Origin of the sequence: Spongiibacter sp. UBA1325, assembly GCF_002306875.1 — a bacterium.
Taxonomy (GTDB): domain Bacteria; phylum Pseudomonadota; class Gammaproteobacteria; order Pseudomonadales; family Spongiibacteraceae; genus Spongiibacter; species Spongiibacter marinus.
On sequence record NZ_DBTD01000010.1, the window covers coordinates 126223 to 183893 of the forward strand.

The window sequence follows — 57671 nt, forward strand, 5'->3', positions numbered from 1 at the left end:
GGGCGAAGCTTTGCCGCCCCCTGCCACATCGTATCGTGATGTTGCACGCGGTATTGCCCGTCTTTATCACTCGACGGCAGATCGGTCTTTTTTTCCAGCGGCCGCGGCTGCAGGGACTTTGCAGAATCATCCTGAACTGACGACACTGGAACCGGTGGCGCCACGCTAACGCTGCCGCGCGAGCCGCCGGGCTCCCGCTCAGCGACCGGGGAAGACGGCTGCGCCGGTGAGGGCGAGACATTGGACACCGGCACCCGTGCAGCTTGGGTGGGAGCGAGATCAGATTCAAAAACGGGCAAATCCAACAGCACCGTGTATTCACGGAGCATGCGACCGTTTGGCCAGCGAACTTCAATAATGAAATCTAAATAGGGTTCAACAACGGGCTGGGTTGTGGTGATAATAATTCGGCCGCGGCCGTTTTCACCCACCTCGACAATAAAATCCAAACTATTGAGAAATTGTGTGCGATCAATGCCTGCATTGTCGAAAGCCGACGCGTCAGCAAGATCAACGCGCAACTGAGCAGCCTCCAAACCCTCGGCCTCGCGCAGTGGAATAAAGGCTTTAAACGGCTGGTTCAGGGAGGACGCCAGGGCGATGTCCCCTACCCCGAGGGCGCTCACAAAACCACTTTGAATGGCGCCCACCAATACTGCTACACGGGCCAGACTCTTGCTCATATTTCCACCGTCTCGTTGCTGCACCGCGTCTGTCGATCCCGAAACGAGGCGCAGCACGGCGTGAATATCGAATAGCTTCGCAGTGTGGACCGCAAACTACAGGCGTTGTTATCTAGAATTATTCTTCGATAGTAAGCGTAAATATTAGCTATGTGTCGGTTTTTATCAAGATTTTAAGCGCTTCAATAATGTTAAGTGCGGCACCTTTACGCAAATTGTCTGCCACAATCGTTGCGCGCAAAACACGTTCGTCGCGACGATCGACAGCCCACTCAGCAATATCTATCGTTTCACTGCCCTGTAGACCCGCTGGACTCGCCAGTGCTTCCGCGTTGCCATCACGCAAGCGGAACACGTCGTTTGCCAACAGCTGCTCACGCCATTGCGCGGCAGCCACGGCGTCACCAAACTCCGCTCGCAGCAGCGTGCAATGGCCGTAAAACACCGGCGCCAACATAGCCTGACAGTAAACCTGCGCGAACTCATCCCGCCCCTGTGTTAGCAGAGTAGCCAGATTATGCTCAATATCTGCACTATTATCGGCAGTTAGCGGCAAAACATTAAAGGCAATCTGTGCTGGCAGCTGACTGGACTCAAGCGACTGCGCATTCAGCAGGCGCGCCGTTTCTGCCGCGAGGGTCTCAACACCATTGCTGCCCGCACTCGATACAGGTTGCGCGACCGCCAAGTCGATGCGCTGCGGCGTTGGCAGCTGCGCAAGCAATGCGTACACATGGCTACTCACCGCATCGGCAATCGCGACACTTTTTTCCCCTTCAGCCAACTCGCTGCCCGCACAAAATACCGGCACATCGCCGCGCTGAGACAACACATTAGCGGCATCAACGACCACGCAGCCTGCACTCTCTGCGGCATCAACTAACTGCGGCAAGGGTTCTCCAGGCATAAATACCGCAACGTCCACGGCACTAAAATCCGCCTCATCCAGAGGTCGAAAATCCAGCGGACGCCCACGATACATTGCCGGCTCAGCGTCATAAGCGGCAGCGCTGTATAGCCGCAGCGTTGTTGGCGCAGCCTCCCACTCACTGAGCGCTTCCAGGAGGTGCTTTCCCTCCAGGCTATCGGCGGCAAAAATGGCGTAGTGGGTCATTAGGCAATATCACCTCGGATAATGCGCAACATCCGGCGCAAGGGCTCAGCAGCGCCCCACAGCAATTGGTCGCCAACCGTGAAAGCCGAGAGGTATTGCTCGCCCATATTCAGTTTTCGCAAACGACCAACGGGTACGCCCAATGTACCGGTCACTGCCGTTGGGGTTAGCCGCTCAAGTGTTGCATTGCGCTCGTTGGGAACCACATCCACCCAGTCATTGGCACTGGCAAGGATGGATTCAATGTCACCCATCGGTACATTTTTGTTCAACTTGATGGTTAGTGCCTGACTGTGACAGCGCATTGCACCAACGCGCACACAGTTGCCGTCAATCGCAATCGGCGAGTCGTCGCGACCCAGAATTTTGTTTGTCTCAGCTTGCCCTTTCCATTCTTCACGGCTTTGACCGTTCTCAAGCTGGGTGTCAATCCAGGGCAACAGACTGCCGGCCAGCGCATGACCAAACTCCTGTGTTGGGAAAGCATCACCGCGCATTGCCTCTGCCACCTTGCGATCAATATCCAGGATATTGCTGCGTGCATCAGCCAATTCCGGCGCCACCGCGTCGCGAATACTCCCCATTTGTGAGATCAGCTCACGCATATTTTTGGCACCGGCGCCGCTAGCCGCCTGGTAGGTTTGCGCACTCACCCACTCAACCATGCCCTCGCGGAATAGACCGCCAACGGCCATCAGCATCAGACTTACGGTGCAGTTGCCGCCGATGTAGTTTTTAACGCCGCGCTGCAGGCCCTGCTTAACCACATCGAGGTTAACCGGATCCAGTACGATGATGGCATCATCGCTCATGCGCAGTGACGATGCCGCATCAATCCAGTAGCCCTGCCAACCGCTGGCGCGCAGATCGGCGAATACCGCCTTCGTGTAATCACCACCCTGACAGGAAATAATCGCGTCCATGGCAGCGAGTTCAGTGATGTCGTGCGCATCCTTCAACGGCGCGATATCGCGACCGATGTCCGGGCCCTGCCCACCGACATTTGAGGTGGTAAAAAATTGTGGTTCGATACCATCAAAGTCATTTTCTTCGAGCATGCGACCCATCAATACTGAGCCCACCATGCCTCTCCAACCAACAAAACCTACTTTCATTACTCATTCCTCCTTTCCTACATGGCGACCAACCCACTCACAGGCCGGCGCCCCATTAGCCGCCGCAGGCGGCCAACGACGAGTGTTTACACTTCCGATAAAGCGGCCAACACGGCATCGCCCATCTGCGCGGTGCCCACCTTCTGGCAACCCTCAGAGTAGATATCCGCGGTACGCAGCCCCTTATCCAACACACGGCTTACTGCGTCTTCGATGCACTGCGCAGCATCGGGCTCAGACAGGGAGTAGCGCAACATCATTGCCACCGACAGAATGGTCGCCAGTGGATTCGCGATACCTTGCCCGGCAATGTCGGGCGCGCTGCCGTGGCAGGGCTCATACATGCCGCGACCATTCACATCTAGTGACGCCGAAGGCAGCATGCCAATTGATCCGGTCAACATCGCTGCGGCGTCAGAAAGAATATCGCCAAACATATTGCCGGTAACGACAACGTCAAATTGCTTCGGCGCGCGCACCAACTGCATGGCGGCGTTATCCACGTACATATGGCTGAGCTCGACATCCGGATAGTCTTTGGCCATCTCGTCGACGACTTCGCGCCACAGCATGGTCACTTCCAGTACGTTGGCCTTGTCAACACTGCACAGACGCCCACCGCGTTTTTGCGCCAACTCAAAGGCCACCTTGGCGATCCGGCGGATTTGCGATTCGTTGTAAACGTAGGTGTTGTAACCTTCGCGCTCACCATTGTCGAGCTCGCGAATGCCGCGTGGCTGACCGAAGTAAATACCGCCAGTCAGCTCGCGTACAATCAGTATATCCAAGCCGGCAACCAGCTCTGGCTTCAGCGAAGACGCATCGGCTAACTGCGGATAAAGAATGGCGGGACGCAAATTGCCAAACAAATCCAAGCGTTTGCGAATCTCCAGCAGACCACCCTTTTCTGGGCGATCTGCGGGGGGCAACTGATCCCACTTAGGTCCGCCTACAGCCCCCAGCAAAATAGCATCAGCTGCCTGGCATTTCTCGAAGGTTTCATCCGGCAGTGCCGTGCCCACCGCGTCGATAGCGGCGCCGCCAAGCAGCGCATCGTCTAGCGACAAATTAAGTTGGTGAGAGTGATTGATCGCTTCCAAGACCTTGCGGGCCTCGGCCATAATTTCCGGACCGATACCATCGCCGGCCAACATCAATACTTTGCGAGCAGTTTTTTCAGACACGTTTCTATTCCCGTATGTAGTTTGTCAGTATGTTTACGCGCGATGCTCGCGGAACAACCAAGGCGATTTTTGCTGCCAGTTTTTTTCAAAGTCGCGGATAGCATCGGCATCCTGCAGGGTTAAGCCGATATCATCCAGACCATTGATCAGGCAGTGTTTGCGAAAGGCATCAACGTCGAAGGTTATGACGTCACCTGCTGGCGTGGTAATCGTCTGCGCGGGCAGGTCAACCAATAAGCGATAGCCCTCTGAGCTGTACATCTCATTGAACAAATTATCGACAACATCCGCTGGCAGCACTATCGGCAAGATGCCATTTTTAAAGCAGTTGTTAAAAAAGATATCGGCAAAACTCGGCGCAATAACGCAACGAAAGCCGTAATCCTCCAATGCCCAGGGAGCGTGCTCGCGGCTTGAACCGCAACCAAAATTTTCCCTCGCTAACAACACTGAAGCGCCCTGGTAACGGGCGTGATTGAGCGGAAAATCCGGGTTGATTGGACGCTGGCTGCAGTCTTCGCCCGGGCGCCCTTCGTCCAGGTAACGCAGCTCGTCGAACAAATTTGGCCCAAAGCCACTGCGCTTAATCGACTTCAGGAACTGCTTGGGAATGATCATATCCGTGTCGACATTCGCGCGATCCATTGGCGCCGCGAGTCCGTCTAATTGGGTAAACGCTTTCATTGTTTGCTCCTTATATCCACTCGCGCACGTCGACGAAATGCCCTGCAATAGCCGCTGCTGCCGCCATCGCCGGACTCACCAAATGCGTTCGACCACCAAAGCCCTGACGCCCCTCAAAATTTCGGTTAGACGTTGAGGCACAGTGCTCTCCCGCTCCGAGCTTATCGGCGTTCATTGCCAAACACATAGAGCAACCTGGCTCACGCCACTGCAGCCCCGCCTCAGTAAAGATTTTATCCAGTCCCTCTGCTTCGGCTTGTTTTTTGACCAGGCCTGAACCGGGAACAACCAGCGCTTCTTTCAAACTCTCGGCCACTTTTTTGCCTTTCACAACCGCAGCGGCCTCGCGAAGATCTTCAATACGAGAGTTGGTGCAGGAACCGATAAACACCCGATCGAGGGTGATATCGGTAATGGCTTGCCCCGCGCTAAGCCCCATATACGTCAGCGCACGTTCACAAGCACTGCGCTGCACAGGGTCGCTAAAGTCATTGGGAGCGGGGACTGCCGCACCGACTGCCGCCACCATCTCCGGACTGGTCCCCCAGGTCACTTGTGGCTCGATACTGCTGCCGTCAAGCTCAACCACCACATCAAAATGAGCATCGGGGTCACTGTGCAGTGTTTGCCAGTAACTTACTGCCTGCTCCCACTCTTGCTCATTGGGGGCAAACGGCCGACCTTTTACATAGTCGATGGTCGTTTCGTCCACGGCAACCATACCAACACGCGCACCGGCCTCTATGGCCATATTACAAATGGTCATGCGGCCTTCCATCGACATGTCGCGGATCACTTGTCCGCCAAATTCAATGGCATATCCTGTGCCGCCAGCGGTACCGATTTTTCCAATTACGGCAAGGACGACATCTTTGGCGGTAACACCGGCGCCGAGCTTGCCATCGATGCGCACCAACATGTTTTTGCTCTTCTTCTGGATCAGGCACTGGGTCGCCAATACATGCTCGACCTCAGAGGTGCCAATACCGTGGGCCAGCGCACCCAGCGCGCCGTGGGTTGCGGTATGCGAGTCACCGCAGACCACTGTCATACCCGGCAGCGTTGCCCCCTGCTCTGGACCGACAACATGAACAATCCCCTGCCGCTCGTCGTTGATCGAGAACTCAGTGATCCCGAACTCATCGCAGTTATCATCAAGTGTTTGAACCTGGATACGCGATATTTCATCTTGGATACCGCTCACACCCGCACTGCGCTCAGCGAGGACCGTGGGCACATTGTGATCCGGTGTTGCGATATTGGCACTCACGCGCCAGGGCTGACGCCCGGCAAGCCTAAGGCCTTCAAATGCTTGCGGCGATGTCACCTCGTGGACAAGCTGGCGATCAATATAGATCAAGGCCGTACCGTCATCGCGCTCTTTTACCAGATGCGCGGCCCATAATTTGTCGTAAAGCGTTTGTGAAGCCATGAATGATCCCCCAGTCTCCTCTCATTGCAGGCAATTTTACGCAGCCACATAAAATAAAACAAATTCATATTTTTTATTATTTCAATTCCAAAAAGGAATGAATAAACTTGCTTCCATGGACACACAATCACTACAAGCGTTTCTATGTGTTGCCGAATGCAGCTCATTCTCAGGCGCGGCGGAGCAGCTCCACCTCACCCAACCCGCAATCAGCAAGCGCATTGCCACACTGGAAAAGCAGCTCAATACCAAGCTATTTGACCGCATTGGCCGGCATATTCACCTTACCGAAGCCGGTCGCGCACTGCTGCCGGAAGCGCAGCGCATTCTTCAAGACATCCGCGAAGCCCGCCGACGCATCGACGACCTTCGCGGCAGCGTATCGGGCCGCCTGTCGATGGGCATCAGCCACCACATTGGGCTACACCGCCTGCCGCCGGTATTGCGGGAATTCAGCCAACGATACCCAGACGTCCAGCTGGATATCGACTTTATGGATTCAGAGCAGGCCCACCACCGCATCCTCCACGGCGAGATGGATTTGGCAGTGATCACCCTATCTCCAAGCCAGGAGGAACATTTGAGCTTCCTACCGGTGTGGCAAGACCAACTCACCGTAGCGGTCGCCAACGACCACCCACTGAGTAACGCCGGCGTGGTAACCGCCGAGATGTTAAGCCAACACACCGCCCTGCCACCCGGACTGAACACCTATACCGGGCAAATTATCAAACGTCTTTTCGATGAGGCCGGACTGGAAATGAATATTGGTATGTCCACCAACTACCTTGAGACCATCAAGGTCATGGTGAGCATCGGATTAGGCTGGAGCATTCTGCCGCAAACCCTTCTGGACGACAGTGTTACCGCCCTGAAACTGAAGAACATGCAACTGAGTCGCACCTTAGGCTGTGTACACCACCGCAACCGCAGTCTGTCGAATGCGTCGCGAGCCTTCATAGACCTTTTACCGAATATTGATCACGGCGGCGTGAAGTGAGGAGCCAACGCCAGCAGTTGCTCTGGCGTATCGACGTCGCTGTAAATACCCGGGTCGCTGACGTCGATAAACCGACGCGTCGACGCTGGATCTTGGATTACTCCCTTCCCGCCCTGCTCGCCCATTACCGCACATAGCGCCGGCCAGTATTTTCTACCAAAGGCCACGGGGTGACCGACCCGCTCCTGACAGCGTGGCACGACAATATCGTCCGCAGAGGCAGCGTTAATCAGCTGAGAAATCGTGGTAATTCGCAGCAGCGGCAAATCCGCGGGCATGATTAATACCGCCTCGGGCAAGCTCGGCGGCAACGCGTGAGAGCGCAACTGCTCCTCGGTGCAGTCGAAGTGCTGCAACAACGCGCGCATACCCTCGGCCAAGGAGAAGCCCATGCCTTCTTCCGCTCGGCGTGCATAGAAACACGGCGCATCGAGCTTTGCCGCAACGTTATTGTGGCGGTCGGACTCACTCAACACGGCGAAAGCCTGCGCTCCCGCCTTGCCAGCCCGCCGGATTAAGGCAGGCAGCATCTCACCACCTTTGGGAAGCGGCGTAAATCGCTTGTCCTGTTCGCCAAAGCGACGACTGCGGCCAGCGGCCAACAACAATAACGGCAACACCGCCATTACACAGCCCGTTTACCACTGCGCAACTGGGTTAACTCTGCCATGACCGCCACAGCGATCTCCATCGCCGACTTGCTGCCAATGGGCAAACCTACCGGAGCGTGAAGGCGATCAATTTGCTCGGCACTTAAGTCGAGCTGAAGCAGGCGTTGGCGGCGCTTTTCAGACGTTCGCAATGAACCCAAGGCGCCGACGTAGTAGCAGTTTTCGCACAAGGCCTGCATCAAGGCCATATCGTCGATACGCGGGTCGTGGGTTAGGGTAATGACGATGCTATGCGCATCTGCGGCATGTTCTGCCACCACGTCATCGGGCATGCCGGGCAACACCGTAACCGCAGGCAAAGACCAGCGCTGTCGCCGGTCATCGCGCGGGTCACACACGAGCACGCGATAATCCATCGCCAAGGCAAGCTCCGCAATGCAGCGAGCCAGCTCGTTAGCCCCAACCAGTAATAGCTGAAAGCGGGGGCCAAAATCCTGCTGTAAGGTCGTCTCGCCCAGGCTCAACGCCTGGCAGTGTTCCAAGCCTTGCAGAGACCAATCCCCGCTTTGCAAATCAACCTGCCTACGCATCGCCCTGCGCTCATCCAAGGCGAGCAAAAGGCGGCGAATATCTGCTAAGTGGCTGGCGGTAAGCGGCTCGATGAAAATTTTCATACGGCCGCCACAAGGCAGTCCAAAGCGCTCGTTTTCCTCTGGGCTGACACCATATTCCAGCAACTCACAGTGAGTGGCGGCGAGTTGCCCGGATGCCAGCTTCTCCAGGAGATCATCCTCTATACACCCACCGGACAGCGAACCTGTTAACGCGCCGTCAGCGGCCAGAAACGCCATCGCCCCGAGCGGCCTGGGCGACGCGCCAAATGTCGCTGCTATCGTACACAGCCAGCCGCCCTGCCCCTCGTCAACGGCGCTCGCAGCAGCAGCCAAAACCAGTTGATCGGTATTTTTCAAATGCCATCCCCAGATTTATACAACCCTAAACATCTCCAACATTATGAAACCAGCCATTTAAAAAAGGCAAAAAAAAACGCCGCATAAAGCGGCGTTTATAGCGTACTACCGACGGATCAATACCAGCGGTAGGTACCCTGAATGGCAAAGCTACGTGGCGGCTCAACGAAACCGTAGTGGCCCGTGCTACCGAAGATGCTGTTCGCCAGCGGCGTGTCGTTGGAGTAAGAAATTACCGTTTCATCGGTTAAGTTCTTAGCCAGTAACGCTACTTCCCATCCAGCAGATACATCTGACAAACCCAGACGCAGGTTAGTCTTCACGTAGGCATCCTGCTCTTGGCTCGGGTCGAGGTTTTGCGACGAGTTGTAGTCACCGGTGAAGACGAAGTCCGCACCACCGCGGAATTCGATATCACTGGTCAGCATCGTGGTGTATACAAAGGTCAAGTTACCAGAGTAATCAGCTACGTACTGGTTGGTCTTACCTTTGTAATCACAATAAGCAATCCCTTCAGCAGTCACCGTATCTGGCGTCTGTCCTTGATAGCACTGACCGTTTTCATAGTCGGTAAATTCAAAGTCAAGGAAGGCCAGAGCACCGGTCATCATCAGGTTTTCAGTTAATGCGATACGGCCATCAAGCTCGATACCCATAGTCGTCGCAGCACCGGCATTACCCACATTGAAGCCGAGCGTACCATCAAAGATACTTACCTGAAGGTCGTCGTACTCAGTGTAAAATGCCGCGATGTTCAACTCAGCAGCGCCATCCAGCAGCGTTGTTTTCGCACCGATTTCCAAGCTCGTCGCCTGCTCTTCTTCATACTCAAAGCTACCAACAATAACCACTGGATCGCCGTTATCTAAGTTCTGTAGCGGACGAATCTGATTGGTTGCCGGAGACGCATTGGAGCGCGCATCGTAACCACCTGATTTGTAACCACGCGACAATGTACCGTAGAGCATCGCATCATCGCTCACATCGTACTGCAGGTTCAACGACGGCGAGATATTTTCCTCGGTACGTGAGCCACTCAAGTCGTGACGCTCAGCGGAGAAGTTCTTCGCCACAACGGTGTCGATCTCACCCTCATCTGGGCGCTCACCCGTCGCACGGTTAACGAAGTCTAACTTACGGCTACCATCTTTAGTCTCATGCGAATACCGCAGCCCTATGGTTGCTCGGAACAAGTCTGTAACGTTCCACGTTGTTTGCAGGAAAGCCGAGAACAGCTCTGTCTCCGTAGTGAAGTAACGGGGGGTGCCCAAGTCGCGAATTGCATCCCCTGCATCACCGAAACCACCCAAATCCAGCGCGTTAAGCAAACCGGCGTCAGCTGCGGGCTGCAAAAGTGCCTCAAGGGGGGTTCCAGCGAAAAGGCCCAAAGCCACATTATCCAGAGGGCCGCCTTCAATATCACCCGGTGGGCGTTCACCGCGAGCACCCGCTTCTTGAATATCCGCAGCATTCAACAGCCCGGGCAGGATATCACTGTCTACACGGATGCTATCAAAGAACTCAAGCTCACTCTTTTGATAGAAACCACCGGCGATAAATTCAAAGGTTTCACCGACAGGCGATACCCAACGAAATTCCTGGCTGAACTGGTCGTAGTTTTCTTCAGCGCCCACACTGAATACTGGCGCGCCAGTGAAGTCACAGTCACACAGCTCTTCGGTATCGTAACCCAGCAATCCAGTGATAAAAGTAAACTGGTGGCCTTCGCGATAATAATCAACGTTCAGCGTGATGTTCTGCGTGTCGTTGTAGCTGTAGTCACCGTTCGACGAACGCTTAAAGTCCTGTTTGTTGTTCAGTACAGAAGAGTCCGCATCAACAGAGGCCAATACAATGGGGCCGGCTGCAACTTCAGTGAAGTCGAGAATCTCTGCGTAGGTGCGGCCGTTGAAGGAGCCTGTGCTCGAGGTTGACGGCTGATCATTGATGATTTCGATCTGGCGGCCATCAACATCAAACTTACCTACTTCCAATTTCAAGGCTGCAACCAAGTTTTCCGTCGCATCCCATTCAAAGATTGCCCGAATGGTCCCCTCGTCGCGCGTTGGCTCGTCGCGATTCAAGGTCAGGTTTTCCATGTGACCGTCGATATCGCGCTTACGGATCGCAAGACGCGCACCCACGGTATCCGTTAACGGACCAGACAATACCAAATCGATAATTTGCTCGTTGAAGTCGGGCTCGTATGTCGCCGACACAGAGCCTTCAAACTCTTGTCCGGGACGCGCTGAAATCAAGCTTAGCGCACCAGCAATACTGTTTTTACCAAACAGGATATTTTGCGGGCCACGCAAAACTTCGACGCGGGCCAGGTCAAGAAAAGGTGCGCGCGTCAGCTGCGCACGACCGTAGCTGACACCGTCAAAATACATACCCACGGACTGTTCAAAACCCGGGTTGATACCCGAGCCGATACCGCGAATATAGATGTTTGTACCGATACCCGTCTCTGACATTGTCAGGTTGGGTACGTATGCTTGCAGGTCTTCAACTTTGGCGATACCCGCCTCAGCCATTTTGTCGCCGCTCACAGCGTTCACGGATACCGGAACATCCTGCAAGCTTTCTGCCCGCAGTGTTGCAGTAACAATAACTTCTTCCAAAGCGGGTGCTGCAAACAGCGGTGTTGCTGCTACAGAAACCGCCGCTGCCAGCGCCGAGCGCCGAAAACGTGCTAATGATTTATTCAAGGTCATATGACCTCCAGATGCCTTGTTTTATTATGACTGACCCCACTGGCGCGAATGCTCCAGTAATGTCCCCTCCAGGATTCCCGCGTCGCATTGCTGCGCGCAAGGTAATGTGATCGCCGACAACATATACGAAATAAAGTGTCTTCGCAATGTCACGAAAGCTTATCGTTGTAGAGCATATAGCTCAAGGTTAAAAGCGAAGGCGCCGCTATAATGCGGCGCCTAAGTGCAAGCCAGCTTGTGCTTACCAGCGCCAGCTTGCTTGAACTGCTACGCTGCGTGGTCTTTCAATAAACGCATAGTGGTTAACGCTGCCGAAGCTGCTGTTCGCCAGCGGCGTGTCGTTGGAATACGACACCACCTCTTCGTCAGTCAGGTTTTTACCGACAAGCGCCAATTCCCAACCGTCCTTCACATCGGCGATCGCCAAGCGCATATTCACTTTCACGTAGCCGTCTTGCTCCTGGCTAGGATCGAGGTTTTGCGAGGAGTTGTAGTCATCGGTAAAGACAAAGTCAGTGGCCGCACGAAACTCCATGGCATCGCCAAAGCTATGCGTGTAGTTGAATGCCAAGTTACCTGAGTAATCGGCAACGTATTGGTTAGTCTTGCCCTTGTAGTCACAGAAGGCGACCCCATTCACGACAGAGTCTGGAGTTTGCCCTTGGAAACACTGACCGTTTTCGAACTCAGTGAATTCAAAATCAAGGAAGGCGATCGCTGCACTCATCACCAGTTCATCGGTAAGCGCAATACGGCCATCGAATTCAATACCCTGAGTTTCAGCCTTACCAGCATTGCCGACATTAAAGCCGAGGGTACCATCGAAGATACTCACCTGGAGATCGTCGTACTCAGTCATGAACACGGCAACGTTCAGCTCAGCACGCCCGTCCCAAAAACTGCTCTTGGCGCCGATTTCTAAGCTGGTTGCTTCCTCTTCGTCGTATTCAAAGGAGCCAATGATGACGCTGCCCGCAGCGTTGGGAGCAGCGCTTGGCGATGCGTTTGAGCGTGCATCAAAGCCGCCGGACTTGTAGCCGCGGCTCGCCGTTGCGTACACCATTACCTCATCGGTCGCATCAAACTGAACATTGATCGACGGGGCTAGCTGGTCAGTGTCTTGAGTGTCTTCCAAATCATGCCGTTCAATTTTGAAAACCCCCGCTAGAACACCGTCCACCGTACCCAGTGGCCGTTCGTTGCCCTGCAGGTCAGCAACTGTCAGGCTACGCGAGCCGTCTTTTTCCTCTTCAGAATAACGCAGACCAAAGTTGGCGCGTAAGCGATCTGTAACATTCCAGGTGGTCTGCCAGAACACTGACCACAATTCAGCGTCTGAGCTGAAATAGCGTGGTGTTGTGGTATTGGCAATGGAGTTACCCGCCGCTTGCGAGCCTGTTCTCAATGCTACTGCAGTGGGGATAATCGCACTATCAATCACAATGCTGTCATAGAAATCGAGCTTGCTGGTCTGATAGTACAGGCCACCAATATGCTCAAAGGTTTCCCCTACCGGTGAGGCCCAGCGAATTTCTTGGCTGTACTGCTCATAGTCCTCGCTGAACGGAACGCTAAACACATTGGCGCCAGTGAAGTCACAGTCACAGAGCTCATCAAACTCGTACTCCAATGCCGCGGTAATGAAAGTCAGCGTGCCTTCACCCAGAGCATAGTCAACGTTCAAGGTAAAATTACGCGTCCGGTTATTGCTGTAATCCCCATTCGAGGAGCGCTTGTAATCCAATCCGGTATTCAGCACCGAGGGATCCGCACCAAACTGCGCTACAAGAATTTGACTGTAGCTCGCGCCACCAAAGGCCGGATTCGTTGAGGGCTGGTCGTTCACAATTTCAATTTGGCGACCGTCAACATTGAATTTACCCAACTCAAATTTCAACATCGCCGTCAGGTCTGCACTCGCCTCCCAGTCCAAAATTGCGCGGAAAGTACTCTCATCACGAGCTGGCTCATCGCGGTTCAGGGTGAGGTTTTCAATGTAGCCGTCCATCGAGCGTTTGCGCATCGCGATGCGCGCGCCCAAGGTGTCGGTAAGTGGGCCCGACAAAATAAAGTCGACAATTTGTTCTTCGTGATCCGGCTCGTACAACACCGATAGCGAACCTTCCTGCTCGTCTCCTGGTCGCGCAGAAATAAGGCTCAGTGCGCCAGCGATACTGTTCTTTCCGTAGAGAATATTCTGCGGACCACGCAATACCTCAACACGGGCCAAATCTAGAAAGGGTGCCCGCGTTAACTGGGCTCGGCTATATGAAACGCCATCAAAATACATACCGACGGATTGTTCAAAGCCGGGGTTGATCCCAGACCCGATCCCTCGAATATAGATGTTTGTGCCAATGCCTGTCTCCGACATTGACAGGTTGGGTACATAGGCCTGCAGGTCTTCGATTTTGTCGATACCGGCTTCCTGCATTTTTTCACCACTGACCGCGTTCACCGATACCGGCACGTCTTGCAGACTCTCGGTTCGCAGGGTTGCGGTTACCAAGACCTCTTCAAGAGCTGGGGCAGCAATCGCTGACGACAGTGGACTTAACCCTGCTGTCATTGCCGCCGAAGCCAAACCAATGGAGCACACACGCATTATCTTCATGAACAGACTCTCCTAGGAGCTACTTATTGTTTTAAACATAACCTTACGCACTTTTTGTCGCGCACGATCATGTCCCGATGAAGTCTATATAGTCGAATATAGCTGTCTAATGTGGGATTTACCTATTCGTTAGCGTGAATAGTAGTAGTTTTTTAATAAATACCCATCTCCAGTCCCGCCACCATCGCTTCCGCGAGCTCTTCTAGCGCCGCAAAGTCTTCAGCTTGCGGGGGCCCTTTACAGATAATCGCCTCGGTGACCGGCTTCAATACCATGCCTTTAGCAATGCGCTGAAGCGCTCGCACTGCACCTTCGCCATCATTGCCGGTGCACAAGTACGCCGCGTAGGGAAGAATCAGTTCGCGCGCGCAGGCGGGGTAAAAACTTCGATCCAAAAAATCCTTCAATGCGCCAGGAAGCTGACCAAAATTTTCAGGGAAGACCAACAACAGCGCCTCAGCCCATATGACATCTCGACTACCCGCCTCGCTCGCGCGAAGCAGGCGCACGCTAGCGCCGGCCGCCTCGGCACAACGCGCTGCCGCGTAGGCGAGTCGTAAATTTCTGCCCGACTGACTGTGATACACAATAAGTAAATTGCTTTTAGCCACACTTACTCCGCCTGATATTTTGTTGGTACTGTGTTCACTCGGCTCTGCCCCTAGCGGTAAGATAACGCAGCACAGCCATTGCCATCCATAGACCACCAACTAGAAGCCAGAATTTATGAAGTATCTACATACCATGGTGCGGGTCGCCGACCTTGAGGCGTCAATGCATTTCTACTGCAACCTACTGGGCCTGACAGAAGTGGCGCGCTATGACAGCGAGCAAGGGCGCTTCACGCTGGTTTACCTGAGTGCAAGCGCAGATAAAGAACAAGCAGAAAGGGACAAATGCCCCACGCTGGAGCTGACCTATAACTGGGACCCAGAAAAGTATGATGGCGGACGTAATTTCGGCCACTTGGCGTACCAGGTAGACGATATTTATGCCTTGTGTAAAAAGCTGCAAGACGGCGGGGTCGTCATTAACCGACCTCCTCGCGATGGCCATATGGCCTTCGTGCGATCGCCAGACAATATTTCCATTGAGCTTCTGCAAGCAGGTGAGGCGCTGCCTCCGGCAGAACCTTGGCAGTCCATGCCCAATACCGGCGAGTGGTAGACCTTAGAAAAGGCCGAAGAACCAACCGCCTTTTTTAAGGTCCTCTTCGCAACGTGCCAACTGCGCAGCGTAGCTGCGCGAGCGCGCCGACACTTTGCCGGCAACACGCTGTAACCAAGGCTTACCGGCAAAGGTCCGGCGTTTAAAACCGCCGTGGCCCTCATGGTAAGCCAGATACAAAGAATAGGTATCGGTGTTGGCGATGCCATTGGTGCGTCGGCTCACGTTGTTGTACCAGCCGATGAAGTCTATGGCATCCTCAAAGTCATCGCGATCGGCGCCCCAATTGCCCGACTTGTCCTTGTACCAATCCCAGGTTGCATCTTTAGCCTGAGGGTAGCCGTAGGCGTCAGACATACGCCCTGCAGGAATAAAGCCCAACCAGTATTTGCGTGGCGGCTTGGCGTCAGCCACGAAACGCGATTCCTGATACATAATCGACATCATCACTGGAATGGGCGAGTCCCAGCGTTTAGACGCCTCACTGGCATCGTCATACCAGTCGTCTTTCTCGCGAAAAATCGCGCAAATATCACCGGGGTCACGCGGGGGCGCCGTCGTACACGCCGTCGATAGCAGCAGTGCGAGAACCAAGAAAACATAGCGCATCAAAGCTTCTCCCGGTCGAACAGTGCCAGCAGCTCGGCCTCGTTAATTATTGAAATCCCCAGTTCCTCTGCCTTGCGCAGCTTGGAGCCGGCATTCGCCCCGGCGGCCAAACAGTCAGTTTTTGAGGACACGCTGCCCGCCACTTTCGCGCCCAAGGTCTGCAACTTTTCCTTGGCCTCACTACGCGTCATCGATTCTAAGTTACCCGTTAACACCCAAGTCTGCCCGGCAAGCGGCTGGTCGGTATCGCTGCGCGAAACCACCTCGGGCCAACTAACACCACAGTCGCGAAGTTGGCGAATCACCGCGCGGTTGTGATCACTCGCAAAAAAGCTATGTATATGACTCGCCACGATCGGGCCCACATCAGCAACCTCCAAGAGCGATTCTTCAGAGGCCTCGGCCAGGGCGTCTAGTGTTTGAAAGTGCTGGGCTAAATTCAGCGCCGTGGCCTCGCCCACTTCGCGAATACCCAGCGCATACAAGAATCGTGCAAAGCTGGTATCTTTTGAGGCAGTCAGCGCCGCCAATAAATTCTCCGCCGACTTCTTACCCATTCGCTCTAGCGCGACGAGCTGATCGAGAGACAAGTTGTACAGGTCTGCCATGGTCTCGATCAACCCGGCATCCACCAGCTGTTCCACTAACTTATCGCCGAGGCCATCGATATCCATCGCTTTGCGACTGGCAAAGTGCTTAATCGCTTCTTTGCGCTGAGCTGCGCACACCAGCCCCCCCGTGCAGCGCAATACCGCCTCACCGGGCGCCCGCTCGAGCTCGCTGTTACAAACAGGGCAACACGCCGGCACCGCGATGTCTCTAACGCTGGCATCTCTGCGCGCCAGCACCACCTGCACGATCTGAGGAATAACATCCCCGGCGCGACGCACAACCACCGTGTCGCCAATTTTTACGCCGAGACGATCAATTTCATCAAAGTTATGCAGCGTGGCATTGCTCACCGTTACGCCGCCCACAAATACCGGCTCCAATTTTGCTACCGGGGTTACCGCCCCCGTTCTGCCTACCTGAAATTCCACATCGCGGAGAACGGTAGTTTCTTCCTGCGCTGGAAATTTGTGTGCAATCGCCCAGCGCGGCGCCCGTGACACAAAGCCCAGTTTTTGCTGCAGCGCGACGTCGTCTACTTTGAAAACAATGCCGTCGATGTCGTAACTCAGGCTGTCCCGGCGAGACAACAAGCGATGGTAGTAATCCACACAGGCGTCTACGCCCTCAACAACCGCCATTTCAGCATTGACGCGGAATCCCCAGTCGGCCAATCGCGCCAGCGCGTCACTGTGGCGCTCAAACCACGAGTCACCGGCAACAGCCACACCGTAGCAGCACATTTCCAACGGCCGCTTGGCGGTGATTCGGCTGTCGAGCTGCCGCAAACTGCCCGCTGCCGCATTGCGTGGATTAACAAAGGTTTTGCTGCCCTGCTCCCGAGCCTCATTATTGAGCTTTTCAAAGCCCGCTCGGGGCATATAAATTTCGCCGCGCACTTCCAGCTCAGAGGGCCAGCCGTCCCCTTTCAATTTCAGGGGTATAGACTGAATCGTTCTGACATTTTCACTGATATCTTCGCCTGTTTGGCCATCGCCACGGGTCGCTCCCCGAACCAGCACGCCGTCGACGTATAACAGGCTGACGGCGATACCATCGAGCTTTGGTTCACAGACATAGCCGAGCGGATGCTCGCTTTCTAAGCGACCGCGAATACGCGCATCGAAATCCCGCAGTTCCTGCTCTGAAAAAGCGTTGTCCAGCGACAGCATTGGCGTTTCATGACGCACCTGGCTGAAAGCCGCCAGCGGTGCTCCCCCCACCCTGCGCGTTGGCGAGTCGTCGCTACGCCACTCCGGATATTGCTCTTCCAGCTCCTGGAGTTCGCGGAACAAGCGGTCATACTCCGCGTCGGGAATACTGGGTTCGTCGAGCACATAGTAGCGGTGACTGTGCTCGTGAAGCTGCTCGCGCAGGCTTTCCAAGCGTGCGCGGGAAGAGGCATCGGACATTGATAAGACCGTAGTAGCGAAATTACATCAGGGTGAGTTGGCGGCGTTCAAAATCGCGAATAATCTGCCGGTAGTGCTCCAACGTTTGTTTCGTCGCCACACTGTGGGTTTGGTCTCGCAATTCACCACCGAGGTTTTTTACCAAACAGCGCGCGGTTTCCAACATGGCATCGAAGGCTTGCATGCTATCTTCGGGGCCCGGCATATTCATAAAGAAAACCACCCCCGGGGTGGAGAAACCGTCGATTGCATCCAGGTCAAAATTACCTGGCTCGACCAAATTCGCAACGCTGAACTGCTCGGCACCACTGCCGTCGGCCTTCTCAAAACGGTGGAAAATATTCATGCGTCCATAGCGCAGGTCGCAGGCCAACAACACCTGCAACAAGTCGGCCCCGGCATAGGGTTTACCCTCATCGGCAACAACATTCAGTACGATGAGTTCCTGGGGCTCACTCGCCGCCGGTTTTTCAGACTGACGGGGAGCAGGCTCGCGCTCTACCCGTCGCGGCGCAGACACTGCCTCGTCAGTAAATGCCTCGTCCGGTTCGATAGCGGGCTCAGCTGTCGATGCCTTGCCCAGTGCTGGCTCTGAATCAGGCTCCACCGGCGTCTCGGCCACAGGGTCCTGTGTGGTTTCAGGTGCGGAATAATCACGCATCAACACGTCATCATCATCGTGGGACGCCTGCGGCCTATGCTTTTGGCTGGCGTCGCGCTGGTGCAAACTCGGCGCCTCGCGAACCGCAACGACCCTTGCCTCACCCGGTAGCTCGGGATTAATCAGCTCTTCTTCAGCTTCGCGGCGCTTTTTCGAGGCGAGCCGCAGCGTGTCTTTACGCTCATTGCGCATCCGGCGAAAACCGTCTAACAAAACGGCTATCGCCAACAATGCCCCTATGATAATCAACCAATCTCTTACGCTGAGATCCATTATTCGGCCCTTATCTGCCTGTTATACGGCCCGCTCAACACACTCGACGCGGACTTCGTCCTGTTCGAGTCGCAATTGGCGATATTGTTCCACGCGGGCACCGAAATATCTAGGAAGCGATCATCTCTGCCGCTTTCTCCAAATCCACCGACACAAGGCGTGAGACACCCGGCTCATGCATGGTGACCCCCATTAGCTGGTCGGCCATTTCCATCGCGATTTTATTGTGACTGATGTAGATAAACTGCACGTCGCGGGACATCTCTTTCACCATGCGAGAGTAACGGCCAACGTTGGCGTCATCCAGCGGCGCGTCAACCTCATCCAACATACAAAATGGCGCAGGGTTAAGCTGAAAGATTGAGAATACCAAGGCAATTGCCGTGAGCGCCTTTTCCCCGCCGGAGAGCAAGTGAATGGTCGCATTGCGCTTACCCGGAGGCCTCGCCATGATAGAAATACCGGTATCCAATAGGTCGTCGCCGGTCATTTCCAGATAGGCGCTACCGCCGCCGAACACTTTCGGGAAAAGCTCCTGCAAGCCGTTGTTCACCCGGTCAAAGGTTTCTTTAAAGCGGTTGCGCGTTTCTTTGTCGATACGGCGAATGGCATTTTCAAGCGTTTCCAACGCGTCCTCTAAATCGGCGTTCTGTGCATCCAGATAATTTTTGCGCTCTGACTGTTGCTTGTATTCCTCTATCGCCGCCAGGTTAATCGGCCCCAGGCGGGCAATGCGTCGGCCCACAGCCTCTAACTGCTCTTGCCAGGCGGCTTCGCTTGCCTCATCGGGCAAGCTTTCGAGAACGGACTGAAGGTCAAATTGTGCTTCTTGAAGTTGGTCCTGCAGACCTTTGCGCCGTACCTGCAAGCCCTGATTCTCAACCCGGGCGCCCTCGAGCTTACTGGCGACTTGTTGCAGGCGCTGCTCGATGTCGTGCCGTCTTTGCTCGTGCTGACGAAGCTTCTGATCTACCTCTTCCAATGCGCGACGCGCCGCGCTGAGCTCTTCTTCAACAAGCAGGCGCTGCTCAAGGCGGGCCTCTAAATCCAGCTTCAAATCATCGATTGGCGAGTCATTGTCGTCCAGGTTCTCTCTGAGCTGTTCTTTGCGCTCGCGCAATTGCTCTAATTGCTCCTCTGTGCGGGCAATATTTTGCAGGGCAGCATCACGCTGGGTTTGCAGCGACTGATAGCGCATCGCGAGCTGATGGGCGTGATCCTTGCTCTGCCGCGCTTTTTGACGAACGGCATCGAGCTGCGAGCGGTTGTTGTCGCGCTCACTAAGCAGTTGTTCGCGACGCCCCGAGTCTTGCTCCATCGCCTCAATGGCATCCTGCAAGGTCATGCGTGCATCGGCCAGCGATTCCTGCTCCATCTCAAACTGGTTGCGCAACTCGTGAATATCACTGTCCAGCCGCTGGCGGCGCTGGCTCTGCTGCTCGCTCTTTGCCTGCTGAGCACTTAACTGCGCCCGCAATTCACTCTGCTGCCGGCTGTGTTGCTGTAGCTCGCGCTGCACCGTTTCGCGATCGGTCTCCAGCTGCTTAAGTTGCTCCCGGCTTGCATCCAGCTGTTCGGTGAGCGCCGCTAGCGCCGCTTCGCCCTCATCTGTCGCTGCTTTGAGTTCTTGCAATTCTTCCTGGCGCTGTAATACGCCGCCTTGCGCCGTGTCTCCGCGCCGAACGCGAAGCCAATCTCTCCCCAGCCACAAGCCCTCCGGGGTCACCAGTGACTCACCCGCAGTAAGGCTCGTTCGACGCGCCAGGGCGTCCGCCAAACTGTCAGCCGTTTTCACATTCGCTAACACGCCTTGCAACGCCGGCGAGCCGGAAACCATCGCGGCGAGACTATCTGCCTGCACGCCGACATCGCCATTTTGCGCCTGTTCAACAACGCAGAGCTGGCCCTCTTGAAGCTCTGACAACAGGCTTTGAACACCCTCCAGGCTGTCGATACACAGCGACTGCAGCTGCTCGCCAAGGACTGTTTCGACGGCGGTCTGCCAGCGCTCTTCCACTTGCAAGGCCTCGGCGACAATAGGCTTATCCGCCAAGCCATGTTGCTGCAACAATTCAGAAAGGGCTTTGTCACCCTGCCCTAAGGCCGCCTGCTGTAATGCTTCAAGAGATGCCATCCGCCCACGTAAACGCTGCATTTCACTGCGTTGGCGGTCCACCTCATCACTGGTTTCACGAATGCGCTCACGACATTGGCTTATTGACGGTTGCAGCTGGTCGTGGCGTTCCTGCAAGGCCTCGCCTTCGAGCTCAAGGGCCATTGCTTGTTCCTGCAATAACTCCAGATCACCGTCGTCACCTTCAGTCAGCCCGGCGCGCTCCCCTTCGGCTTTCTGAATACGCTCCTGCAGGCGCTGCATGCTCAGCTCTAAATGCTGAATGCGAGACTGCTCCACTTCAGCCCGTTGACGCGGCCCCGCCGCATTCTGGTTGAATTCGTCCCAGCGCTGCTGCCATGACTGCATCGCATCTTCTGCTGCCAACAGGGACTCTGAGGCACTCTCCTCTTCTGCCTGGCTGATTTCCAGCTCAGGTTCGATGCCCGCCAGCTCCTCTTCCCACAGCTGAATTTTACTGCGGTCCCCGTCCAGCAGACCGGCCGTCTCCTGAATATTGATTTCAAGCCGCTGCAGGTCAGCGTCCAATTGGCTGCGGCGCTCTTGCTGATGCTGGATACTCTGTTCTACGCGGGCGATATCGGCGCCAATACTGTAAAAGCGCCCCTGCACCTCATTGAAGGTATCATTGAGCTGAGTGTGCTCGTCGCGCGACTGCTCAATGGCGGTGCCCAGCGATACTTGTTCGGTGACAACCGCTTCCCGGTCCAGCTCCAGTTCGCGTATCACCGCCTCTTTCTCGCCGACCTGGCCATCCAGCGCCTTCCACTGCAACACCTGCAGTTGCGCTCGCAACAGACGCTCTTCTTTTTTGTATTCGGTGTATTTTTCAGCGGCGGCGGCCTGGCGCTGCAAGTGCTGTAGTTGTCGTTCTAACTCGTCGCGTAAATCTGTTAAACGTTCCAGATTCTCATGCGTTCTGCGCATGCGGTTTTCGGTCTCGCGGCGGCGCTCCTTGTACTTAGAGATACCGGCCGCCTCTTCGATAAACACCCGCAGTTCTTCTGGCTTCGATTCGATCAAGCGCGAAATCATGCCCTGCTCAATAATGGCATAACTACGCGGCCCAAGACCGGTGCCAAGAAAGATGTCGGTGATGTCCCGGCGCCGACACTTGGTGCCATTCAGGTAGTATTCTGAGGCGCCTTCGCGAGTGACTTTGCGTCGAATGGCAATTTCGTTATAGCGGGCATATTCGCCGCCTAACTTTCCCGCCGTGTTGTCAAACACAAGTTCGATAGAGGCTTGGCCAACGGGCTTGCGGTTAACCGACCCGTTGAAGATGACGTCCGTCATCGATTCGCCGCGCAAATTTTTCGCCGAGCTCTCCCCCATGACCCAGCGCACCGCGTCGATAATATTGGATTTTCCGCAGCCATTTGGACCAACAACCGCAGACAGGTTGCTGGGAAAATGGGCTGTGGTGGGGTCGACAAAAGACTTAAAACCCGCCAGTTTGATACTTTTCAGACGCATAAAAACCGTAACCAAGCTTTGTGCCTATCCCTTTGTTGTTATCCGCAGAATGCCTGCGTTGGGATAGGACCAGATGTATGCAAAGCGCGATTATAGCCCGAGAACCGGGCAACATCAGTAGAAATTCAACGTGTGGCGGGCTGTAGCTGATCAATAAGCAGACTGACCGGCTGCGACGTGGCGTCACCATTCAACGTAGCGGCTTCTGACACCCAGTCACCGGGGCTGCGCATCGCCACCCCTTTAACACTAATGTGGGCGGAAACGCGCAGCGAATCAAAATCACTGAGGGTCGCCCCCTGGCGAATTACGTCACTGTCGGTCACATACACCGTCAGCGGAAAGGCCGCCGTGCCAGCACGCACAGGAAGCCGCACTGCGGCAACCGGCATAGGCGAGCCACTGGGCTCTCGCACAACCACAAACAGCACGCCATTTGGGAAGTCACCCAGCGCCGGCGCAATATCCACACTCAGCTGCAAGCCCTCAATAGCCCCGGTTTCAATCGCCAGGCGCTTCGCTTCGTTTAAACCAGCGGCGATAACCATCGCCTCGCCCGTCTGCGGATCGAGCCCCATCTGAAGACGCTGCCAGTACGTGATCGCATTGAGATAGTCACCGGCAGCAAAGGCGTCGATACCGAGCACGCCCAGAGCCGTGCCCTGCTGGGGATTCACTGCCAGTGAGCGCTCAAGCAGGCTGCGTGTCTGCGCATCTATGACGCGGTTAGCCGATAAATAGCGCGCCTGGGCCAGCTGGGCGAGAATATCGGCATCCTGGGGAAATAAATCAAGCAGGCGCTCGTAGTACTTCACCGCCTCCGCGTAATTACCCTGCTGGCGGCGTATTGATGCCATCGTCATCAATAACTCCGCGTTCTCAGGCCGGCGAACTAAAATATCATCGACCAGCGCCTCGAACCGATGTAGATCATCTTCGCTGGGCTGGTCGGCGGCAAATAACTGCTGCTGAACGTCGAGAAGCCGATAATCCAGCCGATAGCCAAGATAGTCGTACAACGGCAGGGCAAGCGCGGGAAGCAATAGCAATGACAGCCAAAGCACCGGCCCGCGCGAAATGCCAGCGCGAGCCGAAAACTCTGCATTCTCTTCCAGCAACTGCTTGTCCAGCTCAGCGTTGAGCTCAGCCATTTGCTCCTCGCTGATCAAACCCATCTCACGGTCGTTGAGTAGCTCACGCTGTCGCTGGCGATAAAAATCGCGCTGCGCCTGACGGTGCTGTGCTTTATCGTCACCGATCACCCGGCGCGAACGAAACGCCAGCAAGCACAGGCCCATGGCTAGCGCCAATAGCAAGATAACACCGAGTACAAGTGGACTCATGAATTGCCCCCAGAGCGTTCAGAAGGCTTTTCTTCGTCGCTGAGCAACGAGTCGAGCGCAGCGCGGTCGTGATCATCGAGTGGCTGAATCGGCACGCGGCGGGTTCGCCGCGACGCCATCAGCGCCCAGATTGCCAAGCCACCGAGCAGCAAGCCCACCGGCAACAACCAGAGAACCGCCGTCGCGGCATTAAACCGCGGCCGATACAGAATGAAATCGCCGTAGCGATCAACCATGTATTGGGTAATTTCAATGTCTGACTTGCCGGCCATGATCATGGCGTGTAACTGCCGACGAAGATCCTGAGAGATTGCCGAATCGGAACCAGACAAATTTTGGTTTTGACACTTTGGGCAGCGCAGTTCTTCGATAAAGGCGTTGTAGCGCTGGCGCTGCAAATCGGTATCGAACTGGTAGGTTTCAATCACCGCCCAGGACGGCAATGCCAAAAGCAGCAGTGCGAGGAGCAACACGCGGTGGTTCACGGCGACGCCTCCTCCAGTGAGCTGAGCATGGGCGCGAATTGCTCATCCCAGACTTTTTGATCCAGTGCGCCCTGATAACGGAAGCGCACAATGCCCTCGGCGTCGACGAGGTAGGTTTCCGGTGCACCGGTCACCCCCAAATCCAAACCTAAAGTGCCCTGCTCATCAAATACCGTTGCAAAGTAGGGGTCGCCTTTTTCCGCCAACCACTTCAGGGCGGGCTCGCGTCGATCCTTGTAGTCAACGCCCAAAATTGGCACGCCGCGCTCCGCTAATTCCACCAGGAAGGGGTGCTCGTAATGACAGGTCGGGCACCACGTTGCCCATACGTTGACCAGCAACCACCGCTTGGGAAGCTCTGCCCGGCTGAGCGACTCACCTTGCAGGGTTGGCAAAGAGAACTCCGGAAAGGGTTTATTGAGCAATGCCGATGGCAGCGCCGTGGGGCTGTAGTCGCCGGTTTGCACTCGGCGCTGCACGCCGAAGAAAATGGCCACCAGCACTAAAAAGATAATCAGCGGCAAAAATAGTTTAATCCTGCTCACGCTTTCCCCCTCGAACCACCAGTAATTTTTCCCCGGTAGCGCTTATCGCAAATCGCTAACAAACCACCCAACGCCATGAGGATGCCCCCCAACCAGATCCAACGCACAAAGGGTTTAATATGTATTCTGACCGCCCAGGCGCGATCGGCAACAGGCTCGCCAAGCGCAATGTACACATCGCGCAGCACGCCGGCATCGATCGCCGCCTCGGTCATCACCTGCGATGCGCGGGCGTGGTAGCGGCGCTTCTCGGGCGTTAACTGCGCCAGTAGCGTGTCACCGTCATACAAACTAAAACGCCCCTGCTGCCCCTGATAGTTAGGGCCCTTAATGGCCTGAAGGTCGTCGAAAACAACCCGATAGCCAAAGGCGGTTTCCGTACTCTCCCCCACATTCATACGCAGGTCGCGTTCGTCTTGAAAGCTGGTCACCATACCCACGCCGATAAGGGCCAAGGCCAGCCCGAGGTGGGCCACAAGCATGCCGTAGTAAGACGGTGTCAGGCGTCGCAAACCGGCGACAACACTCGATGCATTGCGGGTCTTATCGCGCAAATTAATCAGCGTCGTCGCGACAATCCATACAAATAGCAAGGCCCCGGCACTGGCAGCGAAATGAAATTCGCCGCCGTACAGCCACGGCACCGCTACTCCTAACAGCATTGAGGCCAACAACGCCGCAAGCATCGCACTCATCCAGCGCTGGGTATTACTGCGTTTCCACTGCGAACTGGGGCCAATACCCACCAGCAGCGCCAGCAAGCAGGTAATGGGTACAAACAAAGCATTGAAATACGGCGGCCCCACCGAGTATTTACCCAGGCCGGCAAAATCCATAATGAGGGGGAACAGCGTGCCGAGCAGCACGGTCAATGCGGCAACCACCAGCAAAATATTATTTGCCAGCAGCAGCGCTTCTCGCGATAGCAACTCGAATGGCTTGGCACTATGTTGCGACGGCGCCTTTAAGGCATACAGCGTTAACGAGCCGCCAACCACGACAACGAGAAAAGCCAGAATAAACATTCCTCGAGTGGGGTCTGCCGCAAAGGCGTGCACCGACGTTAGCACTCCAGAGCGGACCAGGAAGGTGCCGAGCAAACTCAACGAGAAGGCAAAAATCGCCAGTAACAGTGTCCAGGACTTAAAAATGCCCCGTTTCTCTGTGACCGCCAAGGAGTGGATCAACGCGGTGCCTACGAGCCAAGGCATGAAAGAGGCATTTTCAACCGGATCCCAAAACCACCAGCCACCCCAGCCAAGTTCGTAGTAGGCCCACCAGCTACCCAGTGTGATACCAATGGTTAAGAACAACCACGCGATATTGGTCCAGGGTCGTGACCACCGCGCCCAGCTGGCATCCATACGCCCACTGAGTAAGGCTGCGATAGCAAAGGCGAACGCCACGGAAAAGCCCACGTAGCCGATGTAGAGCATCGGCGGGTGAATGACCATGCCAGGGTCTTGCAGCAGGGGGTTGAGGTCTTGGCCATCTGCAGGGGTATTCAGAAGATTGCGCGCAAACGGGTTCGAGGTAAACAGGGCAAAGCCGAAGAAGCCAATGGCAACCATGCCCATGACCGACAGCACTCTCGCCAAAATATCCAAGGGGAGTTGCTTGGAAAACACCGCCACGGCAACGGTCCACAGGGTCAGAATCTCCAACCACAATAACAAGGAGCCCTCGTGCCCACCCCACAGCGCACTGAATTTATACGCGACGGGCAATTGAGAGTTGGACTGCAGCGCCACAATATTGACGGAGAAATCATCGCTGAGAAAAGCGTAAAACAGGGCGCTTATGGCCAGCGTGGTAAACAGACACTGCCCCCACGCCAGGGTCGCGCCGGCAGCCATTGCGCGCCGGTCTCCACGCCAGACACCCAACATGGGAACACCCGCTAATAACAGCGCAAAAGCAAAACCAAGAATGAGCGAGAAGTGCCCCAGTTCAATAATCACGAGCCGTTGTACTCCTTGCCTGCTGTCGCCTCCTCGGCACGTGACTGCGCAGATTTTTCCAGGGCTTCGCTGACTTCCGGCGGCATATAATTTTCGTCGTGTTTGGCCAGCACTTCATCCGCGTAAAACACCCCGTCTTCAGCAAGCCGACCGGTAACCACCACGCCTTCGCCCTCGGCGAAGAGATCAGGCAAGATCCCTTCATAGGCCACCGCTACGCTGGCACTGTAATCCGTCACGCGAAAGCGAACTTTCAGGCTGTCAGTGGCACGCTCCACGGAGCCCTCTTCCACCATCCCGCCAGCGCGAATCTTTTTGTCGACCGGCGCTTTGCCCGCGACAATATCGGCAGGTGGGTAAAACAGGTTAATGTTCTCTCGCAAGGCGTAACCCAAGAACGCCGCCGCTGCCGCACTGGCAAGTAAAATAAACACGACGATTCCAAGGCGCTGTTTACGCAGGGGGTGCATGGCCATTACAGCCTCCGTAGCAATAATTTAAAACTGATTTTCAGCCTGACGACGGCGGGCCGCTGCCGCCGCTAGCGCCCGCGCATTGCGACCGCGACGCCGCGATTCAAATACCAGAGCACACAGCACGATCGCACTGGCGGCAAAACTGAACCACACGTAAGGGCCGTGACCATCCATTTGCCAAAGCTGTTGAAGATTTGCAAATACCACTATTACCTCTCCCTTACTTGCCGCTCACCAACGCTTGCACCCAACGGGTATTTTTCTCTCGCTCAATAATTTCGGCGCGAACGAACAGCAACAGTACCCAGCCAAAAAACAGATACATACCGCTGAGCGTTGCCATCAACGGGCGCAACATCGTCGGGTGAATTGTTGATTCACCGACAAACTTGATGCTGGCAGGCTGGTGCAGGCTATACCACCACTCGACAGACCAGTAGATGATCGGGATGTTCACCGCCCCAACAATTGCCAGCACTGCGCAAGCGCGCGCAGCGGCGTCGCGGTTTTCAAAAGCTTGATGCAGGGCGATCAGCCCCAGATACAGGAAAAACAGAATCAATACGGACGTGATGCGGGCGTCCCACACCCACCATGTTCCCCAGGTGGGTTTCCCCCACACAGCGCCAGTCAACAGCGCAAGAAACGTCAGTGCCGCGCCAATCGGCGCCGCGGATTTCATGACAATGGCCGCCAGCTTCATACGCCATATCAAATGTACTGCGGCCGCGGTTGCCATCAGCATATAGCCGCCCATCGCAACAGCGGCGGCGGGAACGTGGATGTAGATAATGCGGAAACTATTCCCCTGCTTAAAATCAGCGGGTACAAAGGCGAGCCCCCACACACAGCCCCCAACAAGCAATAGCAAGGCGGGAATCGCCAACCAAGGCAACAGGCGCCCGCTAAATTGGTAAAACCAGCGTGGGGAGCCCCATTTGTGAAACCATTGCCAATTTGCCAAAGCCAGTCTTTCCTTAATTCAAACCAATACTTACTGATCCACGCTAATGCGCAGGGCGCCCCCAATGGCCAGCGGCGCCAGCGCGAGGGCTGCCATCAACAGCGCCGCCAACACCGCCAGCGGCGGCAGATATGCCATGCCATCGATGGCGCTTTTCACCGCTGCACTGCCAAAAATCAACACCGGAATATACAGGGGTAAGACAATCAACGACAGCAATAGTCCACCCTTGCGCAAACCGACCGTCAAGGCGGCGCCAATCGCACCGATAAAACTCAATACCGCCGTGCCAAGCAACAGGCTAACCATCAGTACAACAAGCCCCTCTGAGGGCAACTGCAGGATGGTTGCCAACAAGGGCGACAACAGGCTCAGCGGCAAACCACTGACCAGCCAGTGACCGAAGGTCTTCGCCAGCACCAGGGGGTACAGCGGTAGCGGGCTCAACAACAGCTGTTCCAAAGTCGCGTCGTCGTAGTCTCCGCGGAACAGGCCATCTGTGGCCATCATTGACGCCAGCAAGGCCACCACCCAGATAATGCCCGGTGCTAACACGGCCAGTTGCTGCCGCTCGGGACCGATACCCAGCGGAAACAAACTGCAAACCATTAAGAAAAACAGCAGGGGGTTGCTCCACTCGCTACCGCGTCGCAGCGCAGCCTGCAAGTCGCGTCGCAACACGGCAAACATCACCGCACCAGTGCCCATCGGGATCACGACGCCCTCCCCAACTCTATACGGCGCAATGGACGGGGCAAGGACAGCGGATGGTGGGTGGTTAACAACACCATTCCCCCGTTGTCGGCAAAGTCACAGATCCACTGTTCTATTTCCGCGACACCGCGCTGATCTATCGCGGTGAAAGGCTCATCCAATAACCAAAGCTGTGCCGGGCAGCAAAATAGTCGCGCCAGATTTACACGTCGCTGCTGACCCGCTGACAAGCTGTAGCAGGGCTGCTGAATAAAGTCGCCCAGCCCCACTGTCGTCAGGGCGCGATGCAAATCGGTGTCGGCAACATGCTGCCCCCGCACCGCACAACTCCAACGCAGGTTTTCCAGGGCGGTCAGCTGCGCTTTGATACCGCTGCCGTGCCCCAGATACAAGCTGTGCTGCCGAAAGTCTTCGCGTTGGGTGATCAAATTCTCACCCCGCCAGTGAATGTCGCCCTCGTAGCGTGACGATAAACCGGCGAGAATCTTTAGCAACGTGGTCTTGCCACTGCCATTGGGGCCGGCCAGTTGCACAACGTCCCCAGCGCTAACAGACAGCGACAGGCCCGCAAACAACACGCGCTCATCTCGCTCGCTGTATAGGTTGTGTAACTTGAGGTCTGGTGACGACAAACTCACTCTCGCTGCTAAAGGCCACCGCATAGCGGCAGTCCGATTTAAAACGCGGCTAAGTATATACGAAATAACATCGAAATCCGCGCCCGGAATCTGGCGCGGCAATTTGTCGCAGCGGCAAAAGACTCGCTGACAGGCTGGTGAGTGCACCCACTACGAGATGGCGGTTACTGACCGCCAGATTGATGGCGCTGTAGCCAGCGCTCCATATCCTGGGTCACGAGGTCGAGGTAGGCTAACGCCTTATTCAGCTTGTCGCCCTCACTCTCACCCCGAAATCCCATCAAGCGATTGCGCACCCAGGCCAATTCGCTGACGAGGTCACTGATTTGCGGCTCGCTGACACGCGCCGCCGCGGGTGCCGATTTCAATTCCTTGTCCACCACCGAAGTCGCTGGGCTATACAGGCTATCCAGCAAGGTGTTCAATTTTGCATCGGATTGCGGCGCGCGACCGGAGGTGGCGGCAGGCCGTGGGTTCGCCGCCGATGACCGCCCCCCTGCTGCCGCGTCGAAAAATACATCAAGTAAGGCATCGCCACTACGCGGCGCGGGCGCTTCGGGCTTCGCTTTCGACTCGTCACCAGCCTGCCCTGCAGCCTTCAGCAGGCGTCCTCTGAGTTCATCGGGAATACGATTAACGGTTTGGTGATTAATCAGCCGGCTCAACATCACTTCAATCGCGCTTGTCGCGCCGATAATCAGCGACACCAGACTCGGGCTGAGGGCAATACGCCGCGTTCTGAGCCTATCCATTACGCGTTCACTTAAACGCGCACACTCGGTTAGCTCGGCCAGCTCCAGGACCGCAGCACCGCCATATAGGGTGTGAAAGCCGCGGTGGATATCATCCAGTATTCGCTGACCATCATAGCCGTACTGCAGCTCTTCCAGCTGCGCAAACAAGCCCTTAACAATATCTTCGGCTTCCGCCAAAAATATCGCCAGGATACCTTCGTGTTCGTTTGCGTCCACAGTATGCACTCTATTGTTATTGATCTCAGGCCAGCTGGATCAGCGAATCCGGATTTGTAATGGCTGGCAATTATGCGCAAAGTCTTGCAGTAACACTGTTGGCCCGGTCACAAAGGGCCAATTTTGTAATCAAATGGTCATGTTTTCGACGTATTCGTGCAAAACAGCTCACGAATTTTGCTTTCCAGCATTGCCGCCGTAAACGGCTTAACGATGTAGGCATCCACCCCAGCCTGCGCAGCGGCGAGGATTTTTTCCCGCTGCGCATCAGCCGTGACGATCATCACCGGTATATGCCTCAGGGCACTATCGGCGCGAATAACCCGCAACAGCTCCAACCCTCCCATTTCAGGCATCAACAGGTCGGTAATCACTAAGTCAAAGTGCTGGTTGTGAAGCATGGGCAATGCCACGCTGCCATCATCAGCTTCACTAATGCGCGCATAACCCAGATCGTTGAGCAAATTGCGCATCACACGACGCATGGTGGCGAAATCCTCGACCACCAGAATTCTGATATCGCGCAAGGACGACGCCCCCCGGGCGGGCGAGTCACTACCGACATCACTGCTGGCAAAAGGATCGGGGGAGCGCTCATCACTCATGCGGCGCCTCCACTCCAACGGGCTGCTGAATCAGGTTCTCTAGGAAAAACGCAAGCTGGCCCGACGGCTTGCGCGGCATAGGCCAATCGCTCACCCGCATTGCCAAGTCCCGGAACGCCCGCGAGGCCGGTGCACTCGGGGCATAATCGACCACTGGCTGTTGCTTTTTCACCGCCTCTCTCAATGCCGGGTCAAATGGAATGCTGCCGCTGTAGATGAGACTGACTGTTAAAAACTGCTCGCAGACACCTGCCAGCTTTTGAACCAAGCGGCGCCCCTCATCTTCGTCGCTAACCATATTGGCCAGAATGCGGAAACGTTGGCGGCCAAAATCACGATTCAATAATTTGATCAGCGCATAGGCGTCGGTCAGTGACGAGGGCTCATTGCAAACCACCACCAGCACCTCCTGGCAGGCGTTGGTAAAGGTTAAAACGGTGTCGGTGATCCCCGCTGCCGTGTCGACGATCAATACGTCCAGCTGCGCCGCCAGGTCACTGAATGCCCGGATCACACCGGCATGTTGTAACTCACTCAAGCGAGTCAGCTGCCGTGCGCCGGAGGATGCCGGGATAATGCGCACACCAGACGGCCCGCTGATCATTGCTTCTTCCAGTGAGCACTCACCGCTAAGGACCTGCTCAATAGTCTGTGGGGCCGACAGCGACAACAAAACATCAACGTTTGCCAAGCCAAAGTCGGCGTCGAGAATCGCCACGCGCTTACCCTGGTGCGCCAGCGCCACAGCGGTATTGATAGCGACATTGGTTTTTCCTACACCGCCTTTGCCGCCGCTTACCCCAATAACCTGAACCGTCATAAAGCGCGTCTCCCGGCAAGGGTGTTTTGCGGGTATCGATAGCTACCAAAATAGCGGTGCCGAGTATCGAGGTATCGCAATCCGATTTGGGCCAGCTCGCGCCTAAGCAGCCGCTGATGCAATGTGGGGCAATCAACAAATACCAGGCCGCTGGCGGTCGACCACGCTTCCCGGTATGCCTCATACACGGGGTTTACGCGCATGGTGCCGAGTAAGCCGCCCAGCCAAAGCCCGAAGAAAATCAACGCGCCGGGCAGGGCGTAGCGAACCACTGCCTGCACCGCCTCGGAGAGCTCGCGGCTGTATGGCCAGAGCACAGTAATCAACACCGCTGACATGACAGCGGCCCAGACTGCACCACGCCAGCTGAGCCCAAGAATATCACTCAGCTGCAGCTCATTGAGATGTGGCAACGACGCTGCCGGAGAACGCGCCTCGTCCCTCGCCCACAACCGCAGGCGCCAGTGCGTGCCCTGCTCACGCTGCATCTGCGCCCAACATTCCAGTGCAGACAGTGCGGGTGCGTCGGGAATAACAAATACCAGTCTATTCATAAGCTATCGCAGCGACTGCAAACGTTCGGTGGCACTCACAACCTCGGTCAGTCGAATACCAAGTTTGTCATCAACCACCACCACCTCTCCCCGCGCAATCAGTCGACCATTGACGAGGACATCTAGCGGCTCGCCTGCTTGACGGTCCAACTCCACCACCGCGCCCTGCTGAAGTTGCAACAGGTCGCGAATGGCCATGTCACTGCCACCCACCTCTAGCGTGACGCGGACGGGAATGTCCATCACCATATCGAGGTCCGGCGCCGCCGCTGTGCGCTCTCGAAGTCGGGCCTGCCCCAGCAGGTCAGATGCTCCAGACGACTCTCCCTCTTCCGCCTCTATTTGTTGGCGCAGCATCTCACGCTCTCGCCGCAGGTTTTCTGGCTCTGTCATTGCCTCACTCCTTATACGCTATGCGCGCCCTTTTATTTTTAACGCCAACTGCCCCTTGCTCATACCGACACTGGCCTTGAGCAGCGATACGCCGGATGCCCGAATTTCGGCTTGCTGACAACTCCCCAAGCTCAGCACATCCCCCACTTTTAAATTGGCGACCTGCCCCAGTGTCATCGCCTTATCTGCCAACACGCAGCGGGTAGGCAGTGGCGTATCCAGCACGGCGCGCTGCATGGCGCCTTGCCACTGCGGGTCGGGTGCCCGGCTCTGCGCCAACTCACTCTGAGAGAGACTCTCTCGCAAGGGCTCGAGCATTGCCAGAGGAAAACACATATGCAGCTCGCCACCGCCACCGCCCTCGGCATCCAATTGAAAACGGCAAACCACAACGGTGTCCGCCGCGCCAACGATATTGGCCAGCGAGGGATTCAACTCGGTGCCCATCGGCTTACACTGCAGTGCGGCAACAGGCTTGCACGCTTCTTCAAAGTCAGCGTGAGCGCGGCTGAGGAGCTTGCCGATCAAACGCCGCTCGGAGGGGCTAAAATCGCGACCATCCGGCACCCCCTGGGCCTCACTGCCGCCGAAGTAGATTTCCACTAAGCGAAAGACCAAGCGCGCATCAAAGACCATCATCGCCGTACCCAGTAGCGGCTCGACGCGCATTAAATTCATACTTGAGGGGATATACAGCGAATGAAGATATTCCGCGTAGGGCGAGAATTGTAGCTCCAGCAGGCTGACATCAACGTCCTGCCCCAGCACGTCGAGCAAACTACTGCGAAAATGTTCGGCAAAGCGCTTACTCAGTTGCTCTAAACCCGGCAGGCGACGTGCCTTCGGTTGCTGCCGACTGGCCAGATCAAACTGGGCATAGCTGGGCTTGGGCTCGATGCCGGGAACTGCTGGCTCGTCCTTCACGGCGGCCAGTAGCGCGTCTATCTCTGCTTGAGAAAGCAAATCCTTCATCGCTGCTGCCCCCTCAGCCACGACCCGCCTGTATTAGTCAAAAAAATGACACGCACTCAACAACGCTCCCTGAGTACCCGAAGTGTTGTTGCCAAATCTTCCTCAACACGCCGAAGCGCCAGGTTTGCCGCCGCGGAATCTGTGTCCTTTGCGGCACCCTCCAGGCACTTGCACTCCTCAGCCAAAGCCAATGCAGCCATCCCTAATGCCCCCCCTTTTAAGGTGTGCGCAATGCGTCGCAACCGCTCAAAGTCGCTGGCGGCGAAGGCGTCTTGCGCATCAGCGATACGCTGCTGACAATCGCGCTCAAAACTCGCGACCAACACACCGATATCACTGCCCATAACCCGCCGAAGTTCGTCGTATTGTTGCTGGTCAATTGTTGTCATAGCTATCCCTGCAAAAGCCAATAAGCTGGTTAGTTTCCAAGTGATAATTTGCGACTGTCGAGCACGATCTCGCCAACACCTGCCAGCCGTTTAGCGGCGGCAACAAGCTCCTGTTTGGCGATCTCTACTTCGCCGTTAGAGGGCTGCCCAAGCAGACGCTCTTCAGGGTGCTGACTCTGCAGCGCGTTTTGCAATGCCGCACGTAATTCACCGGTGGCGCCTTCAAGCGCACGCAGGGCGGTCTGCGGGTTGAGCTGAGATACCAGATTTTTCATATCGGCCTCCGTCAAGCGCTGCAACTGATCAAAGCCAAACATCTGGTCTTCAACACGCTCGGCCAGGCCTGGGCGATGCTCCCTCAAGCCCTCCAATAACGCACTTTCATCGGCAACATCCAGCTCATTAAGCAACGCGGCTGCCAGGCTTTCCCCGGTTAAACGGCGGCCACTGTGGCCACGCGCGTTCAAGTATTCTTCAATCAACCAATCCAATTCCGCCAACGCAGCGGTCGACAGGGACTCCAGCGACGCCAAACGGCTGAGTAACTCCCTGCGTCGCTGGGGGTCAAAACAGGTAATAACAGCCGCCCCCTGCGCCGGCTCCAAACAGGCGATCAGTACGGCCTGTATTTGCGGATGCTCCCTGCGAAGCATGTCCGCTATGGTATCTGCCGCCAACCACTTCAATTTAGCGATCTGCTGCGACTGCCCCTGCAGTGCCAGGTTGCTTTTCACTAGGGCCGCCCGCTCTTCACCGAGGGCCTCCTCAAGCAAATCGCGAATATCTTCTGCCTGGCTGGGCCGCACCAGGGAAAACTTCAGCATATCGTCGTTAAAGCGTGCCAGTAATTGCGCTAGCTGCCCGGCATCCGGCGTTGCCAGGGTGGCCATGTAGCTGGTCAATGCTTGAATTCGTTCCGGGCTGAATTCGCGCATCACGCTTGCGGCAACCTTCGCCTCCAGGGCCATTAGCACCATGGCGGCTTGCTCGGGGGAGCACTGTGAGGTTTGCCCGTCCAGCCAGTGATCAATCACCGCCGCGACACGCGCTGGCTCATCCTCAGCGGTGGTGCGCAGCAACCGCAAATGAACACCGTAGTCGACCCGTTTATGTTTTTTGACTCGGGGTTTGGTCGCTGGCTGCGACATAAGCTGTATAAATAGCGCAACGGCGAGGCTTGCGCCGCCGGACAACAGGCTCACACTGAGCCACTCCGCCTGCCAGAGCAGCGCCGCGACCGCTGCGCCGCCGAGCAATGCGACCAGCAGGAAAAACTGGAATGTAATCAGCACGCGCGGGGCTATTGCCATTGGCTAGCCCCTCCACTAATAGTCATTTTTTTGACAGCGCTGATTTTCAAAGCCACTCAAACCCGTTTCGTCAAATTATTGACAGTAGCGCCTGCGCATATACTTTGGTTATCAATGACTTACGCGACTAGCTACTGCCTACACTGACTGTAATGCAGGTTTTAGGCCAGCTGAGCTTACAGCCGCACTTCGACAAAAGGCAGAGACTGAGGGCTACCCGCATCAATGCTCTGGGCGGCGTCAAAGGGGTGAGCCTCGCGCTCGGCAGAGCGGTCAATATTGAGGTTGGCAAAGTCAAACAAGTCGCGATCTGCGAGCTGTGAGGGAGCAATGTTTTGCATTGCCGAGAAAATTTTCTCTATGCGGCTACTATCCTGCTTTTCCCACTCCAGAAGCATCTTGCGGATATTTTGGCGCTGCAGGTTTTCTTGCGAACCACAGAGGTTGCAGGGAATGATGGGGAACGCTTTATAGGTTGAAAAGCGTTCGATATCCGCCTCCCGGCAATACGCCAGCGGGCGAATAATGACATTGCGCTTGTCGTCAGACAGTAGCTTTGGCGGCATCGCAGCCATCCGGGAGCCATAGAACATATTCAAAAACAGCGTCTGTACGATATCGTCTTTGTGGTGTCCGAGCGCGATTTTCGTGGCGCCAATTTGCTCGGCAAAGCCGTATAGCGTTCCCCGTCGGAGTCGCGAACACAACCCACAGGTGGTCTTGCCCTCGGGGATTTTCTCTTTGACGATTGAGTAGGTGTCTTTGTTAACAATGTAGTACTCGATACCCAGCGTCTCGAGGTATTCGGGAAGAACATGCTCAGGGAAGCCCGGCTGCTTCTGGTCCATATTCACCGCGATCAACTCGAAGGAGACCGGTGCGCTCTTTTGCAGGTTCATCAGGATATCGAGCATGGTGTAACTGTCTTTACCACCGGACAAGCAAACCATTACCCGGTCGCCCTCTTCGATCATCTGAAAATCCTCTATCGCCTGCCCGGTGTGGCGGCGAAGGCGCTTCTGCAACTTGTTAAATTCCAGCTTAGACATTGCCGGCGTCGCAGAACTCGGGGTTTCAGAAGCGGAAAACATAGCTATTGCCTGTGTATCGGTGAACGAAGACGAGCGGCGCATTATATAGAGTTGGCTAAATATCAGCCACAAAGGCTTGAAAAATTCCCCTTCCAGCGTTGGAAACGCCGCTGCGACTGGTAATCTTTGCCTTAGGTGTCTATTATTAGCGCGCCAAAATCTGCTGGCATGAGGTGTTATTTTTACACGGCCAGACCCCGGCACGGGTGCATGCCGGATTGTGTAATCCACGTCCGGTCGCACCCGCTCACAACCGGCTTAAGACCAGATCACTTACCAGAAAGGGAACGCTCCATGAAACAACCCGTTCGTGTCACCGTTACCGGTGCAGCAGGCCAGATTGGCTATGCACTGCTTTTCCGTATCGCTTCCGGCGCTATGCTGGGCGACGATCAGCCCGTCATTCTGCAACTGCTGGACATCACTCCTGCTCTGGACGCGCTGGAAGGCGTAAAAATGGAGCTTGAAGACTGTGCCTTCCCACTGCTGAGCGGTGTTGTCTGCACTGACGACCCCAATGTTGGCTTCAAGGACAGCGACTACGCCCTGCTTGTTGGCGCTCGCCCACGTGGCCCCGGCATGGAGCGCAAGGATCTGCTGGAAGCAAATGCCGCGATCTTCTCTGTTCAGGGTAAAGCGATCGACGAAAATGCCAGCAAAGATATCAAAGTACTGGTAGTCGGCAACCCTGCCAACACCAACGCTCTGATTACTCAGCGCAATGCGCCTTCTATCAACCCGCGCAACTTCACTGCAATGACTCGCCTGGACCACAACCGCGCGATGACGCAGATTGCTCAGAAAACCGGCAAAACCGTTAACGACGTAACGAACATGACCATCTGGGGCAACCACTCTGCCACTCAGTACCCGGATCTGTTCAACGCAAAAGTTGCAGGTGAAACGGCCTCTGACCTGGTTGATCAAGAATGGCTGGAGAACGACTTCATCCCAACGGTTCAGCAGCGTGGCGCAGCCATCATCAAGGCACGCGGTGCGTCTTCTGCAGCGTCAGCAGCCAATGCGGCTATCGACCACATGCGCAGCTGGGCACTGGGTACTGAAGGCGACGACTGGGTATCTATGGGCGTATACAGCGACGGTAGCTACGGCATTCAAGAAGGCCTGATCTACTCCTTCCCCTGCCGCTGCAAAGGCGGCGACTGGGAGATCGTTCAAGGCGTTGACGTCAACGATTTCAGCCGTGCGAAAATGCAGGCGACTGAGCAAGAGTTGGCTGAAGAGCGCGACGGCGTTAAGCACTTGCTGCCCTAAGGCATCGTGCCAGGCAGTAAAGGAAAAGGCGGCCTTCAGGCCGCCTTTTTTGTAAGCGCGTAAATGGAACCAGCCATCAACGGGGACATATCAATGAATAAAACCGCAGTGGTACTCGGTGGCACAGGCCTGGTTGGTAGTGCATTGCTGGAACTCTTGGCTCACAGCCCTGCATTCTCTATCGTGCGCTGCATCAGTCGCCGGGCTCCCCACCTCGACCATCCCAAATTAACGCATTGTCACGCTGATTTTGAGCAACTGGAAAATTACGCAGAGGCATTTCAGGGCGACTGTCTATTTTCCTGCCTGGGAACAACGCGCAAGCAGGCGGGCTCACTGGCCGCTCAGCGTCGCGTCGACGTGGATTATCAGCTTCGCGCCGCTCAAATAGCCGCCCAACAGGGCGTGCCACACTATTTGCTTGTGTCGGCCATGGGCGCGAATTCGGATAGTCTTAGCGCCTACATGCAAATGAAGGGCGAATTAGAGGACGCGGTCATTGCGCTTAACTTCGCAAGCACCAGCATATTTCAACCGTCGCTGCTAACAGGTGCTCGCGACCAACGCCGCTGGGCAGAATCACTCTCCGCCCCGCTTATGGAAGCCGCCTGCCACCTTCCGGGCTTAAAAAACTACCGGCCGATTTCAGGCACACAACTGGCACAAGCGATGCTGGAGCGCAGCCTGGAATACACTCAAGGCCTCAAGCGCTACCGCCTTGGGGAGTGTTTTCCAAAGTCAGAGTAGCCCTCTCAGTCGGGCTCGTCGGCAAACAGCGCACTCGCGCTAAGGCCATTGCTTTCAAACATGCCCCGTAGGCTTTTTAAGGCTTCGACCTGAATCTGCCGCACCCGCTCGCGGGTCAAGCCGATCTCACGCCCGACCTCTTCCAGTGTTGCCGCTTCGTGGCCGCGCAACCCAAATCGCCTTACCACCACTTCTCTTTGCTTATCGCTCAGCTCATCGAGCCAGTGGTCAATGCTGTCGGAGAGGTCATCATTTTGCAGAATTTGACTGGGGTTTAGCGCGTTGTGGTCAGCGATTGTATCCAGCAGCACTTGATCTGAGTCCTGCGCCAGGGGCACATCCACCGACGCCACACGCTCTTTTAGCCCACACAGGCGCTTGGCCTCGGCAACAGGGCGATTCAACTCCCTTGCCATCTCTTCAGGCGAGGGCATGTGGTCCAGCTTTTGGCTCAGCTCGCGCTCCGCACGCAAATAACTGTTGAGCTCTTTTACCACGTGTATCGGCAAACGAATCGTGCGGGTCTGATTCATAATCGCCCGCTCAATAGTTTGGCGAATCCACCAGGTGGCATAGGTAGAAAAACGAAAGCCGCGCTCAGGGTCAAACTTCTCAACGGCGCGAATAAGCCCCAAATTTCCCTCTTCCACCAAGTCGAGCAAAGTAAGGCCTCGATTTAGATAGCGGCGGGCAATTTTCACCACCAAGCGCAGGTTACTCTCTATCATGCGCTTGCGACCGGCCTCATCGCCTTTGCGAGCCAGGCGCGAGTAATAGACTTCTTCATCGGCAGTGAGTAACGGCGAATAGCCGATTTCGTTGAGGTATAGCTGAGTAACATCTAACTCAGCGCTGTGGCGCTTACTGCGTTTTAAGCGACTGATGCCTTTTTCAGTTGTGGATTCTTGTTGTTTTTCTATATCCGTATCTGCCACGCCCTTAACAGGCCGCGACGCTTTTCCGTTCGATTCATATACCCGCATCGTCGAATCCTTATGCAAGATTGTTATTGTTTCGACTTGGGTGACGCCCTCTTGCTCCTCCTACTCTAACGCCGCGGAAGCAGCTTCAAGGGATCAACCGGTTTTCCGTCAATTCGAACTTCAAAATGCAACTTCGCCGAGTTCGTACCGCTGTCACCAAGTTCAGCGATGATTTGCCCAGCGTTAACGCTCTCTCCCTCTTTTACCAGCAAGCGCCGATTGTGGCCGTAGGCACTTAAGTAGCGCTCTGAGTGTTTCAATATAAGTAGGTTGCCGTAACCCACCAAGCCACTGCCTGCGTAAACGACAACACCACTCTTCGATGCCCTTACAGGCTCACCCATTTTACCTTTGATATCAATACCCTTGTGGGCCTGCCCGGTCGCAACAAACCCTCGTGTAAGCGGCCCCTTTACCGGCCAGCGCCATGACTCCTTCGCGGCGCTACGCGGCGGCGACGGCTTTTTCGCAATGGTCTTTTTTTGAGGCTTTACGGTTGGCGTAGGGGTTTTTACTGAGGGTGAAGAAACGGATTTCCCCGCGATTTTTTTCGGCGCGGACGGCGCAGCATAACGCTCTTTCAACATGATCGCCTGGCCGGGGAAGATGGTGTACGGCGCTCGAATGTTGTTAGCGTTCGCTAACCGTTTAACGTCGAAGCCGTAACGCCATGCGATTGAGAAAAGGGTGTCACCACGGCTGACAATATAATAGGGCGGCGGTTTTTCTGAGGGGTTGTATCGGTCAACAACCGGCGCAGCACGATGGGGAGCACTGCATGCGCCAAGCGCCAACAACAGCACAGCCACAAGCAGCGTGTATCCTACCCTCTTCACTGACGCGGAACCTTCATAGCGAGCTTTCCAGTGGCAATTTGTCATTGGCAACGACTCATTGACCCTAAAGCGAACAAAAGATTCTTTTTATCCGCAGCAGGATCAAGCGGGTTTTGATTATTATCAGTGATTTAAACGCCTCGGCTTATGTAAAAATAATCTTAAAAAAGTCTCAATTTCTACTGGCTACGCGTTCGAGCAAAAGGACAGTCGCGAAACCCACGGCCATCAGCAGCGCACACATCAACCACTGAGGGTCGGCCTGTTCAGCGTACTGCATGGGCCAGACATTATGCCAATCGACGCTGTGCTCATCGGTTAATAACCGCCCTGCTGAGGAAAGCTTCCACGGCCAGATCACCGCCAATGATCCCAGCAGAATCCCCGTCAGCGTAGCCAGCAACGAGCGCCGATGAGTGTGCATCAGGTAGCTAAGCAGGCGCACAAACAACATCAGGCCCGTGGCGCAACCCAGCATGAACACCGCGATCATGCCAAGGTCCATCGACTTAATGGCATTGATAATGGGCTCGTACATACCCAGCAACAGCAGGATAAAACTGCCTGAAATTCCCGGCAAGATCATCGCGCATATCGCCACCGCACCCGCGCCATAAACGGTCAGCATATTCACCGGCACCTCAGCCGGGCGCAGCGCGGAGATGACCAGCGCGAAAACCAAGCCCAGTACAACAAAGCCAACAGGCTGCCCCCGGCCGGGAATCTGCTGGTAGACAAACAATGCCGACGCGAGAATCAACCCGAAAAAGAAGGCTGCCAGCAACAGCGGGTGAGTAGCCAGAGCCCAGGATATCGCCCGTGCCAGCGACAACACACTGATGGCAATTCCCAGTAATAAACTCAGCAGAAAACCGCCGTTAACGTACTGCCATGCCGCCGACGGACCACGCGTGAACAATAACTTGAGTGCCTGCAGGTTGCAGGCTTTCAAACTTTCAATCAGCTGGTCGTAAATACCGGTGATGAAGGCAACCGTTCCTCCCGAGACTCCCGGTACAATATCAGCAGCACCCATTGCCGCCCCGCGCAGCATCACGCCGGCGCTAAAGCCCTTCATACATCTTCCTTAATTGAATTTGGCAACACGTTTAGGCGACAACACCGCCCACCAGGGGCACGAACAACACCGGCTCAATGCACTGCTCTTCAATGCCGTCTTCGTGGCGGTCGTAAACATATAGACTCTGCGGTTTGCCCTGTTCACCGACGGGTATAACCAGCCTGCCGCCCACCGCAAGTTGTTCTAATAACTCAGCTGGCACCACCTCTGGCGCCGCCGCCGAGAGTATCGCATCGAAGGGCCCACGCTCAGGCCAGCCCATACCGCCGTCAGCATGGCGCAAATGCACATTGTGCAGGCCCAAATGGCGAAGGCGCTTGCGCGCTTTCTCCTGCAAGGGACGGATACGCTCAACACTGAACACGCGCCCGACGTGTTGCGCCAGGATGGCTGTTTGATAGCCCGATCCTGTGCCCACTTCCAGCACGCGCTCACGCGGGCCATTGGCCAACAACAGCTCTGTCATACGGGCGACAATATAGGGCTGAGACAGGGTTTGCTGGAAGCCTATCGGCAGCGAACTGTCCTCATAGGCGCGGTGAGCCAGCGCTTCATCCAGGAAAATATGCCGCGGCGTGGCGCGAATGGTATCCAGGACTTTTTGATTGCTAATACCCTGCGCTCGCAAACGCTCAATCAGTCGATCCCGGGTACGCTGGGACGTCATCCCAATACCTTGCAAGTTAATACTGCTCACCTTTGCTCTTCTCTGTTTTATGGCCTTCAGGCGTTAATAAATTCTCTCACAAGCGCTGTAGCGAAACAGCCACTGGGCAGTGAAAACTGCAACTGCAGCTGATCATCACTTAACCACTGCCAGCATAATTCCTTTGGAACAACCCGCAGACTGCGCCGCTCCATTTTCATGCCGTGGCGCAGTAAACCGTCGCACAGCGTTTTATGGGCGGCGAACACCGATTGTTCCATGGCGTCCACCTCAGCGGTAACACTGTGGCGCGCCACCTTGCCAAACAAGGGGCCACTGGGGTGAATATCCCCCTCGGCGATGCGTTTTTCGATATCCTCATCCGGCTCAGCCGCAAAAACACTGCCGCTGTCGCGCAAGCTATATAGCTCACCCTCTAAGGGCGATAGCCACGTTCCTGCCTGCAATCGTAATGCCAAAACCTCATTAAACAGGTAAGAGCGCGCCGAGGACAGGTAAATACTTCGCTGAAATCGCTGAGGTTTACTCTCTCCCTCAAACCAAGCGCGGCACTGCTCGATATTCGCACCCTCGTGGCCAAAGCGCTGCTCACCGAAATAGTTGGGGTAGCCGGCGCACAGCATCTTCAGACGGCGATCGATGTCATCGCGGTCGCCAACCACCTCGCGCAGACGAATCACAAAGCGATTGGCACGGTGACTGCCAGGGCGCAGTTTCTGCCGGTGCCGCCCCCAGCGCTGTACCTTCCAAAAACTGTCGCCCGATAGCTCAGCAATATCGTCCCAGTCTCGCCCCTGCTTACCAGGCAGATGAACGCAGAACCATTGCCGAGTTAAGGCATGTCGGTCCTTCAATCCACTATAGGTAACGGCTTTGAGGGAAACACCGGCTAGGTCAGCGATACGGCGGGCAACATACTCGGTGTTATTGCCACGCTTCTCCACCCACAGCCAATCGAATTCACCATCGAGGCTAAATTCAACATCAAACTGTTCTTCGACTTCAAAATCCTCGGGCACGCTGCGCAGGCGTCCGCGCGCCTGAGGAGCGCCGAGATAGGTGGGCCAGTCAGGCAGCATTGGCATCGCGCTCAAGCAATACAACAGCGTCAACGGCAATGCCCTCTTCCCGGCCCACGAAGCCAAGTTTTTCAGTCGTGGTTGCCTTCACGCTAATATCAGCCAGCGCCACATTCAGGACGCTCGCAAGGCGCTGACGCATCATAGGGATATGCTGGGCGAGCTTTGGCGCCTGAGCGGCGATGGTAATATCGGCATTTCCCAGTGCATAGCCTTTCTGCTTTATCAGCGCGTAGCAATGCGTTAACAGCTCAGCACTATCGGCGCCCTTGTATGCCGCATCGGTGTCGGGAAAATGCTGACCAATATCGCCCAGTGCCAAGGCACCGAGCAATGCATCGCAGAGCGCGTGAATGGCAACATCACCGTCGGAATGCGCCTCCAGCCCATGGTGGTGATCGAGCCGAATACCGCACAAAACAATGTGATCCCCACTGCCAAAGCGATGAACATCGTAGCCGTGACCAATACGCACACCACTCATCACCGCACTCCTTCGCGCGACTGCGCCTGCAAATAGAATTCCGCCAATGCTAAATCCTCGGGATAGGTCACTTTGATATTCGCGGCACTGCCTGCCACCAGCTGTACGCTGCCGCCACAGTGTTCAATCGCAGACGCTTCGTCGGTTACCGTCAAGCGGTGCTCTCGGCAGTAGCGCAGCGAGGACACCAGCTCTCCATAGCGAAATACCTGCGGCGTTAGCGCGCGCCACAAAACGCTGCGGTCCAGGGTTTCTTCAACCTCATTGGCTTGGCCCGCTCGTTTTACGGTATCGACAATCGGCGCCGCCAACAGTCCACCGCGCTGCTGAGAAAGCGTAGCCTGAATCAGCGCCGACAAATCGGCCGACGTCAGGCAGGGCCGCGCCGCATCGTGCACCAACACCCAATCCGCATCACTGGCCTCACCGCGCAGCGTCAGCAGTGCCATCTCCACAGAGTCTGCTCGTTCACTGCCGCCAACGACGGCCCGAACCCGGGGGTGATGGCTTAAGGGTAGAGAGGAAAACTGCTCATCACTGGGGTGAAGAGCAAACAACACGGCTGAGATTTGAGGTTCAGCCAGCAGGGCTGATGCACTGTGTTCGATAACAGTGCGACCAGCGAGAGGCATGTACTGCTTGGGACGCTCACTGGCAAAACGGCTGCCTCGGCCGGCCGCTGGAATAATGGCCCACAAACGCTGTGTCACGGTGAGTCTTCTATGATGAGATAAAACGTTTCGTCCTCGCGAATCAACCCCATATCATTCCGGGCTCTCTCCTCGATGCTATCGAGGTTATTCTTGAGGCTATGCACCTCACCCAGCAGCCGATCATTGCGCTGCCGAAGCGCGGTATTGTGTTGCTGTTGTTCGCCAATTTCCCGCCGCAGACTAACGATCTGCTCCCAACTGCCGCTGCCATTCCACAGGCGCAATTGCAGCGCAAGCAGTAATACCAGTAGCAGTAGCAGCAATCGGCGGCGGGTCATTGCTTATCCTTTGTCGGTGCTCAGAGACCACGTTTGCCTCTGAGCACACGTACACAGTGCGATCAGGCGCGGAACTCATCGCGACCGCGATAGGCTGCGCCGAGTTCTGCTTCAATACGAAGCAAGCGGTTGTACTTAGCAACGCGGTCAGAGCGACACAGTGATCCGGTTTTGATCTGGCCAGCAGAGGTTGCAACCGCCAAATCGGCAATCGTGGTGTCTTCTGTCTCACCGCTGCGGTGAGAAATCACAGCCGTGTAACCGGCATCTTTTGCCATTTTGATTGCATCCAGTGTCTCGCTCAGCGAGCCGATTTGATTGAATTTAATCAAAATTGAGTTGGCGATGTTGTTATCGATACCGCGCTTCAAGATGCTGGTATTGGTCACAAACAGGTCGTCACCCACCAGTTGCACACGCTCACCGGTCAGCTCAGTCAATGCAGCCCAGCCGTCCCAATCGCTCTCATCCATACCGTCTTCGATAGAAATAATGGGGTAGCGCTGAGACAAGCCGTCCAGATAGGCGGCAAAGCCGGCGGCATCAAACTCTTTACCTTCGCCGCTGAGCTTGTACTTACCGTCTTTGTAAAATTCAGAGGCCGCGCAATCCAGCGCCAGAGTCACGTCTTCGCCAAGGGTGTAACCGGCGTTAGAAACCGCCTCTGCAATCACTTCCAGAGCCGCTTCGTTCGAGGGCAAGTTGGGAGCAAAACCGCCTTCATCACCCACAGCGGTGCTAAGACCACGGCCGGCAAGCACCTTTTTCAATGCATGGAAGATTTCAGCGCCAATGCGCAGCGCTTCCGCAAACGTCGGCGCCGCAACGGGCTGAATCATGAATTCCTGAATATCGACGTTGTTATCCGCGTGCTCGCCGCCATTCAAAATGTTCATCATCGGCACCGGCATGGTGTACTGGCCTTCCGTACCGTTAATTTGTGCAATGCGTTGGTAAAGCGGAATACCTTTCTCTGCCGCAACCGCCTTTGCAGCCGCCAGAGAGACTGCCAAAATCGCGTTGGCGCCAAACTTCGCTTTGTTCTCGGTACCGTCGGCGTCGATCATCGCTTTGTCGATCGCACGCTGATCTTCGGCATCCATCCCCATCAATAGATCGCGAATATCGGTATTGATATTGGCGACGGCTTTGGTCACGCCCTTACCCAGGTAGCGCGACTTATCGCCGTCACGCAGTTCGAGGGCTTCACGTGATCCCGTCGATGCACCAGAGGGAGCACAGGCACTACCTACCGCCCCAGAGGCCAACACAACGTCTGCCTCCACGGTGGGGTTACCGCGAGAATCCAGTACCTCGTATGCCTTAATGTCGACGATTTCTGCCATGGGGTGATCTCCTTCCTATAAGTCGTATCGCGACGCCGAGCGTCGTTATTGTTTTAAAAAATGAATAGGGTTTAGCGAATGTCCAGCGCCGGCAATGACTTCACAAGATCATCGACAGCTTTCATTTGCTGTAAAAACGGTTTCAGTGCAGACAGCGGCAGCGCGCTGGGGCCGTCGCATAACGCTTGATCCGGATTCGGGTGCGCCTCCAGAAACAGCCCAGCCAGCCCCTGGCTCATCCCCGCCCGACCCAGCTCCGCAACCTGGTGACGGCGGCCACCGGAGGCCGCGCCCATCGGGTCGCGACACTGCAGGGCGTGGGTAACGTCAAAAATTAACGGCGCGCCGCCACTGACTTCACGCATGGTGCGAAAACCCAGCATATCGACAACCAGATTGTCATAGCCAAAATTACTGCCGCGCTCGCACAGCATGACTTTTTCGTTGCCACACTCCGCAAATTTCTCGACGATATTCTTCATTTGCGCGGGGCTCAGGAACTGCGGCTTTTTGATATTAATCACCGCATCGGTTGCCGCCATCGCCGCAACCAAATCCGTTTGCCGGGCGAGAAAGGCTGGCAGCTGAATAACATCGCAAACCTTAGCCACCGGCGCTGCCTGGTGAATTTCGTGAATGTCGGTGATCACCGGCACATTAAAGCTGCGCTTGATCTCTTCAAAGATTTTTAAACCTTCATCCATACCGGGGCCGCGGTAAGAATGAATGGAAGATCGATTGGCTTTATCGAAAGACGCCTTGAAAACATAAGGAATACCCAGCTCGGCGCACACCTCCACGTAGGCCTCCGCCACGCGCATGGCCAAGTCTCGCGACTCCAGTACATTCATACCACCGAAAAGCACGAAGGGCAGATCATTGCCCACATCCAAGCCAGCAACGTTGAGATGTTTATCCTGCATAGGGAACTCCGCTTGCAAGGCGGCGCGCATCCCGCACCACCATGTTTTTAGTTAGGGGCGCGGGCGCGATCATTACGCCTGCTGGTGCTTCAGGGCAGCACGCACGAAACCGGTGAACAACGGGTGACCGTCGCGCGGTGTCGAGGTAAATTCCGGGTGGAACTGGCAGGCGACAAACCAGGGGTGGTCCGCCACTTCAACCACTTCGACCAAGCTCTTATCGGCCGACCAGCCACCAATGCGCAGGCCATTATCCTGCAGAGCCTGAACGTAATTATTATTCACCTCATAGCGGTGGCGATGACGCTCGGTAATTTGCGCGGCGCCGTATATCTCCTTCGCCAACGAGCCGTCGCTGAGGTGGCACATCTGAGCACCCAAGCGCATGGTTCCCCCCAGGTCGGATTCAGCGTCGCGCTGCTCCGTTTCACCTTCAGAGGTCACCCATTCGGTGATCAGACCAACAACCGGATTGGCGCCATCTTCAACGAATTCACTACTGTTGGCATCGCTGATACCCAGGACATTGCGCGCGAATTCAATAACGGCAACTTGCATACCCAGGCAGATGCCCAAGTAGGGAATGTTATTTTCGCGGGCGTACTGAACAGTGCGAATTTTACCTTCGACGCCGCGATTACCAAATCCACCCGGTACAAGAATACCGTCGACATCCTTCAGCGCATCAACACCTTCGGTCTCGATGGTTTCGGAGTCGATATAGCGCACATTGACCTTGGTGCGCGTGTGAATACCGGCGTGCTTCAGAGCCTCGTTCAGCGACTTATACGCGTCGAGCAGCTCCATATACTTGCCCACCATCGCAATGGTCAGGCTCTGATCCTGATGCAAGTCACCGTCGATAACGCTATCCCACTCCGACAGGTCGGCCTGAGGACAATCGAGGCCAAAGCGCTCAACCACTAAGTCGTCCAGGCCTTCCGCAGACAGCAGCGAGGGAATACGGTAGATGGAATCCACATCGCGCAAAGGAATAACCGCGCGCGACTCCACATTGGTAAACAGGGCAATCTTGTGACGGCTGCTGAGGTCGATTTCGTGATCTGAGCGGCAAAGCAATACGTCTGGCTGCAGACCAATAGAGCGCAATTCCTTCACCGAGTGTTGAGTTGGCTTGGTTTTGGTCTCACCGGCTGTCGCAATATAAGGCACCAGCGTCAGGTGCATCAGCATCGCGCGCTTGGCGCCGAGCTCTATTTTCAGCTGACGAGCCGCTTCGAAGAACGGCAGGCCTTCAATATCACCAACGGTGCCGCCTATTTCGACAATGGCGACATCTGCATCACCAGCACCCGCAATGACGCGGCGCTTGATCTCGTCGGTAACATGGGGGATCACCTGCACCGTGCCACCCAGGTAGTCGCCGCGGCGCTCCTTGCGCAATACGGTTTCGTAAACGCGGCCGGTGGTGAAATTATTACGCTTGTTCATTTTTGCACGAACAAAACGCTCGTAGTGGCCAAGATCCAGGTCGGTCTCTGCGCCATCTTCAGTTACGAACACCTCGCCGTGTTGAAACGGGCTCATGGTGCCTGGATCCACGTTGATGTAGGGGTCCAATTTCAGCAGGGTTACTTTCAGCCCACGCGCTTCGAGAATCGCCCCGAGCGATGCAGAGGCAATACCTTTGCCAAGAGAAGAAACAACGCCGCCAGTGACGAAGATGAAACGCGCCATGTGATGCCTATATATCGAGCTGGTAAGGGTGCAGGACTCAAAAAAGCGATGCTTTAAAGGCCCCTGTATGATGGGCGCTCAGTTTAACAGCATGGATCGACCTAGACAATGAAATTAGGCCTCTGAGCCAGGCGTATGCTCTGTTATACTGCCCGGCTAATTGCTTGCACATTCAAGGTCTTAGTTCTATGCAACCCATGTTGAATATCGCCCTGCGCGCCGCGCGCAAGGCCGGTGATCTGGTCGCCCGCGCCGCCGAGCAGATTGACCGCCTGAAAATTGAATCAAAGGGCGAGAATGATTTTGTCACCGAAATCGACCGCAAGGCCGAACAGGAAATCATCTACCACCTCCAAAAAGCCTACCCCGAACACCGCTTCCTCGGTGAAGAAAGCGGCGAAACCGGCAACCCCGACAGCGATTATTTGTGGATTATCGACCCCATCGATGGCACCACTAATTTCGTGCGTGGCATCCCGCACTACTGCATCTCAATCGCCTGCCTTCATCAAGGTCAGATTGAGCACGCCGTTGTATTGGACCCGATCCGTCGCGAAGAATTTACCGCCAGCCGTGGCCGCGGCGCCCAGCTAAATGGTCGTCGAGTCCGCGTGACAATGGCCGCCAGCCTGGAAGGCACCCTGATCGGTACCGGTATTCCGTTTAAGTCGCGCAGTGAACAGCATATCGCTGCTTACATGAAGAGCCTGGAAGCCGTCGCGCGCGAAACCGCGGGAATCCGCCGCGCGGGTTCAGCTGCTCTCGACCTGGCCTATGTTGCGGCGGGTCGCCTGGATGGCTTCTGGGAAATCGGCCTGAGCAAGTGGGATATTGCTGCTGGCGTGCTATTGGTTCGCGAGGCCGGTGGTCTGATTAGCGACTTCCAAGGCGGTGGCAACTATCTGGAGAGCGGCAACATCGTGGCCGCCAATCCGAAGTGCTTAAAAGGCTTGCTGCAGGCAGTAAAGCCGCCGCTTGAGCACATTCGCTAGTCGCTACTAGCCATTTGTAAAAACCAAAAAGGGCGCTACATGCGCCCTTTTTATTTGCCGTAAAAACCGCAATTTTGCTACGGCAATTCGTCCAGCTCGGCGCCCTCTTTCTCCGGCACCATCAAATCCTCTGGACTGATCTTCATTGCCACCAACAAGCTCGCAACAATAAATACCGACGAATAGGTACCCACACCCACACCGACCAGCAATGCCAGTGCAAAGCTATGGATCATTTCACCACCCACCAGCGCCAGAGCCACCAGCACCATTAAGGTGGTACCCGAGGTCACCAACGTACGGCCAAGCGTATCGGTAAGCGAGATATTGACGATATCCACCGGGGAGTATCCGCGCATACCGCGCAGGTTTTCGCGAATCCGGTCGGCAACAACAATGGAGTCATTCAAGGAATAACCAATAACCGCCAGCACAGCCGCCAAGACCGTTAAGTCGAAATCCCAACCGACCAGCGAAAACACCCCCAAGGTGATGACCACATCGTGCGCCAACGCCAATACGGCGCCAAAGGCAAACTTCATCTGGAAGCGCATTGCCACGTAAATCAGCACCACAATCAGCGCCAGCAATACTGCCAGACCACCTTGTTCACGCAGCTCCTCACCGACCTGTGGGCCAACAAACTCGATGCGACGCAGCTCCACATCGTAGGGGCTGTCCGCGCGCAGCGCCGACAACACTTGCTCGCCCAGCGTGGGGCTCAAGCCCTGGGGCAGTCGTACAAGCACATCGGTATCTGAGCCAAAATTGACAACGATGGCACTCTCAAAGCCATTGGCCTCCAGCGTATTGCGCACCTCTTGCAGGGGCACCGATTCTTCATAGATCACTTCGATCAATGTGCCGCCGGTGAAGTCCAAACCGAAGTTCAGCCCCTTCACAGCAATCAACAATATGGAGGCAAGCACGGCCGCCAACGAGAATGCCGCCGCCACTTTGCGGGCACTCATAAAACGGATAAATTTCTTTTCCTCTGACATGGGCCCTTCCTTATATTGCCAGTTTGCTGACACGGCGGCGGCCGTAGATCAGATTCACAATTGCACGCGTTCCCATGATCGCCGTGAACATCGACGTCACAATGCCCAGTGACAGGGTTACGGCAAAGCCGCGTACCGGACCAGTGCCCACCGCATAGAGGATCACCGCCACCAGCAGGGTGGTAATATTGGCGTCCATGATTGTGACAAAGGCTCGGCCATAGCCCGCATTAATGGCGTGCTGCGGCGACGCCCCTTCGGCGATTTCCTCCCGTATTCGCGAGAAGATCAACACATTGGCATCCACCGCCATACCCACGGTGAGGACGATACCCGCAATACCCGGCAGGGTTAGCGTTGCGCCCAGCAGCGACATGGCGCCAACAAGCAACACGATATTAAAGGCCAGCGCCACCACGGCGATAATGCCGAACACGCGGTAGTAAACCAGCATGAATAGCGCTACCGCAGCGAGACCGATCTGCACCGACAACAGGCCTTTGGAGATATTCTCTGCCCCGAGTGATGGGCCTACCGTTCGCTCTTCAACAAAATCGATCGGTGCAGCCAGGGCGCCGGCGCGGAGCAACAGTGCCAATTCAGTGGCCTCACCTGGCGCATCTAGGCCAGTAATACGGAACTGGACGCCCAGCGCATCGCGAATGGTAGCCAGAGAAATGATTTTTTTCTCGTCGTAGGGAACACGAACAACCTGCTCTTCCCCAGCGGCATTGGTTTCATAACGCGTGCGGCTCTTGCGCTCAATAAACAGCACACCCAAACGGCGGTTGATATTGTGGCGGGTAACACGGTGCATCAATGCGCCGCCCTCGCTGTCCAGGGTAATGCTTACCTGAGGCATGCCGTTTTCATCGAAGCTGGCTTGGGCGTTGGCAACACGCTCACCAGTGATCACCACTTCGCGCTCCAACCAGGCGTTGGGCTCACCGCGACCGGGGTTGCGGAAATTAAATTGTTCCCGATCAGAGGGCTCGGCGTCGTAGCGCGCCTCAAGCCGGAACTCCAGGTTCGCCGTTTTACCCAAAATTCGCTTGGCCTCTGCGGTATCCTGAATACCGGGTAATTCCACAACAATGCGGTTGCGCCCCTGGCGCTGAACCAAGGGCTCTGATACACCCAATTCATTGACGCGGTTGCGCAGAGTGGTCAGGTTTTGACCCACGGCGTAGTCTTCAATCTCTTTGCGTTTGGTTTCAGAAAGCAGCGCCTCGAGATAAAACGCCTCCTCCCCTTCCGGGGCTGAAACGCGCTGGGCGGTAAGCTCGGTATATTCCTTGCGAATCACACTTAAGGCTTTGTCGCGATTTTCTTCACTGCTGAATTTACCGCGAATAATGCCCTGCTCACCCAAACGCACAAAGCCGCGAATACGCTCTTCACGCAGCTTCTTTTTAATGCCAGTACTGTAATGCTCCAGGCGGGTAGCAATGGCGGCGTCGGTGTCGACTTCAAGCAAAAAGTGCACACCACCACTGAGGTCAAGCCCCAGCTTCATTGCGCCGGCCCCGAGTCCGCTCAGCCAGTCAGGGGTGTTTGAGGCCATATTGAGGGCGACCACATAGCCATCACCCAAAGCGCGCTGAATTAATTTCTGCGCGTGGAGCTGGTCGTCAGCATGGCGGAGCCGCACCAAACCACTTTTGCCAGTGGTGTCCGCTTCAGCACCGAAATGGTCGATATCGGCCGCCGTCAACGCCGCCGTGATTTTATCGATTTCCCGGGCAGAAATTTGCGTACCGCTGCTTTCACCAGAGATCTGTACCGCAGGGTCTGGCCGGTACAAATTCGGCGAGGCATACAGCAAACCAATCCCCAGAACCGCCACGATAAGCAGGTTCTTCCACAGGGGGTATTTATTGAGCATTGTTATCCACCAAAAACCACCGCAACGGCGGTATCCATTTTTATAAATTTGATCGCCGGCTAGTCAACCCACACCCGCGCATTGCGGAACATACGCATCCAACCGCTATCTTCACCCTGATCTGCAGGTGCCCAGCTGTTGGTAACGCTGCGGAATACGCGCTCCGGATGCGGCATCATAATGGTCACACGGCCGTCATTGGAGCTCACGCCGGTAATACCCTGGGGCGAACCATTGGGGTTCGCCGGATACTGCTCGGTAAGCTCGCCGGCGTTATTCACATAGCGCAGTGCGACATTCCCCGACGACGCCATCGCCTGAAGCTGCTCAGCTTTCGCAAACTCAGCACGCCCTTCGCCGTGCGCCACCGCTACCGGCAGGCGCGAACCGGCCATACCGCTTAACAATATGGAGGGCGATTCGGGAATTTCAACCATCGCCACCCGCGCCTCAAACTGTTCTGAGCGGTTGCGCACAAAATGCGGCCAGTGCTCAGCGCCAGGAATCAGCGAGTGCAAATTCGACATCATCTGACAGCCGTTACACACGCCCAGCGCGAAGCTGTCTTGGCGGTTGAAAAACTGCTGGAACACATCCCGCGCGCGGGCATTGAACAAAATGCTCTTCGCCCAGCCTTCGCCGGCACCCAGCACATCGCCGTAGGAGAAGCCGCCACAAGCCGCCAAGCCTTTAAACTCGGCAAGATCAAGGCGACCGCTAAGAATGTCACTCATGTGAACATCGACAGCAGCAAAGCCTGCGCGGTCAAAGGCCGCGGCCATTTCCATTTGGCCATTGACGCCCTGCTCACGCAGCACCGCCAGCTTGGGCCGCTCACCTCGCTGAATATAGGGCGCGGCGATGTCTTGCTGAGGATCGAAACTGAGATCGACAAATAAGCCGGTGTCGTCCTCGCGCAAGGCGTCAAATTCCTGCTCGGCGCACTCGGGGTTATCGCGCAGGGCCTGCATACGGTAGCTCAACTCCGCCCAGCGGCGGTGCAGCGCCAACCGGTCTGCCAGCAGAATCTCGTCGCCGTTTAGCGACACCTTAATCTGGCTGCCCAGAACAGGCACACCAATATCCTGAACCAAATCACTGAGGCCGTAATCGGCAAACAGCGCCATCACCGCCGCCAAATCACTGCGGCGCACCTGAATCACGGCGCCCGCTTCTTCGGCAAACAGCTCAGCTTGCGGCGTCGCAGAACCTTGCAGCGCAATATCCAAACCGCAGTGTCCGGCGAAGGCCATTTCCAACAGGGTAATCAGCAAACCGCCATCAGAGCGATCGTGGTAAGCCAGAATATGGCCTGATTCCAATAAGGCCTGGGTGGCATTGAAGAAGGCTTTCAACAGTGCGGGATCATCGATATCCGGCGCATCATTGCCCAGCTCGCCGCAAACTTGCGCCAGGCAAGACCCGGCCATGCGGCGTTGCCCGGCGCCCAGATCAATGGCCAGCAGCACGCTGTCCTGCTTGGCATCCAGGACCGGCGTCACCGTCTTGCGCACGTCGACCACCGGTGCAAAAGCGGAAATTACCAGCGACATCGGCGCGGTAACGGCCTTGTCTTCGCCGTCGTCCTGCCATGCGGTGCGCATCGACATACTGTCTTTACCCACGGGGATAGTCAGCCCCAAGGCTGGGCAAAACTCCATGCCAACCGCTTGCACTGTGTCGTACAGGCGCGCGTCCTCGTCGCCGTGACCCGCTGCGCACATCCAGTTTGCTGAGAGTTTGATATCCGACAACTGGGCAATTCGCGTCGCGGCAATATTGGTGATCGCTTCCGCCACCGCCATGCGACCCGATGCCGGCGCATTCACCAGGGCCAGCGGCGTGCGCTCGCCCATCGACATCGCCTCACCCGCGGTGCTGTCGTAACTCACCGTGGTCACCGCGCAGTCGGCCACAGGCACCTGCCAGGGGCCAACCATTTGGTCTCGATGAACCATGCCGGTAACCGAGCGGTCGCCGATGGTAATCAGGAAGTTTTTGCTGGCAATCGCTGGCAAGCACAGCAGACGGTCCAGCGACTCTTCAACACTCAGCGCACAGTCAAAAGCGGGCTGAACCACGTCACTGCGCTGCGCTTCGCGGTGCATTTTCGGGGGTTTGCCGAACAGTACCGACATCGGCAAATCAACGGGATTGTTGTCAAAGTGACGGTCGCCGACGCGCAGTGTTTTCTCTTCGGTCGATTCGCCCACGACCGCATACGGGGCGCGTTCGCGCTCGCAAATGCTTTCGAAGGTCGCCAGGTTTTCCGGCGCAATGGCAATAACATAGCGCTCCTGAGACTCGTTACACCAAATCTCCAATGGCGACATACCCGGCTCGTCATTGGGGACTTCGCGCAGCTCAAAATTACCGCCGCAGCCACCGTCTTTCACCAGCTCAGGGAAGGCGTTGGACAGGCCGCCAGCGCCCACATCGTGAATAAAGGCGATGGGGTTATTCTCGCCAAGCGCCCAGCAGCGGTCGATCACCTCTTGGCAACGACGCTCTATTTCGGGGTTTTGACGCTGCACAGAAGCGAAGTCCAGATCGGCACTGGAGGAGCCAGAACTCATCGACGAGGCCGCACCACCGCCCAGGCCAATCAACATTGCCGGGCCACCCAGGGCGATCAGCTTGTAACCGGCTGGGAATTCGTCTTTGACAACATGCTCGGCCTTAATATTGCCGTATCCGCCCGCCAACATAATCGGCTTGTGATAGCCGCGACGCTCTTCGCCCTCCGCGGTAACAATATTCTGCTCGTAACTGCGGAAATAGCCGCACAAGTTAGGGCGGCCAAATTCATTGTTGAATGCCGCGCCACCAATTGGGCCCTCAATCATAATATCCAGGGCCGAGACAATGCGCTCTGGCTTGCCGTAATCCTGCTCCCACGCCTGCTCAAAGCCGGGCACCTGCAAGTTAGACACGGTAAAACCAGTCAGGCCGACTTTGGGCTTGGAGCCACGCCCCACCGCACCCTCATCGCGAATCTCGCCGCCCGCACCGGTGCCGGCACCGGAGAACGGCGCAATCGCCGTGGGGTGATTGTGCGTCTCCACCTTCATTAGCAGGTGAATATCTTCGTGATGGAATTGGTACTCCGCCGTTACCGGGTCAGGATAAAAACGCCCACCGGGGCTACCCACCACAACCGCGGCATTATCCGAGTAGGCACTGAGTACATTCTCGCCGCCCAATTGGTTGGTGTTTTTGATCATCGCGAACAGCGACTTGTCTTGCGGCTTGCCGTCAATCGTCCAACTCGCGTTGAAAATTTTGTGACGGCAGTGCTCAGAGTTGGCCTGTGCGAACATCATCAGCTCAACATCGCTGGGGTTGCGCTGCAGTTCTTTGAAGCTATCGACCAAGTAGTCAATCTCATCCTCGGCCAACGCTAGACCCAGCTCGGCATTCGCCGCCACCAGAGCATCGCGCCCACCGGCGAGCACATCTACGCGCTGCATCGGCTTGGGGGAATGCTGACTAAACAATTGCGCGGCGGCGGGCACCGAGTCTAAAACCACTTCCACCATCCGGTCGTGAATAGCCGCCGACACTGCCGCGCGCTGGCTTTCACTGAGCGGTTGCGCACTTTCCAGCCGGTAGAGAACGCCTCGCTCCAGGCGGCGCAGCGTCGTCAAGCCGCTGATATGGGCAATATCACTGGCCTTGCTCGACCAGGGCGATATCGTGCCCGGGCGCGGCACAACAAAAAATTCACTGCCGCTTAATTCAGCCGGCGCCGCGCCTGAGCCGGGCCCATACTGCAGCAATTGCTCAAGTATTGTCTGCTGTTCATGACTGAGTTCACCCTCCACGTCGGCCAAGTGCACAAACTGCGCACTGAGCGCCTGTAGCTCCGGAATCGCGGTGCGCAGGGTGTTCAGCAGTTTTTCAATACGGAATTCAGAAAGCGCCGCAGCGCCGGGAACGATCAGCATGCAGGTCTAGAACCTCGGTCGACGGGAATAAAGGCCGACATTGTACAGGAATCGCAAGGGAAAATTCAGGCTTATGGTGTGAACTCTGCAAGCCCGATACAATGATTAAATAATTCTGCGGAGCACAGCGATTGAGGAACACAAAAAACAGTCATTCGTGGCCCTTTCGACGCCTGGGCGTCTGGCTACTACTGCTGTTTTGCGGCGCGTGCTCTCCCCCGCAAGATGCCCTGGACACCATCCGCGAGGAAGGCGTTTTGCGCGTATTGACCCGCAACGGCCCGACCACCTACTACGAGAGCCAGGGCAACCCCAGCGGTTTTGAATACCATTTGGTTAAAGATTTCGCCGACTACCTGAATGTCGAGCTGGAAATGATCCCGGTGGTCAGCCTGGACGAGCTATTTGAAAACCTCCACGAAGGTCGCGCCAATCTCGCCGCAGCTGGACTCAGCATTACCCCGGAGCGCAGCGCCGCACTGCAATTCGGCCCCAGCTACATGAGCGTAAAGCAGCTATTTATCTATAACCGCACGCTTACTGACAAGCCCGCCGATTACGCCGCCCTGCCCGACTTGCGCATTCGCGTGCTCGGCAACAGCTCACACGCCGAAGTGCTGCGGGAGTTGCGCGAGCAGTACCCGTCATTAACGTGGAGCGAAAGCCGCGACCAGGAAACCATCGACCTACTTGAGCAACTGCAGCAAGGTGAGATTGATATCACCATGGTCGATGCCAACGAATTTCACGCAAACCGGGCCTTCTATCCAGACTTCCGAATCGCCATGAGCGCGGGCAAACCGGGCAAGCTGGCCTGGGCACTTAGCAAAAATGCAGACAACACCGCGCTGCAGCAAGCGCTTGAAACATTCTTCGAAGAGATCAAGGCAAACGGCGAACTGGACCGGCTGATCGATCGCTTTTTTACCTTTAATGAGCGCCAGTCGTTTATTCGCACGCAGACCTTTCTCAAGATGAAGGAGCAGCGCCTACCCAACTATAAAGGCCTGATCGAGCAGGTCGCCATAGAATACGATAT

Annotated in this window: 53 protein-coding genes (1 of these 53 running past the window's edge); 6 read left to right on the forward strand and 47 right to left on the reverse strand. The window is 55.9% G+C overall.

Translation table 11 applies throughout. From position 1 onward, the window contains the following. From B3K78_RS12585 to leuC, 6 genes are all read right to left on the reverse strand, one after another. The coding region (locus B3K78_RS12585) for a type IV pilus assembly protein FimV (protein ID WP_414711288.1) at positions 1-683 on the reverse strand (683 nt) is incomplete at its 3' end. A gap of 148 nt (positions 684-831) precedes the next feature. Next, positions 832-1797: an Asd/ArgC dimerization domain-containing protein gene (locus tag B3K78_RS12590; protein ID WP_286695726.1), complete on the reverse strand. Its 966-nt coding sequence runs from the start codon at positions 1795-1797 to the stop codon at positions 832-834. After that, positions 1797-2912, reverse strand: a complete 1116-nt coding sequence (asd, locus tag B3K78_RS12595; RefSeq protein WP_204995768.1) for an aspartate-semialdehyde dehydrogenase — start codon at positions 2910-2912, stop codon at positions 1797-1799. Before asd ends, B3K78_RS12590 begins: the two co-directional genes overlap by 1 nt. Before the next feature lie 86 nt (positions 2913-2998). Further along, positions 2999-4066, reverse strand: a complete 1068-nt coding sequence (leuB, locus tag B3K78_RS12600) for a 3-isopropylmalate dehydrogenase (RefSeq protein ID WP_286696195.1) — start codon at positions 4064-4066, stop codon at positions 2999-3001. 63 nt (positions 4067-4129) lie between these two features. Further along, on the reverse strand, positions 4130-4780 hold the full coding sequence (gene leuD, locus B3K78_RS12605) for a 3-isopropylmalate dehydratase small subunit (RefSeq protein WP_204995769.1): 651 nt from the start codon (positions 4778-4780) through the stop codon (positions 4130-4132). Between the two features lie 10 nt (positions 4781-4790). Next, on the reverse strand, positions 4791-6212 hold the full coding sequence (gene leuC / locus B3K78_RS12610) for a 3-isopropylmalate dehydratase large subunit (RefSeq protein ID WP_286695727.1): 1422 nt from the start codon (positions 6210-6212) through the stop codon (positions 4791-4793). Between the two features lie 115 nt (positions 6213-6327). Here leuC and B3K78_RS12615 point away from each other — a divergent pair, with 115 nt between their 5' ends. Continuing rightward, positions 6328-7212, forward strand: coding sequence for a LysR family transcriptional regulator (locus tag B3K78_RS12615; protein ID WP_286696196.1), 885 nt, complete (start codon positions 6328-6330; stop codon positions 7210-7212). Here B3K78_RS12615 and B3K78_RS12620 read toward each other — a convergent pair. From B3K78_RS12620 to B3K78_RS12640, 5 genes are all read right to left on the reverse strand, one after another. After that, a complete protein-coding gene (locus tag B3K78_RS12620; protein ID WP_286695728.1) occupies positions 7194-7838 on the reverse strand; it encodes a nucleotidyltransferase family protein in 645 nt (214 codons plus the stop codon). The two genes, B3K78_RS12615 and B3K78_RS12620, sit on opposite strands and share 19 nt — an antisense overlap. After that, complete coding sequence (locus B3K78_RS12625) at positions 7838-8794, reverse strand: XdhC family protein (protein ID WP_286695729.1); 957 nt, start codon at positions 8792-8794, stop codon at positions 7838-7840. The genes B3K78_RS12620 and B3K78_RS12625 overlap by 1 nt, the downstream gene beginning before the upstream one ends. 116 nt (positions 8795-8910) lie before the next feature. Then, positions 8911-11511, reverse strand: coding sequence for a TonB-dependent receptor (locus tag B3K78_RS12630; RefSeq protein WP_286695730.1), 2601 nt, complete (start codon positions 11509-11511; stop codon positions 8911-8913). Between the two features lie 241 nt (positions 11512-11752). Further along, a complete protein-coding gene (locus tag B3K78_RS12635) occupies positions 11753-14125 on the reverse strand; it encodes a TonB-dependent receptor (protein WP_286695731.1) in 2373 nt (790 codons plus the stop codon). 152 nt (positions 14126-14277) lie between these two features. Beyond that, positions 14278-14736 (reverse strand): NAD(P)H-dependent oxidoreductase, encoded by a 459-nt coding sequence (locus B3K78_RS12640; protein ID WP_239547685.1) that lies wholly within the window; start codon positions 14734-14736, stop codon positions 14278-14280. Positions 14737-14851: 115 nt separating this feature from the next. Here B3K78_RS12640 and B3K78_RS12645 point away from each other — a divergent pair, with 115 nt between their 5' ends. Next, positions 14852-15292, forward strand: a complete 441-nt coding sequence (locus B3K78_RS12645) for a VOC family protein (protein WP_204995775.1) — start codon at positions 14852-14854, stop codon at positions 15290-15292. A 3-nt stretch (positions 15293-15295) separates the two neighbouring features. On the opposite strand, the gene B3K78_RS12650 is transcribed toward B3K78_RS12645, so the two are convergent. The 22 genes from B3K78_RS12650 to ttcA form a co-directional block, all read right to left on the reverse strand. Continuing rightward, complete coding sequence (locus tag B3K78_RS12650; RefSeq protein ID WP_286695732.1) at positions 15296-15901, reverse strand: transglycosylase SLT domain-containing protein; 606 nt, start codon at positions 15899-15901, stop codon at positions 15296-15298. Beyond that, a complete protein-coding gene (ligA, locus tag B3K78_RS12655) occupies positions 15901-17922 on the reverse strand; it encodes an NAD-dependent DNA ligase LigA (protein WP_286695733.1) in 2022 nt (673 codons plus the stop codon). Before ligA ends, B3K78_RS12650 begins: the two co-directional genes overlap by 1 nt. Positions 17923-17944: 22 nt before the next feature. Next, positions 17945-18856 carry a cell division protein ZipA gene (gene zipA, locus B3K78_RS12660; RefSeq protein ID WP_204995777.1) on the reverse strand — a complete coding sequence of 304 codons (912 nt, stop codon included), beginning with the start codon at positions 18854-18856 and terminating at the stop codon, positions 17945-17947. A gap of 109 nt (positions 18857-18965) precedes the next feature. Continuing rightward, positions 18966-22466, reverse strand: a complete 3501-nt coding sequence (smc, locus tag B3K78_RS12665) for a chromosome segregation protein SMC (protein ID WP_286695734.1) — start codon at positions 22464-22466, stop codon at positions 18966-18968. A gap of 125 nt (positions 22467-22591) precedes the next feature. Further along, positions 22592-23809, reverse strand: a complete 1218-nt coding sequence (gene ccmI, locus B3K78_RS12670; RefSeq protein WP_286695735.1) for a c-type cytochrome biogenesis protein CcmI — start codon at positions 23807-23809, stop codon at positions 22592-22594. Further along, positions 23806-24294 (reverse strand): cytochrome c-type biogenesis protein, encoded by a 489-nt coding sequence (locus B3K78_RS12675; protein ID WP_204995780.1) that lies wholly within the window; start codon positions 24292-24294, stop codon positions 23806-23808. Before B3K78_RS12675 ends, ccmI begins: the two co-directional genes overlap by 4 nt. After that, on the reverse strand, positions 24291-24839 hold the full coding sequence (locus B3K78_RS12680) for a DsbE family thiol:disulfide interchange protein (RefSeq protein ID WP_286695736.1): 549 nt from the start codon (positions 24837-24839) through the stop codon (positions 24291-24293). Before B3K78_RS12680 ends, B3K78_RS12675 begins: the two co-directional genes overlap by 4 nt. Continuing rightward, positions 24836-26800, reverse strand: a complete 1965-nt coding sequence (locus tag B3K78_RS12685) for a heme lyase CcmF/NrfE family subunit (RefSeq protein WP_286695737.1) — start codon at positions 26798-26800, stop codon at positions 24836-24838. The genes B3K78_RS12680 and B3K78_RS12685 overlap by 4 nt, the downstream gene beginning before the upstream one ends. Continuing rightward, positions 26797-27270, reverse strand: coding sequence for a cytochrome c maturation protein CcmE (ccmE, locus tag B3K78_RS12690; protein ID WP_204996043.1), 474 nt, complete (start codon positions 27268-27270; stop codon positions 26797-26799). The genes B3K78_RS12685 and ccmE overlap by 4 nt, the downstream gene beginning before the upstream one ends. Before the next feature lie 27 nt (positions 27271-27297). Then, on the reverse strand, positions 27298-27483 hold the full coding sequence (ccmD, locus tag B3K78_RS12695) for a heme exporter protein CcmD (protein WP_286695738.1): 186 nt from the start codon (positions 27481-27483) through the stop codon (positions 27298-27300). Positions 27484-27496: 13 nt separating this feature from the next. Further along, a complete protein-coding gene (locus B3K78_RS12700) occupies positions 27497-28240 on the reverse strand; it encodes a heme ABC transporter permease (RefSeq protein ID WP_027873936.1) in 744 nt (247 codons plus the stop codon). A 30-nt stretch (positions 28241-28270) separates the two neighbouring features. Continuing rightward, positions 28271-28948 (reverse strand): heme exporter protein CcmB, encoded by a 678-nt coding sequence (gene ccmB, locus B3K78_RS12705; RefSeq protein WP_286696197.1) that lies wholly within the window; start codon positions 28946-28948, stop codon positions 28271-28273. Between the two features lie 5 nt (positions 28949-28953). After that, positions 28954-29616 (reverse strand): cytochrome c biogenesis heme-transporting ATPase CcmA, encoded by a 663-nt coding sequence (gene ccmA / locus B3K78_RS12710; RefSeq protein ID WP_286695739.1) that lies wholly within the window; start codon positions 29614-29616, stop codon positions 28954-28956. 140 nt (positions 29617-29756) lie between these two features. Then, a complete protein-coding gene (locus B3K78_RS12715) occupies positions 29757-30563 on the reverse strand; it encodes an Hpt domain-containing protein (protein WP_286695740.1) in 807 nt (268 codons plus the stop codon). A gap of 137 nt (positions 30564-30700) precedes the next feature. Further along, positions 30701-31081, reverse strand: a complete 381-nt coding sequence (locus B3K78_RS12720) for a response regulator (RefSeq protein ID WP_286696198.1) — start codon at positions 31079-31081, stop codon at positions 30701-30703. A 79-nt stretch (positions 31082-31160) separates the two neighbouring features. Continuing rightward, entirely contained in the window at positions 31161-31988 is an 828-nt protein-coding gene (locus tag B3K78_RS12725; RefSeq protein ID WP_286695741.1) for a MinD/ParA family ATP-binding protein, read from the reverse strand. Beyond that, the gene (locus B3K78_RS12730; RefSeq protein ID WP_286695742.1) at positions 31985-32542 is read right to left on the reverse strand and encodes a hypothetical protein; all 558 of its coding nucleotides are present in this window, start codon (positions 32540-32542) and stop codon (positions 31985-31987) included. Before B3K78_RS12730 ends, B3K78_RS12725 begins: the two co-directional genes overlap by 4 nt. Positions 32543-32545: 3 nt before the next feature. Further along, on the reverse strand, positions 32546-32935 hold the full coding sequence (gene fliN / locus B3K78_RS12735) for a flagellar motor switch protein FliN (protein WP_204995788.1): 390 nt from the start codon (positions 32933-32935) through the stop codon (positions 32546-32548). An 18-nt stretch (positions 32936-32953) separates the two neighbouring features. Beyond that, on the reverse strand, positions 32954-33907 hold the full coding sequence (gene fliM / locus B3K78_RS12740) for a flagellar motor switch protein FliM (RefSeq protein ID WP_286695743.1): 954 nt from the start codon (positions 33905-33907) through the stop codon (positions 32954-32956). Between the two features lie 56 nt (positions 33908-33963). Continuing rightward, on the reverse strand, positions 33964-34296 hold the full coding sequence (locus B3K78_RS12745; protein WP_286695744.1) for an Hpt domain-containing protein: 333 nt from the start codon (positions 34294-34296) through the stop codon (positions 33964-33966). 29 nt (positions 34297-34325) lie between these two features. After that, complete coding sequence (locus tag B3K78_RS12750) at positions 34326-35606, reverse strand: flagellar motor switch protein FliG (protein WP_286695745.1); 1281 nt, start codon at positions 35604-35606, stop codon at positions 34326-34328. Between the two features lie 176 nt (positions 35607-35782). Beyond that, positions 35783-36655, reverse strand: a complete 873-nt coding sequence (gene ttcA, locus B3K78_RS12755; RefSeq protein ID WP_286696199.1) for a tRNA 2-thiocytidine(32) synthetase TtcA — start codon at positions 36653-36655, stop codon at positions 35783-35785. 336 nt (positions 36656-36991) lie between these two features. On the opposite strand from ttcA, the gene B3K78_RS12760 reads away from it, so the two are divergent. Together B3K78_RS12760 and B3K78_RS12765 are read left to right on the forward strand one after the other, a co-directional pair. Beyond that, the gene (locus tag B3K78_RS12760) at positions 36992-37972 is read left to right on the forward strand and encodes a malate dehydrogenase (RefSeq protein WP_204995792.1); all 981 of its coding nucleotides are present in this window, start codon (positions 36992-36994) and stop codon (positions 37970-37972) included. Positions 37973-38065: 93 nt separating this feature from the next. Continuing rightward, entirely contained in the window at positions 38066-38719 is a 654-nt protein-coding gene (locus B3K78_RS12765; RefSeq protein WP_286695746.1) for an NAD(P)H-binding protein, read from the forward strand. Between the two features lie 5 nt (positions 38720-38724). On the opposite strand, the gene rpoS is transcribed toward B3K78_RS12765, so the two are convergent. The 11 genes from rpoS to pyrG form a co-directional block, all read right to left on the reverse strand. Beyond that, positions 38725-39702, reverse strand: coding sequence for an RNA polymerase sigma factor RpoS (rpoS, locus tag B3K78_RS12770; RefSeq protein ID WP_204995794.1), 978 nt, complete (start codon positions 39700-39702; stop codon positions 38725-38727). 65 nt (positions 39703-39767) lie between these two features. Continuing rightward, positions 39768-40538: a peptidoglycan DD-metalloendopeptidase family protein gene (locus B3K78_RS12775; RefSeq protein ID WP_286695747.1), complete on the reverse strand. Its 771-nt coding sequence runs from the start codon at positions 40536-40538 to the stop codon at positions 39768-39770. Between the two features lie 172 nt (positions 40539-40710). Continuing rightward, positions 40711-41616, reverse strand: a complete 906-nt coding sequence (locus tag B3K78_RS12780) for a DUF368 domain-containing protein (RefSeq protein WP_286695748.1) — start codon at positions 41614-41616, stop codon at positions 40711-40713. A gap of 31 nt (positions 41617-41647) precedes the next feature. Beyond that, a complete protein-coding gene (locus tag B3K78_RS12785) occupies positions 41648-42286 on the reverse strand; it encodes a protein-L-isoaspartate(D-aspartate) O-methyltransferase (protein WP_204996048.1) in 639 nt (212 codons plus the stop codon). A gap of 56 nt (positions 42287-42342) precedes the next feature. Then, on the reverse strand, positions 42343-43365 hold the full coding sequence (truD, locus tag B3K78_RS12790) for a tRNA pseudouridine(13) synthase TruD (RefSeq protein WP_286695750.1): 1023 nt from the start codon (positions 43363-43365) through the stop codon (positions 42343-42345). Continuing rightward, positions 43355-43849 (reverse strand): 2-C-methyl-D-erythritol 2,4-cyclodiphosphate synthase, encoded by a 495-nt coding sequence (gene ispF / locus B3K78_RS12795; RefSeq protein WP_286695751.1) that lies wholly within the window; start codon positions 43847-43849, stop codon positions 43355-43357. Before ispF ends, truD begins: the two co-directional genes overlap by 11 nt. Next, complete coding sequence (gene ispD, locus B3K78_RS12800; protein WP_286695752.1) at positions 43849-44559, reverse strand: 2-C-methyl-D-erythritol 4-phosphate cytidylyltransferase; 711 nt, start codon at positions 44557-44559, stop codon at positions 43849-43851. The genes ispF and ispD overlap by 1 nt, the downstream gene beginning before the upstream one ends. After that, positions 44556-44840, reverse strand: a complete 285-nt coding sequence (gene ftsB / locus B3K78_RS12805) for a cell division protein FtsB (RefSeq protein ID WP_286695753.1) — start codon at positions 44838-44840, stop codon at positions 44556-44558. The genes ispD and ftsB overlap by 4 nt, the downstream gene beginning before the upstream one ends. Positions 44841-44902: 62 nt before the next feature. Then, entirely contained in the window at positions 44903-46186 is a 1284-nt protein-coding gene (gene eno / locus B3K78_RS12810) for a phosphopyruvate hydratase (protein ID WP_204995799.1), read from the reverse strand. Between the two features lie 71 nt (positions 46187-46257). Then, the gene (gene kdsA / locus B3K78_RS12815; RefSeq protein ID WP_204995800.1) at positions 46258-47109 is read right to left on the reverse strand and encodes a 3-deoxy-8-phosphooctulonate synthase; all 852 of its coding nucleotides are present in this window, start codon (positions 47107-47109) and stop codon (positions 46258-46260) included. Positions 47110-47181: 72 nt separating this feature from the next. Further along, entirely contained in the window at positions 47182-48807 is a 1626-nt protein-coding gene (pyrG, locus tag B3K78_RS12820) for a CTP synthase (RefSeq protein ID WP_204995801.1), read from the reverse strand. A gap of 188 nt (positions 48808-48995) precedes the next feature. On the opposite strand from pyrG, the gene suhB reads away from it, so the two are divergent. Further along, a complete protein-coding gene (gene suhB, locus B3K78_RS12825; protein WP_204995802.1) occupies positions 48996-49799 on the forward strand; it encodes an inositol-1-monophosphatase in 804 nt (267 codons plus the stop codon). 77 nt (positions 49800-49876) lie between these two features. Here suhB and secF read toward each other — a convergent pair whose 3' ends face one another. Genes secF through purL form a run of 3 tightly spaced genes read right to left on the reverse strand, consistent with a single transcriptional unit; the run spans position 49877 to position 56632 of the window. Continuing rightward, complete coding sequence (gene secF / locus B3K78_RS12830; RefSeq protein ID WP_286695754.1) at positions 49877-50800, reverse strand: protein translocase subunit SecF; 924 nt, start codon at positions 50798-50800, stop codon at positions 49877-49879. A 10-nt stretch (positions 50801-50810) separates the two neighbouring features. Beyond that, positions 50811-52685, reverse strand: a complete 1875-nt coding sequence (secD, locus tag B3K78_RS12835) for a protein translocase subunit SecD (protein WP_204995804.1) — start codon at positions 52683-52685, stop codon at positions 50811-50813. 59 nt (positions 52686-52744) lie between these two features. Next, complete coding sequence (gene purL, locus B3K78_RS12840; RefSeq protein ID WP_286695755.1) at positions 52745-56632, reverse strand: phosphoribosylformylglycinamidine synthase; 3888 nt, start codon at positions 56630-56632, stop codon at positions 52745-52747. Between the two features lie 131 nt (positions 56633-56763). Between purL and mltF the strand changes: the two genes are divergently transcribed. Next, on the forward strand, positions 56764-57671 hold the 5' portion of the coding sequence (gene mltF, locus B3K78_RS12845) for a membrane-bound lytic murein transglycosylase MltF (protein ID WP_286695756.1). Its footprint extends 544 nt past the window's final position; 908 of the gene's 1452 nt are visible here — the first part of the coding sequence; the start codon lies at positions 56764-56766; its stop codon lies off the right edge, out of view.

What these genes read in the sequence shown, in the direction of transcription:
- B3K78_RS12590 (WP_286695726.1), bottom strand. Translation starts at nt 1,797, where the DNA reads ATGACCCACTACGCCATTTTTGCCGCCGATAGCCTGGAGGGAAAGCAC.
- asd (WP_204995768.1), bottom strand. Translation starts at nt 2,912, where the DNA reads ATGAAAGTAGGTTTTGTTGGTTGGAGAGGCATGGTGGGCTCAGTATTG.
- leuB (WP_286696195.1), bottom strand. Translation starts at nt 4,066, where the DNA reads ATGTTGGCCGGCGATGGTATCGGTCCGGAAATTATGGCCGAGGCCCGC.
- leuD (WP_204995769.1), bottom strand. Translation starts at nt 4,780, where the DNA reads ATGAAAGCGTTTACCCAATTAGACGGACTCGCGGCGCCAATGGATCGC.
- leuC (WP_286695727.1), bottom strand. Translation starts at nt 6,212, where the DNA reads ATGGCTTCACAAACGCTTTACGACAAATTATGGGCCGCGCATCTGGTA.
- B3K78_RS12615 (WP_286696196.1), top strand. Translation starts at nt 6,328, where the DNA reads ATGGACACACAATCACTACAAGCGTTTCTATGTGTTGCCGAATGCAGC.
- B3K78_RS12620 (WP_286695728.1), bottom strand. Translation starts at nt 7,838, where the DNA reads ATGGCGGTGTTGCCGTTATTGTTGTTGGCCGCTGGCCGCAGTCGTCGC.
- B3K78_RS12630 (WP_286695730.1), bottom strand. Translation starts at nt 11,511, where the DNA reads ATGACCTTGAATAAATCATTAGCACGTTTTCGGCGCTCGGCGCTGGCA.
- B3K78_RS12635 (WP_286695731.1), bottom strand. Translation starts at nt 14,125, where the DNA reads ATGAAGATAATGCGTGTGTGCTCCATTGGTTTGGCTTCGGCGGCAATG.
- B3K78_RS12645 (WP_204995775.1), top strand. Translation starts at nt 14,852, where the DNA reads ATGAAGTATCTACATACCATGGTGCGGGTCGCCGACCTTGAGGCGTCA.
- B3K78_RS12650 (WP_286695732.1), bottom strand. Translation starts at nt 15,901, where the DNA reads ATGCGCTATGTTTTCTTGGTTCTCGCACTGCTGCTATCGACGGCGTGT.
- ligA (WP_286695733.1), bottom strand. Translation starts at nt 17,922, where the DNA reads ATGTCCGATGCCTCTTCCCGCGCACGCTTGGAAAGCCTGCGCGAGCAG.
- zipA (WP_204995777.1), bottom strand. Translation starts at nt 18,856, where the DNA reads ATGGATCTCAGCGTAAGAGATTGGTTGATTATCATAGGGGCATTGTTG.
- smc (WP_286695734.1), bottom strand. Translation starts at nt 22,466, where the DNA reads ATGCGTCTGAAAAGTATCAAACTGGCGGGTTTTAAGTCTTTTGTCGAC.
- ccmI (WP_286695735.1), bottom strand. Translation starts at nt 23,809, where the DNA reads ATGAGTCCACTTGTACTCGGTGTTATCTTGCTATTGGCGCTAGCCATG.
- ccmE (WP_204996043.1), bottom strand. Translation starts at nt 27,270, where the DNA reads ATGCACCCCCTGCGTAAACAGCGCCTTGGAATCGTCGTGTTTATTTTA.
- ccmB (WP_286696197.1), bottom strand. Translation starts at nt 28,948, where the DNA reads ATGGGCACTGGTGCGGTGATGTTTGCCGTGTTGCGACGCGACTTGCAG.
- ccmA (WP_286695739.1), bottom strand. Translation starts at nt 29,616, where the DNA reads ATGCGGTGGCCTTTAGCAGCGAGAGTGAGTTTGTCGTCACCAGACCTC.
- B3K78_RS12725 (WP_286695741.1), bottom strand. Translation starts at nt 31,988, where the DNA reads ATGACGGTTCAGGTTATTGGGGTAAGCGGCGGCAAAGGCGGTGTAGGA.
- B3K78_RS12730 (WP_286695742.1), bottom strand. Translation starts at nt 32,542, where the DNA reads ATGAATAGACTGGTATTTGTTATTCCCGACGCACCCGCACTGTCTGCA.
- fliN (WP_204995788.1), bottom strand. Translation starts at nt 32,935, where the DNA reads ATGACAGAGCCAGAAAACCTGCGGCGAGAGCGTGAGATGCTGCGCCAA.
- fliM (WP_286695743.1), bottom strand. Translation starts at nt 33,907, where the DNA reads ATGAAGGATTTGCTTTCTCAAGCAGAGATAGACGCGCTACTGGCCGCC.
- B3K78_RS12745 (WP_286695744.1), bottom strand. Translation starts at nt 34,296, where the DNA reads ATGACAACAATTGACCAGCAACAATACGACGAACTTCGGCGGGTTATG.
- B3K78_RS12750 (WP_286695745.1), bottom strand. Translation starts at nt 35,606, where the DNA reads ATGGCAATAGCCCCGCGCGTGCTGATTACATTCCAGTTTTTCCTGCTG.
- ttcA (WP_286696199.1), bottom strand. Translation starts at nt 36,655, where the DNA reads ATGTCTAAGCTGGAATTTAACAAGTTGCAGAAGCGCCTTCGCCGCCAC.
- B3K78_RS12760 (WP_204995792.1), top strand. Translation starts at nt 36,992, where the DNA reads ATGAAACAACCCGTTCGTGTCACCGTTACCGGTGCAGCAGGCCAGATT.
- B3K78_RS12765 (WP_286695746.1), top strand. Translation starts at nt 38,066, where the DNA reads ATGAATAAAACCGCAGTGGTACTCGGTGGCACAGGCCTGGTTGGTAGT.
- rpoS (WP_204995794.1), bottom strand. Translation starts at nt 39,702, where the DNA reads ATGCGGGTATATGAATCGAACGGAAAAGCGTCGCGGCCTGTTAAGGGC.
- B3K78_RS12780 (WP_286695748.1), bottom strand. Translation starts at nt 41,616, where the DNA reads ATGAAGGGCTTTAGCGCCGGCGTGATGCTGCGCGGGGCGGCAATGGGT.
- B3K78_RS12785 (WP_204996048.1), bottom strand. Translation starts at nt 42,286, where the DNA reads ATGACGTCCCAGCGTACCCGGGATCGACTGATTGAGCGTTTGCGAGCG.
- truD (WP_286695750.1), bottom strand. Translation starts at nt 43,365, where the DNA reads ATGCTGCCTGACTGGCCCACCTATCTCGGCGCTCCTCAGGCGCGCGGA.
- ispF (WP_286695751.1), bottom strand. Translation starts at nt 43,849, where the DNA reads ATGAGTGGTGTGCGTATTGGTCACGGCTACGATGTTCATCGCTTTGGC.
- ftsB (WP_286695753.1), bottom strand. Translation starts at nt 44,840, where the DNA reads ATGACCCGCCGCCGATTGCTGCTACTGCTACTGGTATTACTGCTTGCG.
- eno (WP_204995799.1), bottom strand. Translation starts at nt 46,186, where the DNA reads ATGGCAGAAATCGTCGACATTAAGGCATACGAGGTACTGGATTCTCGC.
- kdsA (WP_204995800.1), bottom strand. Translation starts at nt 47,109, where the DNA reads ATGCAGGATAAACATCTCAACGTTGCTGGCTTGGATGTGGGCAATGAT.
- pyrG (WP_204995801.1), bottom strand. Translation starts at nt 48,807, where the DNA reads ATGGCGCGTTTCATCTTCGTCACTGGCGGCGTTGTTTCTTCTCTTGGC.
- suhB (WP_204995802.1), top strand. Translation starts at nt 48,996, where the DNA reads ATGCAACCCATGTTGAATATCGCCCTGCGCGCCGCGCGCAAGGCCGGT.
- secF (WP_286695754.1), bottom strand. Translation starts at nt 50,800, where the DNA reads ATGTCAGAGGAAAAGAAATTTATCCGTTTTATGAGTGCCCGCAAAGTG.
- secD (WP_204995804.1), bottom strand. Translation starts at nt 52,685, where the DNA reads ATGCTCAATAAATACCCCCTGTGGAAGAACCTGCTTATCGTGGCGGTT.
- purL (WP_286695755.1), bottom strand. Translation starts at nt 56,632, where the DNA reads ATGCTGATCGTTCCCGGCGCTGCGGCGCTTTCTGAATTCCGTATTGAA.